The organism is candidate division KSB1 bacterium (assembly GCA_034506255.1).
GTDB lineage: Bacteria > Zhuqueibacterota > Zhuqueibacteria > Zhuqueibacterales > Zhuqueibacteraceae > Coneutiohabitans > Coneutiohabitans thermophilus.
Window position 1 is genome coordinate 173,015 of the sequence record JAPDPX010000002.1, and the last position, 57,671, is coordinate 230,685.

The window sequence follows — 57,671 nt, forward strand, 5'->3', positions numbered from 1 at the left end:
TTCAGCCGCCAGTGCCCGGCGAAGCGCTGCTCATGCAACAGCTCGAGATGCGGCTGGTTGAAGTTTTCGATTTCATCGGGCCGGCGGATGGGATTGTGGCGCCGGGTCGCACGCTGCCGGGCCTGTTCCTTGGGGATGCCGTAGTAGGCGAGATGATCCGCGATCGGACCGCCATAAAAATGCAGACGGGTGATGGAATTTTTGCCCAGGCGGGCGGCGCCGACAAAGTAGCTCTTGAGATCCACCCAGGATTGTTCCCGGTAGCCGTCGCTTTGCATGCGCGACAGCCGGCCGGAGAACAAATATTTTCCCGCAAGCAGCCCGCTGGCGGCGGACAGGGAATATTTGCGGGTGTTGAAGCTGCCACCGCCCAGGGTCAGGGTCAGGCCGCGTTGCCGCGAGAAATCCGAGGTCACGATGTTCACTGACCCGCCAATGGCGGGCGGGCCGTAGAAAGCGCTGCCCGCACCGCGCTGCACCTGAATGTCCTGCGCATTGGCGAGCAAATCGGGGAAGTCGATCCAGTAAACGTTGTGATCTTCCGGATCGTTTTGCGGCACGCCATTGATCAACACCGCGATGCGGCGCTGATCGAAGCCGCGAATCGACAGATAATTGTAGCCCAGGCCGTTGCCGTTTTCGGAATAGAACTTGATGGCGGGCAGTTCGCTGAGCAGCACGGGAATATCCTGCGCCGGATGGCTCTCGGCAATCGCTTCGCGCGTCAGTGTGGCAAAGGCCACCGGGCTGTGGCGCGCGCGCGCGCGTGTTGCGATCACCGTAACCGTGGGGCTGACCAGTGGTTGCGGCTGCAAGGCGAGCGTCACGTGCACCTCCGGCTGGTTGATCGTGACGGGCTGGCGCAGCGTTTCGTAGCCGATGAAGGTTGCCACCAGCACCACCCGGCCGGGCGCGACGTTCGGCAGCCGGAAACGGCCCTGCGTGTCGGACAGGGTGCGCAGGCTCGTGCCCTCGATGTGCAGATGACAGCCGGGCAGCGCGGCGTGCGTTTCGCGGTCACGAACCGTGCCCGAGAGCACGGCACCCTCTTGCGCAGCACTTGTGGCCGTCAGCATCATCATGACGCCGCACCAAAAGGCAAACAAAGACTTCATGGCGCACCTCACAAAAGAAAAAGCCGCTTTCCAATTTGTTCATAGGGAAGCGGCCGCCGAACGGCGGGCGCACAGGCCACGCACGCAGAACGAAATTGCCGACCGTTTCCCTACGCCGGTATGATCCGGATCAGGTTCCAAGGGTGTATTCTCAGTCCCGGATGTTTGGGACACCCCTAACGAGTCGCGCGAAAAATAACAGGCGGTCGGGCCAAAGTCAACCGGAAATTTGCAAGCGCGGCCTTGCTTTTTGTACGGACTCTTGTATTTTGGCAAAAAAAGCACACGGATCCTGCCGGACGACAAGCTCATGACTGCGGAACCGCAATGGCTCTCCTGGGCCAAACAAATTCAGGCCATCGCGCAAAACGGATTGGCCTTCAGCAGCAATCCTTTCGATCAGGAACGCTACCAGGCGCTGCAGCGGCTGGCCGCCGAGATCATTGCCGGGCATGCGCTGTGTTCCCGTGAGCATTTGGCTGCCATGCTCGCAGAGGAGAAGGGCTACGCCACCCCGAAAGTGGACGTGCGGTGCGTGGCGTTTCGCGCGGGCAGGATTTTGCTGGTGCAGGAGAAGCACGACGGCAAATGGGCGCTGCCCGGCGGCTGGGCGGATGCCGGCCTGGCGCCCTCGGAAGCTGCCCTCAAAGAATTGCGTGAAGAAACCGGCTTCACCGGCATCGCGCGCAAGATCATCGCGGTGTATGACCGCCGCCGGCATTGCGACATTCCACATCTGTTCGACACCTACAAAATTTTCGTGCAGTGTGACCTGCTGGACGGTGAATTCCAGCCCAATCTCGAAACGCGTGCCGCCGATTTTTTCAGCCTGGAGGAGCTGCCGCCCCTCTCCGAAGGCCGCACCACCCGCGCCAATCTGGTGGAGGCCTTTGAACATCTCAAAAATCCCAGCCGGCCCACGGCATTCGATTAACCCCAACCGCTGGCCCCATGGAACCCGAAGTTTTGTTGCAGGAATTGGTGGAACGCTTCACCGGCAAGCCGGCGCAAGCCATCACCGAATTGAAGGCGCATGGCTCCGACCGCCGCATCTTCCGGCTGCACCAGGCCGAACGCACGCTCATCGGCGTGCACAACGCCGATCGTGCCGAAAACACCGCCTTTCTGGAATTCTCCCGCCACTTTCGCCGCTGCGGTCTGCCGGTGCCGGAGATCTACGTGGAAGATCTGGAGCGCAACATTTATCTCGAAGAGGATTTGGGCGACACCACACTTTTTGCGCTGCTGAGCCGGGAAAGAAACGCCGCCGGTTTTTCGCCGGCGGTGGTCGAGCTCTACCACAAGGTCGTGCGCTGGCTGCCGCAGTTTCAAATTCGTGCGGGCCGGACACTGAACTACGAGGTCTGCTACCCGCGCGCCCGCTTCGACAAACAGTCGATGCTGTGGGATTTGAATTATTTCAAATACTATTTTCTCAAGCTCGCCAAAATTCCCTTCAACGAGCAGGAGCTGGAGGACGATTTTGAACGATTCACCGGTTTCCTGCTGCAGGCGGAGCAGAATTTCTTTCTGTATCGCGATTTTCAGTCGCGCAACATCATGGTGCGCGGGGATGAGCCCTATTTCATCGACTATCAGGGCGGACGGCGCGGCGCGCTGCAATACGACATCGCCTCGCTGTTGTTCGATGCCAAAGCCGACCTCCCTTTCGAGCTGCGCGAGGAGCTGCTGGAAGCCTACCTCGAGGCCGCGACCGAGCTGCTGCCGCTCGATCGCGGGCAGTTCCGGCGCTTCTATTACGGCTATGTGCTGATCCGCATCATGCAGGCGATGGGCGCCTATGGCTTCCGCGGCTTCTATGAACGCAAAACCCACTTCCTGCAAAGTGTGCCCTACGCCATACGCAATCTCGAATACGTGCTGCGCACCGCGGATTTGCCGGTCGAGCTGCCCGCACTCACCGACATCTGGCACCGGCTGGTGCGTTCGACGATTTTGCGCGAGTTGGGCAATGTGCAGTTGCGCCTGACCGTGCGCATTCAGAGTTTTTCCTACAAGAACGGGCTGCCGCAGGACGACACCGGCCACGGCGGCGGCTTCGTGTTCGACTGCCGCGCGCTGCCCAATCCCGGCCGCCTGGAAAAATTCGCCAAACTCACCGGCCTCGATCCCGAGGTGATCGCCTTTCTGGAGAATGAGGAAGCGGTGCACAATTTTATGACACACGTGCGTGATCTCATCAACCAGGTGGTGGAAAACTACCAGCGCCGCAATTTCACGGATCTGTTCATTGCCTTTGGCTGCACCGGCGGCCAGCACCGCTCGGTTTATTGCGCCAACCAGTTGGCCCGCCATCTGCGCGAGAAGTATCCCATCAACGTCGAAGTCGTGCATCGCGATTTATGAAAGCCATGATTCTGGCCGCCGGTCTGGGCACCCGGCTGCGCCCGCTCACCGACACCCGGCCGAAGGCCCTCGTCGAGATCCACCATCTGCCGCTGCTCGAAATCGTGATTCGCCGGCTGCTGGCGGCGGGGGTGGACGGGATCATCATCAACACCCATCATTTCGCGGAGCAGATCGCCGGCTTTCTGCAGGCGCACGGCAATTTTGGCGTGCGCCTCGCGCTCTCCCACGAGCCGGAGTTGCTCGACACCGGCGGGGGCCTGCGCCAGGCCGGGCACTTCTTCGACGACGGCCAGCCCTTCTTCCTGCACAATGTCGATATTGTCAGCAACATCGATCTGCGGGCGATGTATGCCCGCCACTGCGCCAGTGCCAGCCTGGCCACGCTCGCAGTCAAACAGCGCCCCACCTCGCGCTATTTCCTGTTCGATGAGGCCGGCCAGCTTTGCGGCTGGCGCTCCACGCCATCCGGCCGGCACGAGCTGACGCGCCAGCCGCAGGGCGGGTTGCAGGAGCTGGCCTTTGACGGCATTCATGTCATCTCGCCGGCCCTGCTCTCCCGCATGACGGAGACCGGCGCGTTTTCCATTGTGCAAACTTATTTGCGGCTGGCGGGCGAGGGGGAAAGCATCCGGGCCTTTCGCACGGAGGGATATTTTTGGCGGGATGTGGGCAAGCTCGCGCAACTGGAGGCGCTGGCACAGTTGCCACTTGCAGAGGTTCTCGGACCGCTGGGATTGGTGGAGAATTCACGCACGCCGCACCGGACGTGAGGCCTCTCTGTTCGAGCAAACTCCGGCTCCGGTGGTGCCGTTGGTTGCAAAATCCGCAGGAGTCTGTTGCCGCGAAAATAGTCCGGGTGGCTTGTCACGCGGGAAGAGCCATTGTGAGAACAGGGCGGGGCCGTGGTTTTGCAAAGCATGTTTCGGGCATAACAGGCTCCCAGGGTGGCCACGATTTTCATTCTGGCGGTCCCGGCATGGCCATTCCGCAAATACCCGGCGCAGGCTGCCGGCCGGCATTTCAGGCATGAAGCCCGCGCGCCATTTCATGGCGGACACGGGGGGTGCGGCTTTGTTCCCCCGCAATGCGCCGGGGACATCTTTATTTCATCCTCACCACGCTGGTCTCACCCTCCATCTCCACCTCCAGCACCACCGGCAGGTTTTCCTTGATGCCCTGTTCATGGGTGATGAGAAAAATTTGCCGAAAATAGCTGCTCAGATGCTGCAGGGTTGCGAGCAACAGCAGCTTGCGCTCTTCATCCTGCGAGCCGAAGATCTCATCGAGCACGATGAATTGCAGGGCGGGACGGCCCGAGCGTTGCGCAATCACCTGGCTGATCGCGACCCGCAGGCAGAGATTCAACAGATCCTGTTCGCCGCCGGAGAAGCGATTGAGCTCGAAGCGGCGGTTTTGATCGTAGAGATAGAGGTTGTAGGATTCGTCGAGTTCGAGCAGGGAGTAGCGGCCATTGGTGGCCATGCGCATGATTTCGGAGGCACGGCTTTCGATCAAAGGCCGCAGCCGGCCGGCCATCGCCACGCGAAAGGCTTTGAGGTGTTCCTGCAGGGCCTCGAGCAACTGCACTTCCTGCTTCACTTGCGCGATGACGGCCAGGCGCTCCTTCATCAACGCGATGCGCTGCTCGAGATTTTCCACCTGGGCGGCGGCCCGGGCAAATGCGGCATGCGCTTCCCCGGCTTGCTTTTGCGCCTGGGAGTGTTTCAGGCTCGCTTCATCATAGGCCTGCTTGCAGTGCCGGTACACGTCTTCATGGAACTGCAGTTCCTCCAGGGAGCGTCGCGCGGCCTCCTCCTGCTGGCGGCAGGCGGCGAGCCGTGCCGCGGCCTGCGACAGCCGCGCCAGCAATGCCGGCAGCCGTGCCACATGTGCCTCCAGCCGCGTGACTTCTGCCACCTGCTTCTCCGCGGCAGACAATTCCGCTTGTAACGCCGCCGCACGCGTCTCATCGACCCGGGGCGTGCCGAGCTGCCGGATCTCCTGCTGCGCCTGCTCGCTCTGCTGTTGCAACTCGCCTGCGCGCTGCAACTGGCCGGCGAGTTGCGTCTGCACCTGCGCCAGTCGCACGCGTTCATTGCCCAGCCGTTCGCGCTCCTGTTGCAGGGCCTGCAAGCGCAGCTCGGCCTCCTGCACCTGCGCAGCCACCTCTCTCTTCTCGCGCTCGCACTTGAGATACTCCTCCCGCAGTCTGGCGAGGGTGCGCTGACAGCGCGTCACCACCGGCTCGAAATGCTCGCCGAGCGGACGCGTGCAGACCGGGCAGGGACTGTCGGAGCCGAGCGTCTGCACTTGCTGCAGCTTTTGCTTCTCCTCGATCCCTTTGCCTTTGATTTTGGCGAGTTCGGCCAGCAGTCTTTGTTCGGCCTCGCGCTGCGCACGCACGGCGGCCTCGGCCTGTCGCACGCTCTCCCTGACATTGTTTTCGGCGGCCAGCACGCGGGGCAGGGCTTCCAGCTCCTGTTGCAGGCCGGCAATCTCATGTTCGAGTTTTTGCCGCTGCTCGGTGAGATTTTTGACGAGTTGTTGCTTGCCATGCAGGGTTGCGAGCCGGCGGCGGTTTTCCTCCAAAGTCTCCTTTTCCGCCTGCAGGCGTTGCCAGTGCTCGCGCACCGGCGCCAGCTCCGCCAGTTTTTGCTGCGCCTGCATGATCTCGTGGCGTTCGTTTTCCATCTGCTGCACTTGTTGTTGCAGCAGTGCCATTTCCCGCTGCAGCGTGTGTCGTTCGTTTTGCAATTTGACAGCGCGATCACGTCGCAGCGACTCGGCCTCGAAAGCCGCCTTGGCCTGTTCCCGCTTTTGCCGCCAGTCGCGCTCCTGCTGTTCGAGCGTGTGCCAGTGTTCCTCCGCCTGGGCGCGAAGGGCTTGCTGCTCGCACAACTGCTGCTGCAATGCTGCGAGATCTTCCTGGCTGAGGCGGCTGCCCTCCACAAAATTGCGTTTGTCGTTGGCCTCCTGCAGGGCGCGTTTGCGCGCGAAATCGATGGCATCGAGATTGAGCAGGCGGCTGATCAGTTTGCGCCGTTCCTCGTCACGCAGGTTGCTCAGCACCGCCAGTTCCTTTTGTTTGGCGAAAATGGAGGCCTCGAACGATTTGCGGTCCAGGCCGAGAATTCTCTCGATCTCGCGACTGACGTCGTTTTCGCGCACCGCCACCGCTTCGCTCATGCCGGCGCGATAGAGGGCGGCTTCCACCGCCTGCTGGGCGCCGCGCAGCGAGCGCACCACGCGATAGTCGGTGCCGGCCAGGGAAAAAGTCAGCTCAACTTCGCACGGCTCGGCGAGGCTGGCGGTTTGCCGGCGCAGCAGGGATTTTTCCGTGCGCGCCGCGCGCGAGCCATACAACGCCCAGGCAATGGCCTCCAGCAGGGTGGATTTGCCCGCGCCATTGCGGCCGATGATGCCAATCACATTCTCGGGAAGTTCAAGAAACAGGCTCTCGAAGCGGCGGAAGTTGCGCAGGCGCAGCGATTGCAAAATCATGCCTCCAACTCCTGCGCTTCGGCTTCGGCAAGAAACTGCGCGCCCAGCCGCTCCAGCTCGGCGCGCGGCAGACTGCCATCGCTGTGCGTCTGCAGGTAGCGCGCGAATTCCTCCCGCAGCGAGCCGAGCGCCGGCGCCGCCTCCCCGCCGCGCCCATTCGCGCCGGTGGCGGCCAGGGTGATCTGCCGGTTGAGATGAAAAACCTGCGGGAACAACCGCTCGATCGCGGCAAAATCGAGCTGCAGATACAAATCACGCGAGAGCTCTGCGATCGCGAGGCTGACCATGGCATCGGTGAGATCGGCTGTGCTGAGCCGGGCCACCTCCGCCATGAGCTCCTCGCGCGTTTTGCCCCGGGCATTGACCGGCGGCAGCCGCAGCATGGGCCGCGCCGGGATTTGATGATAGCGCCATTCTCGCGTCGTCAGATCACCGACCAGGTAGCCGGAGGTGTAACCCGCCTCATTGAAGCTGGTGCGCTCGGTCGAGCCGGAATAGAAGGTGTGATCGTTGATGGCGAGATGGCGGTGATAATGCCCGAGCGCGATGTAATCAAATCGCAGGTTGAGGCGGGTCTCCGGATCTTCCAGCATCTGCTCGTTGAATTCGCCCATGCGGGTGTCGATTTTGCCCGCGGCACGCCAGGCGCCGTGGCTGAGCAGAATGTTCCAGGTGGCCGAATCATCCCAGCGCAGCGCGGCATAGGCCTGCTCGAGTGCCTCACTCAGCGAGCAGTGGGGAATGCAATGCACCGCGCAGCTCGTTTTGCCGTCCCTGCTGTGCAGCACGATTTTCTCATAGGCGCCCTGGTAGACGGCATGCACCATCGGCAGCACACGCAACGCCTCGAAGATATTGCCGGTGGCGCGAATGCGCGGGGTGGAATGATTGCCGGCGACCACCACGAAGGGAATGTTGGCCTCCTGGAGTTGCTGCAAGCCGGCCAGCGCCACGGCGATGGCGCGGTTGTTCGGCCGCGGCGATTGAAAGAGATCCCCGGCGTGCAAAACAAAATCCGGTTTGTGCAGGAGAATGGCATCGATCACCCGCCACCAGGCGTCATAGAAATCCTGCTCGCGGCGGTTCACCCCCGTTTGTGGATCGACCCGGGCGAGATCGGAAAAACCAAGATGGGTGTCGGCAAAGTGAATGAAACGCATGCCTGCTCTCGAGGAGTGCGGGTTGGTTGGAGCGAAATGGTGTGGGCCGTATGCGGCCCGCGCTGTTGTGCGGGCGGCGGGCCCTTTGCGGCATCACACCCGGCTGCTGTGACACGCCGGGCAATCTAAGCCATTCCCGCCAGAGTTTCAAGTGCTTCTCCCCGGCAGGCAGGGCTTGCATTTCGACTCAGAGTTTGCTTTAATCTCGGCACGGCAACGCCGGAAATCGCGGTGTTGCCACGCTGCAACCGCCCGGGCACGGACGGGCAAACCGCGGCCTCCCGCCAGAGCGCGCGCGACCAACAGCCCCTTTGGAGTGCATTATGAAACAACTCAACGAGCTTCTGCTGGGCGAACACGTCACCACTTTTGTGGTGTTGCGCAGGAAGGAAACCCGCACCAAGAAGAACGGCGATCCTTATCTCGCGCTCGAGTTGAGCGATGCCACCAGCCACGTTGCCGCTGTGATGTGGGACAACCTCGAATCCATGACCGCGGAAGCCGGGCAGATTGTCAAGATCGCGGGCGTGGTGGAGGAATACCAGGGCCAGCGGCAAGTCCGCATCGACAAAATGCGCCCGGCGCGCGATGACGACAAGATTGATCTCACCAGGCTGGTGCCCTCTGCCAGGGAAGATCGCGGCGTGATGTGGGAGCGCTTTCAGAAGCTGATTGAAAGCGTCGCCCAGCCCTCCCTGCTCGCCCTGCTGCGCCGCGTGTTCACCGATGAGAAAATCACCCGGCTTTTCTGCCTGGTGCCCGCCGGCAAGAAATGGCATCACGGCTATCTCGGCGGCCTGCTGGAACACACCCTCAACGTCGCCACGATTTGTGATCGCCTCGCCAAAATTTACCCGCAGGTCGATCGCGATCTGCTCGTGACCGCAGCCTTGCTGCATGATGTCGGAAAGGTGCTGACCTACACCCCCGGCCCGGTTTTCGAGTACACCGATGCCGGCCGGCTGCTCGGCCATATTGTGATGGGCGTGCAACTGGTGGGCGAGAAATTGGCGGAGCTTTCCGCGTTTCCCGCTGAGCTGGCGATGAAACTGCAGCATCTCATTCTCAGCCATCAGGGCACGCTGGCGCAGGCTTCGCCGGTGGTGCCCATGATTCCCGAGGGTTTTCTGCTCTATTTCGCCGACGAGATCGATTCCAAGCTCAATGCCATCGAACGCATCGCGCAAAAGGAGCGGCCGGCCGGCAGCAAGTGGAGTGAATATGTCAATCTGCTCGAGCGCTATCTCTACCTGGGCGAGCCGTCGCACTCTTGAGTTGATTGGCGGTTGGCCTCACCCATTCTGCCCGTGCTTGCCGGCGGGCCGGCCTCAGCCGGACAAGTGAGAACCTGCCCGCCGATTTCGTAATTGCCTGTTTCAGGTTGGCACAAAGGATTCGCGGCCGGGGGGTGCGGTGCCTGCGCATGCTGGCACGTGACTGCGGCAGGATAGGCGGGAAGGGGAGAGGAGGCAGCGCAATTTAACGGTTTAGCAGGTTAGCGAAAGTTCACAAGAGAAGGGTGGTGGCGTGGCATGTATCTTGTAAAAACATGGAGCACCAGGCGATGATGAGTCTGGCGACACGCACGCTCGATTCGAACATCAAGTTTCCATCCACCCCTCCTTTCCTGGAACGGCGGAGGCGAGAAATCGTCTCCGCCGTTTGTTTTGATGCCTGCCGGTAAACCTGCCAGCTCAGGATCTTTTTAAAATCGTGATCGCGCCGTTGGTGGTGCGCAAGTTGACGCGGCCGCCGTCTTCACCGATTTGGCCATGTAACTCGTTGCGCCGGAGGCCGCTGCGCCGCGTGAGCGGGAAGTCACAATCCACCCTGCCGTTGGTGGTGCGGGCGGAGATGCTGGCGTTGCAGTCGCCGGGAAACTCGACGGTGATGCTGCCGTTGGTGGTTTCGAAGTCCAGGGTGGCCTCGCGCTCCACTTGGGCCATGGCGATGCGGAGGCGGCCGTTGGTGGTTTTAGCGGAGATGCTGCCCCGGGCATCGTCGATTGCGATGCTGCCATTGGTGGTTGCCAGGCGGATGTTGCCGGAGATCGCCCGCGCCTCGATTTGGCCGTTGACCGATTGGATTTTAATCTGGATTTGGCGCGGCAGCGAGATCTGGTAGGTGACGGTTACGCTGCCGTTGCCTTCGCCAAAAATCCAGCGCCAGAAGGTGTCGTCATCGTCCTGCACACGCGGCGTGCGGGTTTCGACGGCGACAGCATACTCTTCCTGGCGCACGATGATCTCGGTGGCTGCCAGCAACTTTTGGGCATCCTCCTGGCGGCGGGCCTGAGCCAATTTCTGCGCCACGATCTGCACTTCATTGCGATCCCATGCCACAATCTCAATGGCGCCATTGGTGTTTTCCAGAGAGAAACTGCCGCCGGGGGAGAGCGGGCAGTTTTTTTCAAAACGTTCGCGCACTTCCCCGGCCTGCACGCCGGCGGCAAGCAGGCAAAGCGCGGCAGCCATAATTTTCGAGAAAACGGTTTTCATATGGCGTTCCCGGTTTGACACGCACGTGACGGTTTATTCGCGTTCGATGCGGCATTCACCCACGCCGGCACTGATGCGCAACTGAAAAGTCTGGCTGGCGTCGTCGTAATTTTCGGAATAATAGTAGCGGCCCTCTTTGCGCAGAAAGTCGGGCAGCCTGAAATGGGACAGGAACATGAAGCTCGAAACCGCCAGCCGGGTGCCGGCCTTGCGCGGCAGAATGATCGTGGTCTCGCCGATGTCGAGATCGACCTCGGCCACCGCTTCCTTGAGCAGTTCGCCGCTGAAATCGATGGTCAGTTCGCCGATGCCGCCGTCGATGGCGGCATTGCGAAAGCGCGCGTTGCCCAGCCGCCGGAAATTGGATTCCCCAATTTTGGTGTTGAGCAGGAGGTTGGTCATGGTGGTTTGATTGGGCTGGTCGAAATCGAGGTTGACCTCGCCGGCAATGGTTTCCAGGGAAAGGTCGCGCAGGCGCAGGCCGCCAAGCTGCATTTCGATCTCGCCGGCTTTGATTCTGAAATCCAAATCCAGCTCGCCGCCGGTGGGCAGCTCCACCTCGAGCTCGCTGGCGTTATGGCTGTCGTGCTGACCTAGCCAGCGTTGCTTGTCGAGCATGAGATCGAGGGTGTTGCGCTTTTCGTTGTAGCGCAGCGTGTGCTGGTATTCGTCGCGATCATAAGCCAGCCGCACGCGCAGTTGGTCTTCGCTCCTGCCGCGTGACACACGCACCTGGCCAACGTCCACTTCGACCCGCAGCCGGAAGGTCGAGCCGGTATCGATGCGGAAACTGTTGTCGAGATCCTCGAAGCTGCGACCCGGCCGGTCTTTCTCCTGGGCCTGCGCCCCTCCCAAACCGCAGCAGACCGCGAGCACCAGCGTCATGATTTTAGGACTGTGCATGTCAACCTCCGCCTTAACTCAGCCATGCGCCTTTGTAAGCCGCACGAAAGTACGGACGAACTATGGCAAAGTTCCTGATTAATTTCTTCGGCAGGCGTGGCGCACAAACTCAAGGTGGCCATTTGTGATCCGGCGGAGAATCATACCGCCCGGTTGGAAAGGCGTCGCGGGCCTGCCAGAGGGTGGAGAAGCGTGGACTTCTTGCCTGTTCGCCTGATGGCTACGCAGGATGACCACGACAAATTTGGCTTGACAATGAGACCGCAGGCAGTTAGCTTTCGGCCGATATTTTTTAGGGATGCCAGCAGATCAGGTTCAACTATTCAGGAATCGTCAAACCATCGCTTTTCTGAATTGGCAGCTTGGGAGCAGCACTGAAAAGGGACAACGCAATGCCAACCGAAGCGGCAATGGCCCCATAGCGGGATGACAGCTTGCCGTATTCTCTGGTCCGCAAGCTCCTACAGGACTGCAGAGATGTTGCGGGTTGCGGATCTTCGGAATTGGGGGCGCGGACAATTTGGGCGCCGCAACGCATCGACTTGACGGTCGCAGACTTGTGTTTGTCCGAAATGGGCGGTTTTGAAGTTCGTTGATTCGCTGGCATTGCAATGCCGGCGGGTCGCGGTGGTCACGAAGACTGCGAATACTGCTTTCGGTTTAAATTGGGTTCCCGGGCCGCCGACGCCCTTCCGCTGCAATCAGCGGGTTGTGATGAAATTTTCCGGTCTGTCCGGGCGTTGCTTGCGGCCACAGGGATTCATCAGGTGAAACGGCACGCCGGCGGTGAGGGAGGGGAGGCGGCACCGCCGCCAGCGTACAATTCTGCACCCGCCACCAAGAGGGTTTTCCCATGTCATCCGAAAAACTCGATGAGATCGATGTCACCATTCTCAAAATCCTGCAGGCGCACGGCCGCACCAAACGCAACGAGCTGGCGGACAAGGTGAAGCTTTCCATTCCTGCAGTGAGTGAACGGTTGCGCAAGCTGGAGGAAAGGCGCATTATTCGCGGCTATCATGCCGTGGTCGATGCCCCAAAAGTCGGCCTGGGCCTGACCGCGTTCATTTTTTTGACGACGGAATCATCGATCTACTATCCCCAGATCATCAACCATGCGCAACTGGAGGAGGAAATCCTCGAGTGCCATGCCATCACCGGCGATGGTTCGCATATTTTGAAGGTCAAGACACAATCGACCGCGACGCTCGAGCGGTTGCTCTCGCGCATTCAATCCTGGCCGGGTGTGAAAAACACCCGCACGAGTGTCGTGCTTTCCAGCCCCAAGGAGGACACGGCGGTCACCCTTGCCCACCTTGAACCCGCCAACCGCTAGGCGTTTACTCCCGGTGTTGTTCCCGCTTTTGCGTTTGTTGGTGTCATGCACGCCGTTGCGCCGGCAGCAGAGCGATGCTCTCCACACTAACCTCAGCACATGTCAGTTTTACCGCCGCCTGCCCTCGCATTCCGGGTAATGCCTCAGTTACATGCGCGGACGCTAAAAGCCACAAGCTAAAACACGCCAGGACACGAAGCCGCAGGGGTTTCGCAAAGAATAGCCGTTCCGCCACGGTTTGACCGTGGTTTTATCTTGGTATCCTGCGGATGCTCCCGGCAGAAATGCCACGGCCAAACCATGACAGATCAAAGAGGGGACTGACTTGTTACCGCGAAGATTTTTCAATCATGCGACCTGCCAAGAGCCCGAGGGAGAACCTGGTTGCCTGCGCTATTCCACACGGTTACTGAGGGATCACCATCCCGGTCTTTTTTGACATTGCGTTTCTTGCGGTTTTGTGTTATGCTGGCGGAGTTTTTTTATTTGGAAGAGGCCTGCCGGCGGGCAGCCTTGCCGGCACCGCTTGCGGAGGTCAGGCAAGTGGTGGCCCTGCTGCCGGGTGTCCGGCACAGATCAAATCCTGTTTGAGGTTTTCATGCAGAAAATCGTTGAGTGTGTACCGAATTTTTCCGAAGGCCGTGACCGCAATCTTATCAGGAAAATCACCGATCAAGTCGCGGCGGTGCGCGGTGTGCAATTGCTCGATGTCGATTCCGGCGAAAGTACCAATCGCACGGTGGTCACGTTCATTGGCGAGCCGGCGGCGGTGCAGGAGGCGGCGTTTCGCGCCGTCAAGGCGGCCGCCGAATTGATTGACATGACGCAGCATCACGGCGAGCACCCGCGCATGGGGGCGACCGACGTCCTGCCTTTCGTGCCGGTGGCAAATGTGACAATGGAAGAATGCGTCGAGATGGCGCGCCAGGTGGGCCGGCGCATCGGCGGGGAGCTGGGCATTCCGGTCTATCTGTATGAGCATGCTGCGACCCGGCCGGAGCGCAGAAACCTGGCCAGCATCCGTGCCGGTGAGTACGAAGGTTTGCCACAGAAGCTGGCGGATCCCAACTGGCAGCCGGATTTCGGACCGGCACAATTCAACGCCCGCAGCGGTGCGACGGCCGTGGGGGCGCGCGAGTTCCTGATCGCCTACAACATCAACCTGAACACCACCGACCGGCGCTATGCCACCGACATTGCCTATGAGCTGCGTGAGCGCGGCCGTTGCAAGCGCACCGGCAACACCTCGCCGTTCTACTACAAGGGCGAACAGGTTTACTTCACGGCGGGCCAATTCCCCTGCGGCAATTGTGATTTCGTGGCCGCCTCATTCGAGGAACTGGCGGAACATTACCGGCAGAAATACGGCGGCGATCTTTACGCGCGCTACAAAGCGCTGGGTATGAACCCGGAAAATCTGACGGGATCACCGGTTTACCGCGACGGTCTGTTTTCGCATGTGAAGGCGGTCGGCTGGGTGGTGGAGGCCTACAAACGCGCGCAGATTTCCATCAACCTCACCAACTTCAAGATCACGCCGGCGCATGCCGTGCTGGAGGCCGCACGCACGCTTGCGGCGCAACGCGGAATCATCGTCACCGGCTCGGAGATTGTGGGGGTGGTGCCGTTTGCGGCCATGTTCGAATCCGGCAAGTTTTATTTGCGGCGCATGCACAAGTCCACCGGCATTCCGGTGCGCGACGTCCTGGAGACGGCGGTGCAGTCGCTGGGGCTGCGTGACGTGACGGAGTTTGACATCGACAAAAAAATCATCGGCATTCCGCCACGCGACGGCCGGCTGGTGCAGCAGAAAATCACGGATTTTGTCGATGAAGTTTCGCGCGACACACCCGCGCCCGGCGGTGGCTCGATTGCCGCACTCGCCGGCAGCCTGGGTGCCGCGCTCGCAGCCATGGTGGCAAACGTGTCCAACGGCAGGGGTGAGTTTGATGGGAAGTACGAGGAGATTTGTGAGCTGGCGGAGCAGGCGCAGCGCGTGAAGGATGATTTGTTGCGCGCGGTTGACGAGGATGCCGCCGCCTTCAATGTTGTGCTCGAAGCCATGCGCCTGCCGAAGGACACGCCGGCGCAGCAGGAGGCACGCGCTGTTGCCCTGCGCGAGGCGTACAAAGCCGCGGCGCGCGTGCCCCTGCGCACCGCGGAGTTGTGCCGCGAGGCGCTGCAGCTTTGCTGGCGCGCCGCGCGCCTGGGCAACAAGGCCGTGATGAGTGACGCCGGCGTCGCCGCACTGGTGGCCTTCGCCGGCCTGCAGGGCGCGATCTACAACGTGCGCATCAATCTGCCCAACACCCGGACGCCAGAGTTCATCACCGCGATGAACAACACCCTCGACGGCCTGCGACAAGAAGGCAAGGCCCTTTGCGAACAGGTGCAGGTCGAAGTCGAACGCTCGCTGGCTTGAGTGTTTCACAGCGGAAACATGCTTGTGTTTTGTCCAGGCAGAACTCAGTCCGGGTGTGTCTTGGCTGCGGCGGTTGCCGGACAGAGAGAGGGAGGCAAAGCCGGTGCGTTGCAGCCTCAGGCCTCCATTTTTTTCGCTTGCGATGCCGAGCTTTCGGATTTTGTCGCCGTTTCCGCCGCCGGCTTGCTGCCATTTTGGTTGCGGACGTAATCGGTGATGTAAAAGCCGCTGCCTTTGAAGCTCAAACCGACTTCGGGTGAAAATTGTTTCTGCAACGCACCGCCGCATGTCGGGCAAACGGTCAGGGGAGGATCGGAAAACTTCTGCAACACTTCGTGCGCGTGCTCGCAAGCACGACAGCGATAAACATAGATGGGCATGGGTACGCTCCCAAACAATACAACCGCCCTCCGCATGGCAGAGGGCGGTTTATTTGAATGTGCAACTGTGAGACGGTCTCAGTTGATCTTGATCGGAATCTCTTTCGGCCGCGCCTCTTCTGCTTTGGGCAGATGCAGCGTCAGCACACCATCCTTGAATTTGGCCTCGATCTTGTTGACATCAACATGAGTGGGCAGCCGGAACGAGCGCTCGAAAGCGCCATAGCACCTCTCGATGCGGTGATAGTTTTTGCTCTTGTCCTCTTTCTCCTGCTTCTTTTCACCGCGGATCGAAACCACGCCGCCTTCATAGCTGATCTTCACATCATCCTTGGAGAGGCCGGGCAACTCAGCGGTGACCTCGTAGCTGTCCGCCGTCTCGCTGATGTCCACCGCCGGATCCCACGCGCTGCGCCGCAGCGAGGTCTCGAACGATTCACGATCGAACATGCTGCTGAACAGCCGGTTCATTTCCGCCTGCATGTTCAGCATGTCACGAATGGGACTCCAACGCACGATTGACATGGTTGAACACCTCCTCGGAAAGTTTGCTGAGAACCTGTCTTTGTTTCGTTGTCATCGCTGCTGTCGTTTTGCACCCGGAAAACTGGCAACCGGCATGCCAGACACATTCGACCAGATTAAGTATTTGTTTTCTCGTTGGGCAACCGGCAGGCAATGACGACCAGCTCTGAATTTTTGACTAGCGCATGCCGACTTTGTCTCTTTGTGGCAGTCATGATGTCAGCGGCAATGTGACTGGACTGAAATTTTTTCAGACTTGCTCGAAAGGTGGATGAAGCAATGCTGCAGCCCCCAAAATTGACCCATGTCAACGCCAGCGGCGAAGCCACGATGGTGGATGTGGGAGAAAAGGAAGTGACCCGTCGGGAAGCCGTTGCGCGCGGTGAAGTCCTGATGCAGCCGGAAACCATCGCGTTGCTGGCTCGTAAAGCTCTGCCCAAAGGTGACGCGCTTGCGGCCGCGCGTCTGGCCGGCATCATGGCCGCCAAAAAAACCGGCGAATTGATTCCATTGTGCCATCCCCTCGGCCTTGATTATATCGACGTCCAGATCAACGTGCAGTCCGACCGGCTTGCCCTCGAGGCCACCGTTCGTTGTAGCGGCAAAACCGGCGTGGAGATGGAAGCGCTGACCGCAGTGGCGGTTGCCGGCTTGACGTTGTATGACATGTGCAAAGCGGTGGACCGCGAGATGGTGATTGGACAAATCCGATTAGTGAAAAAAAGCGGCGGCCGCAGTGGCGAATATCGCCGTCCGGGAGAAGAGTTTGCGCCGGAGGGCGCAGCCGCCACGTCTTGACTGCCGGCTGACAAAGTTCTTGTTCAAGGATGAAGCGCGCCTTATATTTGCAACAATTTTGTCACTTCACCGCGCCTGGCAGAGAAAGGCTGGTGGAGTGGAGGTGGCTCCCGCTTTCGCATTCAACCAAGGCAGAGAATATTCATGTCAGAATCCAAATCCACAGATCTGTCGCGGCTGCGCATTGATCGCAGCCGTTCCGAAACTTCCAACAGCACCATCCGCCGGCGCGGCAGAATGATTTTGTGGGGCTTGCTGGGCGCAGCGGTGCTGCTGGTGTTGTTCTTTCTGTTCCGTGCGGGATTCAGCACGACAGTGGAGGTGGAAGCCTACAATGTCATCGCAGTATCGCCGGCGCAGCAAAATGCCGTTTTGACGGCGAGTGGTTATGTGGTGGCGCAGCGCCAGGCCGCGGTGGCTTCCAAGGGCACCGGCCGGCTGGTCTATCTCGGGGTGGAGGAGGGGGATCAAGTCAAGGAGGGGCAAATCATCGCGCAGCTCGAGCACAGCGATTTGGATGCGGCGCTGGCCGAGGCGAAAGCCAGCCTCAATCAAGCGCTGGCCAATCTGGAACAGGCCCGGGCGGAACGTGCCGATGCCGAAGCGAATTTCATCCGGCATCAGAAGCTGCTGGCGGATCAATTGATCGCGCGCTCGGCATACGATGCCGCCGAAGCTCGCTTCAAACGTGCGCAAGCCGCGGTGGGGGCGGGGGAAGCAGCAGTCCAGGTTGCCCGCACGCGCGTGCGCGCCGCGGAAATCGCGCTGGAGTATACCAACATCCGCGCACCCTTTGACGGCACCGTGCTCACCAAAAATGCCGACGTCGGCGAAATTGTGGCTCCCTTCGGCGCAGCCACCACCGCACGCGCTGCCGTGGTCTCGATTGCCGACATGGCCTCGCTCGAAGTGGAGGCGGACGTTTCGGAATCCAATATTCAGCGCATCCAGCCGGGGCAATCGTGTGAAATCGTGCTCGATGCTTATCCGGATACGCGTTATCCCGGGGTGGTCAGCAAGATTGTGCCCACGGCCGATCGCGCCAAAGCCACGGTGCTGACCAAAATCAAATTCGTCGAGCGGGATCAGCGCGTGCTGCCCGAGATGAGCGCCAAGGTGACCTTTCTCGCGCAACCGCCGGCAACGGCAAGCATCAACAATGAGCGGAAAATTCTCATCCCGTCCTCGGCGCTGACGACACGCAACGGAGAACAGGTGGTTTTTGTCATCCGCGACGGCAGTGTCATCGCGACGCCCGTGGCGGTGGCCGGCACCAGCGGCAGCCAGCTCGAAGTGCGCAGCGGCCTGTCGGAAGGCCAGCAAATCGTGCGCACGCCCCCGGCAAATTTGCAGGATGGGATGAGAGTGAAGGTGGTGGTGAAATAGCCGGAAAGGAGAGTGAGGGATCATGGAAGAGCTCAAGTCTTTGATCGAATGCGGAGATTGTCTGGTTGTTCTTCGGGACTATCCCGACAATTTTTTCGATTTGATCATCACCTCGCCACCCTACGCCGACAGCCGGGAAAAGACCTATGGTGGAATCAAGCCGGATCAGTACGTGTCGTGGTTCCTGCCACGAAATGAGCAATTCCTTCGTGTTTTGAAACCCTCCGGCACTTTTATTTTGAACATCAAGGAACGCGTTGTCGATGGCGAGAGGCACACATACGTCATCGAGCTGATCCTGGAATTGCGCAAGCAGGGATGGCTCTGGACGGAAGAATTCATTTGGCACAAGAAAAACTGCCATCCCGGGAAATGGCCAAACCGATCTGGGCTCGGGAACGACATCACAAGCGGCTCAGAAACTGCGACGGAATTCTCTCGGTATCCAGGTTTTGCCGGAATACGCGGAGATGGCAAAGCAAAAACTCAAAAGAGAAGAACTTCCTCTTTTTTCGCGAGCATGAGAAGTATGCCTGACCTGACCATGGAAGAACTCACCCGCTTCATTGTGCCGAGCATCCAGGAGTTTCACCGAAGGCGACTCGATAGTATTCGAAACCTGTCATTAAAAAGAAGATTTTGTTGAGAAAAAATCCCTGCTTGTTCAAAGCCAAAAATTTGAACACTGCTCACAGCCTGGTGCAATCCTTGCTGGATGCCCATCTCTCCTCGCAACGAGGAAGGGATTTTTGGGGAATTCCTGGATATGCTTGCCATTTTTATTTGCAATCGCGTATATGGCGGAAGAAAATCATCGGCCGAGGGGATTGATTTGGAGTTTGAACAAGATCATCATAAATACATCATCTCGATAAAATCGGAGCCCAACTGGGGAAACAGCCGTCAAATTGCCAGGATGAAGGATGATTTCAGAAAAGCCAAACGCATTCTCGGAAATCTCGCGCCCAACCTGAACATTGTTGCAGTCAACGGCTGTTGTTATGGCCGGGATGACAAACCCAACAAGGGAGATTATCTCAAACTTTGTGGTCAGAGATTCTGGGAATTCATTTCGGGCAATGCAAGTCTGTACCTCGATATCATCGAACCCCCGGGATACAGGGCCAAGCAGAAAAGTGACGAGTTTGCCGCAGAATATTCCAGCGTCGCGAACAAATTCACGCTGGAATTTTTGCAAGATTATTGTGATGCCCAGCGGCAAGATTTTGTGGGAAAAACTCGTGCAACTCAATTCCGGCAAGAGGGTCTGAGTTGTCGTGGCAGTTGGAATGAGATTCATTTCACAGGAAAGGGCTTATGCCGAACAACATCGTCGAAGTCAAAAACGTTTCCAAATCATACCACCGCGACAGCCTGGCAATTCGCGTGCTGGAGAACATCAACCTGAGCGTGCCCGAGGGGGAATTCCTGGCGTTGATGGGGCCTTCCGGCTCGGGCAAGTCCACTTTGCTGAATCTGATCGCGGGCATCGACCGCCCCGACAATGGCCGCGGCGCGATCATCGTGGCCAATGAAGAGATCACCAAGCTGACGGAATCCCAGCTCGCCAACTGGCGGGCACGCCACATCGGTTTTGTCTTTCAGTTTTACAATCTCATCCCCGTGTTGACGGCATTCGAAAACGTCGAGTTGCCGCTGCTGTTGACCCATCTCTCCAAAAGTGAGCGCCGCGAGCGCGTGCAGATCGCGCTCAACGTGGTGGGCTTGAGCGACCGCATGCACCATTACCCCAAACAGCTTTCCGGCGGGCAGCAGCAGCGCGTGGCGATTGCGCGCGCCATCGTGGCGGATCCCACGCTCATCGTCGCCGATGAGCCGACCGGTGACCTCGACAAGAATTCCGCCGTCGAGGTGCTGTCCCTGCTCGAGCGCCTCAACCGGGAATTCAACAAAACCATCATCATGGTCACGCACGACCAGCGCGCCGCCGACAAGGCGCACACCGTGCGCCATCTCGACAAGGGTGAGCTGGTATGAAAGTCTTCAAACTGATTTTCAAGAATGCCCTGCGCCACAAGCTGCGCACCCTTCTCACCATGCTGGGCATTGCCGTGGCCCTGCTGGCCTTCGGGTTGATTCGCACGGTGATCAACGCCTGGTATGCCGGGGTCGAGGCCTCCGCCCAAAACCGTCTGGTCACCCGCAGCGCGGTTTCACTCATTCAACCGCTGCCGCTGGCCTATCGCGAGCAATTGTTGAAGGTGCCGGGGGTGAAATCGGTGGGCTATGCCAACTGGTTCGGCGCTTATTACGGCGACCCCAACAATTTCTTCGCCAATTTCGCGGTGGATGAGAACTATCTCGAGATGTACCCGGAATTCGTCGTACCGCCCGAGCAGAAGGAAAGCTATTTGCGGGAGCGCAATGCCTGTGTCGTCGGCCGCAAACTGGCGGAGCGCTTCGGTTGGAAACTCGGTCAAACCGTCACGCTCACCGGCACCATCTTTTTCGGCGAGTGGGATTTCGTGATTCGCGGCATCTACGCCGGCGCGCAGCCGGGGACCGATGAGACCGCCTTCCTGTTTCACTGGGACTATCTCAATGAACGCATACGCGAAACCAATCCCGGCATGGCCGACAACGTCGGCTGGTACATGCTGTTGATCGACAATCAGGCGAATCCCGCGGTGGTGTCCGAAACCGTCGATGCCATGTTCCAGAACAGTTTCGCCGAAACCAAGACCGAGACGGAGCGCGCCTTCCAGCAGAGTTTTGTCTCGATGTCGGGCGCCATTCTCGCCGCGATGGAGGCGATCTCGGTGGTGGTGGTGTTCATCGTGCTGCTGGTGCTGGCCAACACCATGGCGATGACGGCGCGCGAGCGCATGGCGGAGTATGCCGTGCTCAAGACGCTCGGCTTCCGCCCCTTTCACCTGGTCGGGTTGATTGGCGGCGAATCGCTGGTCATTGCACTGGGCGGCTTTGCCGTCGGCCTGGTGCTCATGATTTATGTGTGCAACGGTTTTGCCACCTTTCTCACCTCGAATCTCGGCAATTTCTTCCCGGTGTTCGAGTTGAAGAACCTCACCATCATTTTGGCTTTTGTTTCCGCGGTTTTGGTGGGTGTGTTTGCCGCGGTTTTTCCGGCGTGGCGCGCCGTGCGCATGCATATCGCCGACGGTTTGCATCGTGTGGCCTGAGCGGCTGTTTGAACTGGTCAATCCTGGGCGCAAGAACTCCATGAAAATTCCCTTCAGTTACAGCTTTCGCAATTTGTGGACACGACGTCTGACCACGATTTTGACACTGTCAGGCGTGGCGCTGGTCGTCTTCGTCTTTGTCGCCTCGTTGATGTTGTCCGAAGGCCTGCGACAAACGCTGGTGGCCACCGGCGTGGAAGACAACGCCATCGTCATTCGCCGCGCCTCCCAGGCGGAAGTGCAAAGTGCCGTTTCCCGGGAGCAGGCGAACATCATCAAAACCCAGCCCGAAGTCGCGCTCGATGAAAGCGGCAAGCCGCTGTCCGCCAGTGACGTGGTGGTGCTGATTTCGCTGGCCAAGCGTTCAAACGGCGAGCCGACCAATGTCGTGGTGCGCGGCACCTCGCCGGAAGGGCTGGCCCTGCGTGCGCAGCAGGTGAAGCTGATCCGCGGCCGCATGTTCGAGCCCGGCCTGCGGGAGCTGATCGTCGGCAAATCCCTGCAGCAGCGCTTTCAGAGTTGTGAGTTGGGCGGAACATTGCGCATGGGGGGGACGGATTGGCAGGTGGTCGGCGTGTTCGACGGCGGCCGCACCGGTTTCGATTCGGAAATCTGGGGCGATGTTGAAGTCATCATGGCGGCCTGGCGGCGGTCGATGTTTTCCTCGGTCACTGTGCGGCTGCGCGATCCGCAGCAATTCGAAGCGTTGCGACAGCGCCTGGAAAGCGATCCGCGCATGGTGGTGGAAGTGAAGCGCGAGAAGCAGTATTATGACGAACAATCCAAGTTCATGGCTGTTTTCATCAATGTGCTGGGCACGGTGGTGACCTTTATCTTCAGCTTCGGTGCGATGATCGGCGCGATGATCACGATGTATGCCGCCGTCTCGAACCGCACACAGGAGATCGGCACTTTGCGTGCGCTGGGATTCCGGCGGCGCAGCGTGCTGGCTGCATTTCTAATCGAGTCGGTGCTGCTGGCCGTGCTCGGCGGCCTGGTGGGTGTCCTGCTCTCCTCACTGCTGCAGTTCGTCTCGATTTCCACCACCAATTGGAACACTTTTTCAGAGCTGGCATTCCGCTTCAAGCTTTCCCCCGGCATTGTCCTGCAGGCGTTGATCTTTGCAGTGATCATGGGCTTGGCGGGTGGTTTTCTGCCGGCCGTGCGCGCCTCCCGGCTGAAAATCGTGGAGGCGTTGCGGACGGAATAACAGCCGGGCAGTGCAGTTGGAATGATCCGGATCGATTGGCCGTCTGCCACCGGCTGTGCCTGCGGCGGGGTCTGACACTTCTGAGGGGAGAGGGATCACATTGGGCATTTGCAGAGGATGCCCGGAATTCTCACAAAGGGTCCGGTGTTTTGTAAATCCCAGCCCGGTCAAGGTGGAAACGTTTGGGGACAATCATGCATTATCCCGGCGCCACCACTGCCGGGGGTGACAGGAGGAATGTCAATGAAATCCGCCGCCTGGTCCGGCAGTGCCTGATCAAGCCACCAGTTTCGATCACGACATTGCCGGGAAGCAACGTATCAAGCATTCCGCAATCGTCGTCACGAAAAAATCATGATCGTGTCGGTCGATGATGAGGGCGGACTCATGCACAATAGCCCCGAGGCGGTCAGCATGGTTTGCGATGCCCGTTCCCGCCGTATGTCTGACAGCCGCCAGACCGCAAGATCAAAATGCTGAATCATCCGCTTCCATCCTGGCTGAATGAGATTGAGCTGTGGGGTTTTTCGCCGCCGGCTCAGGCAGTTTGATTTCTCCCGCCCTCAGCCATTTGACCATCACAAAAACCAGCGGCCCCGAAAACAGGGCCAGCACACCGATCAGCAACTGGCGCGGCTGGAACAAACCATTCTCGAAAACGGTGCTGTTGATCGCCAGCAGCGCCATCACCCAGGTGGGCAGCATCAGCAGCACCAGCGCCGGCTTGCCCAGTGGAATTTTGAAAGGCCGCGGCGCGCCGGCGTGTGTGTGCCGCATTTTCCAAACGTTGGCATACAGCAAGATGTAACTCGCGATTTGAAACCAGGCGTAAATGATGATCAATTGTGTGAAATCGAAGAGCGTGAGCAGGCTGTAGGTGAGGCTGCCCCACAGCAAGGCCTGGGTGGGCGTGCCAAAGCGCGGGTGTATTTGTGTGAGAAAAGCCGGAAGAAATCCGTCCTGCGCCAGAGTGAGCGGATAGCGCGAGGTTGCCAGCATGGTCACATTCAACAACAGCGCGTTGCTGCACAGCGCGCTGGCGGTCATGCTGTGGCCCAGCCAGTTCCCGCCGATTCTGGCGGCTGCGGTTGTAAAGTAGGCGTCCGACCATTCCTGCCAATTGCCCAGCGCGGCCAGCGCTGCCATGGTGGGCAAAACGTAGCTCAACATCGCCATGATTGCCGCGAGCAGGAGCGCCGGGGGAAAGGTCCGTTGCGGGTGTTCGACCTCTTCCGCCGCGGCCGAAAGCTTGTCATAGCCCGAGTACAGCCAGATCGCGAGCACCACCGAGCTGCTGAAGCCACCGGCCAGGCTTTTGCCGGGTGCGACCAGCGGTGTAAAGGGATTGTGCTGCCATTGCATCACTCCGAAAACCAGCAACAGCACAAATGGCAGCAGCAACACGGCGCTCAGCACAATTGCAGTGTTGCCCACCACCCGGATGCCGCGCAGATTGAGCAGATGCATGCACCAGATCAACGTCAGACAGACCAGCCAGTGGTGCAGGCCGGTCATCCCGGGAAACCAAGTTTGCAAATAGTTCGCAAAGAGCACGGCGAACAGGCCATTGGTGACGATGCCCGTCATCCACGCCCACCAGCCGGCCTGGAATCCCCAGAAATCGCCAAAAGCCAGACGTGACCAGCGATACTGCCCGCCCTCGAGCGGCAGCATGGTGGTCAGTTCACTCACGGCGAATGAGGCCGGCAGACTGAACAGAAAGGGCATGAGCACAAGTGTGAGCAGTGCCATCCCGGGACCCGCGGCCGGGATCATGTTTTCGACGCCAAAGGCACCGGCGCATACCGCGCCATAGATCATGAAGGCGAGTTGCAGGAAAGTGGCTTTTTTGATGGCGGCGGCCATCGCGGCTCCGAATCGAGTTGTGAGAAATGGGAATGGTGAGTGCAACGGATTGACAGCATGAACATTGGGAGCTGTCAGCGATGGGCGGTTGCTGACAGTTGCCGTTTTTTTTGACAAGGCGCGGCGGCTCAACCCGGAAAGTGGCCGTTTCCGGAAAATTCCCGGTGATTTTTGTCCGCAGGATGCCATGACATGAGGGCGGCTGGCACTCGGGGATGAAACTTGCAGGCGGCCCTGAGTGCTTTCCACAATCTGTCAGCAGCGGGAGCGGCGAAGCACGGCAGGCGGGAGCCGGCACGCAACACCCGGCGCAGCATCATCACTCCGCGCATCGGATAATTCGCCAAGTCCGTTGTTGGCCGGCGGAAATGCATCGCGCCCGGATTCGGCGTCATCCCGGACGGTTGCGACGATTGCAGCAATTGCGGAAGGCCAGCCCGCTGCCGCAGCAACAGGATTTCTCTGTCTCAAAGCGCCGGCAGAGCACCCTTGTCAATTTTTCGCCGGGCTGACAGGGAGCCTGCACGCCTTTGCGGGAGACCAGTGGATCGCGCCAGGGATCATGTGCGGCATGCCGCAATCTCTGCTGTGAGTCTCGCCTCACTTCGCTTGATGCCATTCATCTGGCCGCACGGGCGATGGAGACGGTTCGGCTGCGATGGCTGGCGCTCAACCAGTGCGCCGAGAAGACAGCGGTGGCGCGAATATATCGCAAGCTCTCGGGATTGTCAAGCTGCAGGGTGGAGGCTGATCATCCGGGCAGGCGGCCGGCTGCAGGCGTGAATTTCCCCTTGCATTTTCAAACGAAAATTGACACTATCTCGCCCGCTTTCAGCGGTGTTGCGCTTTGGTTTGTTGCCGACGCGGCACGCAAACCGGAATCGTGGAGAGACCTGCCAACTGGTGATGCAACCAATGACAGCGTATACGGCCAGTGAAATGATGGTGGCGCGCGCCAGCCGCGAGCTGCAAAATGATGATGTGGTGTTCGTCGGCATTGGGTTGCCCAACATGGCCTGCAACCTGGCGCGCTTGACGCATGCGCCCCGCCTCACACTGATCTATGAATCGGGCGCGGTGGGCGCGGTGCCGGAGCGCCTGCCGGTTTCCATCGGTGATCCTGCCTTGGTGGCGGGATGTTTGTCGGTGTGTTCCCTGCCGGAGGTGTTCTTGTACTATTTGCAGGGCGGGCGCATCACGGTTGGTTTTCTCGGAGGCGCGCAGATTGACCGGTTTGGCAACATCAATTCCACGGTGATCGGTGATTACGCCGCGCCCAAAGTGCGCCTGCCGGGCAGCGGCGGTGCGAGTGAGATTGCCACGCTGGCGCAAAAGATTCTGATCATCACTCCTCTGAAGAAACGCAATTTCCCCGAACGCGTCGATTTTCTCACCAGTCCCGGCTTTCTCACCGGCGGTGGCGCGCGCGTAGCCCTCGGCCTTGCCACCGAAGGACCCAAGGTCGTGGTCACAGACCTGGGCGTTTTCCGCTTCGATGCCGAAACCCACGAGATGATGCTCACCGACCTGCATCCGGGGGTGTCGCTCGAGCAGGTCAAAGAGAATGTCGGCTGGCCGCTGAAGATTGCGGCTGATCTCCACACCACCGCACCGCCCACCGCCGAGGAGTTGCGCCTCATCCGCGAAGAGCTTGATCCCAACCGCGTCTACATCTGAGCGCTGACGATTACCGCCCTCAGTCCTCAAAGCGCCGCGGCCTTTGCACGCATGGCACCGGCTGCTGTAAATGGCTGCGGTTGATTCATTGCCATGCTGCGGGCTGAAGCCTCCCGTACCTGCTTTTTCATCCTGCCGGCATTTTCTCCGGTGTTGGAATGATCCGGTCCCTGCGGTGAATGCGGCGCCAGGTAGATTTTCTGCAGAATGAGGCGTTTTTGTCACGCAGAAAATGCGGGCCGACAAGTCTGTACTCCGCTGTCTTACCATCCTGTACGATTTTCCTTCCAACCAAATTCTCTCTTGCGTTTGAATCCCCCTGTTTCATGACTTTCTCTTGCCAGAGGCGGAGCACGGCGGGGCGCCGTCAATGGTGAGCGCACTGTCAGGTTCGGACAACATATGGGAGTGGGCTGGCGGGCGCGGCGGTGCGCTTTTTTGTGTGTGGCTTACGCCCGCGAGCAGTTGTGCCGGTATTGAGTAAGGCAAATGAAGGCCGGCTTTGCGATTGTTCATTCGACTTGACAGGAGCAGGCTGACATGCACGGCCGGCTGATCATGGCCGGGGAGGCTGGGAATGACGGGCTTTTCGTGGTGTGGTTTTCCGCCGTGTGAAATCGCCTGTTGTGTTGAATACGCATTCCCTTAACATGGCTGTATATATCTGATGTTGAGTAACAACTGGATATTGCATCTCGAATTGCGTGAACCCAATGTCTCAAACTCACATTCGCCTACGCGAAATGATCGACGGGCTGTGCCAAAGATTCACTCATACTTTTGGCGCTTCCTATTGCGGCATCTCCGTGACGGCTGATGGTTCAGCACGCTTTGTCGCACCGGGCAGTGAGGTGGCAGAGGAGACGATTCTGGCCGCAACTCCGGCGTTGTGCCTCGCGATTACGCCGCCGGGAGGCCGCTCCGAGCATGCTGGTTTGCCGCAGGCAACGGAGACGCTTGCCGATCGCCAGCCGGCGCACAGCCCCGAGGCGGAATTGACGGAAGCGATTGCAGCAGCATGCCGCAGCGCCCGGCCGATTCTGCGCTTTGATCTTTACCCCGCCTTCACGGAAAACGGGCAGAGCACGCCGCTGGGCTCTTTGTATCTCGCCTTCGCCCAGCCCCGGCCGCTGACCTCCGCGGAGGTGTCGGCGTTACTGGCCATGGCCGAGATGACGGCGACGGTGCTGACTTTCACCCGACCCAAAACGCTCGAAGCCATTGCGGGCGGATGGCTGCCCATGCTCGGGCAGACAAGTCCCGCCACCAGCCTGCTGGATTATCCGTTTCTGGAGGCCAAGAAACATTGGATCAAGGCCTTCGAACGCGAGTATCTCGGCCAGCAGCTTGTCAGGCACGCCGGCAACATTTCGATGGTGGCGCGCGCGGCCCGCATCAGCCGGTACACCGTTTATGCCCTGCTCAACAAATTTCAGCTTTCCGCCAAGTCCTACAAAAGAAAGAAATCGAACGGGGCATCGCGCGGATTGCCGGAAGCAAAAAAGCCGCAACCCATTCTTGAATCGGCTTGCAAGAGCGAGGCAGACGAACCCAACCGGGAATAGAGGCCAGTGGGGTTGAGGATCTGTGTTCAGACATTGTTTTCCTCTGCCTGCGCCATTTGCCTGCACACGTTTCAGCGATCAAGTCAAGAGCATCCGTCATCCGCACGATTGCATTGGCCACCGCCGTGAGGCGCATCTGCCGGACACTGCCGAAAGATTGCGTGATTGTGCAGCCCCGGACGGGCAGTGTCTTGCGGCACACTCCTCGCAAGGCTGGCAGCGGGATGGCCATCGCACCATGCGTTACGATTGCGCTGCTGACCTCCTTTGACAATCAACGTTGTGTCATTGCATTGCATGAATCGTTTCAACGGGAGAGAGCTTCGATGCAAGAGGCGACATTGGTTGGCCATCAGGTGAGCGAAACGCCAGCCAAAACAGTGCCGAACAACGGCATTTCCACCTCTTCGCGGCGGGAACAAGCCTATCAGCGCTACGATGAGACCTTACGGCCGGGTGCTGCGGGGTCCAAAGGCGCACTGGCCCCGGGCAGCCGTCCCGGCGTGACGGGGAAAGCTCCCTCTGCCCTCCAGCGATTCCTCGGGAATTTCATTATTTCGCCCTTTTTCCTGTTTGGGTCCCTGTTGATCATTCTGCTGGTCCCGGAAAAACTGGTTAAAAAAATCTCGGCCCCCTTCTCCGGCATCAACTGGTGGGAGCAGTTCGGCAAGCGGTGCTTCGACTTTTGCGCGGCGGTGTTGGGGTTCATCATGTCATCGATTCTTTTTTTGATCGTGCCCATTCTCATCCGGCTGGATTCCAAGGGATCGGTTTTTTACGGGCAGCAACGGGTGGGGATCAATCTGCGCCGCCGGGAACGCCGCCAGGTCGCCATCGCCGTGGCGTATGACCGCCGCCGGGGCGAACGCCGGCGCCACGATGTTTACGGCCGGCCCTTCACGGTTTACAAGTTTCGCACCATGCGCCAGGATGCCGAGAAATACAGCGGTGCCGTTTGGGCGCAGAAGAACGATCCGCGCGTCACCCGTGTCGGCCGCATCCTGCGTTTCACCCATGTCGATGAGATTCCGCAATTCCTCAATGTCCTGTTGGGCGATATGAGCATGGTGGGCCCGCGGCCGGAACGGCCACAGATCATTCCCAAGCTGGTCAGCCAGGTGCCCAATTATGTGCGCCGCCTCGAGGTGAAACCGGGCATGACGGGCAATGCCCAAATTTATTGCGGCTATGATGAGACCATCGAGGATGTGCGGGAGAAAGTCCGCTATGATTTGATGTACGTCAAGAATCACAATCTCAAACTGGACATCCTGCTGCTGTGGAAGACCCTGTGGATGATCATTCGCGGCAAGGAAGAAGCAGACTGATTGCCGAGCATGGAGGTTCCTGAACATGTTTGCGAGCACGGCCCCGCCGCGTCCCGGGGTCAAGGCCCGGCGGTGGAGCATGGCGGCTCTGCTGCTGTGCGGCATCGCGGGGGAATGCGGCTGGGCGCAGACCGAGAGCGCGACACCGCCGGCGGGGGAAGTGCTGGCGAAATCGCAAATTTTGACCCGGCCGACGGGCGCCCTGGTTTTTTTGCAAGGTGAATATGGGTTGGCGGGCCGTGCGCCCTACACGGTCACCTATTTCCTGCGCGGCCATTACCGCATCAAAACCAAGTTGCGCGGTTACGAAGACTGGTCGACCGATTACTATTTCAACGGCAGGGGCAACGACAAGATTTCCATCAAGCTTTCCCCCAAAACCCGGCTGAAAGCTTTCGCGCGTTCGGCGTTGGTGCCCGGGATGGGGCAGGCCTACAGCGACCAGCGGGTGAAGGGTATGATCATCAGCGCGCTGCAGTTCAGTTCACTCGCGATTTTCGTGCGGCAGGAATGGCGCTATCGTGACAGCATCGATGAATTCAATCGTGCGCTGGCGGCTTTTCAAAACGACGCCAATCAGCGCGACCGTCTCACCGCTGCACAGGCCACCCTGGATCAGCGCTATGAGCTGCGGCAACGTTGGGCGATCATCACCGCCAGCGTTTACCTCTACAATTTGATTGACGTCATCGCATTTTTTCCCTCCTACCATCGCCATGGTGTGGAACTCAGCATGACCGCCAGCCCGCCGATGGATGTCACCGGCAGCACCGCCCAGGTGGGCGTGCGCGCCCGCTTTTGATTTCGCAGTTCGAGAGGACGTAATCGTCAAGGCATGACACCATGAGAAAGCAAGGAATCTTTCCGCGTCAGTCGCCGCGCTGGCGGGCCGGCTGGCATGCCGCCGCCCTGCTCGCGCTGGGTCTGGCTTTGTGGACCTGCGCGCAGAAACCGACCAGTCCCGACACCACCGGTGATTTTTCGGTTGTTCCCACGAATCTCGCGCTCGTGCTCGGCGACCGGCAACTCAGCCTGGCGTGGACCATTCCCGACCCGGGCGGGGTGAGAAACTTTCGCATCTATCGTTTCGACAGCTCACAGATCGTGATCACGCCGCCCAACAAGATCGAACGCCGGTTCAAATTGCTCGATTCCACGCGTGCGCTCAACTACGTCGATCGCACGGTGCGCAACGGCGTGACCTATTTCTATCAAGTCAGCGCGGTTTCCAACAAGGGGTATGAGGGGCCGCGTTCCGCCGAGGTCGCCGGCCGGCCGAATGTTTACGGCGTCCGCATCGCCAGCGGTGTCAACATCACCCGCGATCCCAAGATTGTGCTCACCATCACGGCGCCGGCCACCACGGTGTTGATGAAGGTCAGCAACGACACCGCGCTGTCGCGCGTTTCCTGGCAGCCCTTTCTCGCCTCGCTCAACTGGACGCTGTCCGCGGGCGACGGTCAAAAGACAGTCTATCTCAAGCTGCGCGATCGCGACGGCAGTGAAAGCAGCATGCTGGCCAGCGATCCCATCATCCTGGACACCAAGGCCATCATTACCAGCGTGACGGAAAACACCGGCGGCACCCCCAAGCAAAGCAACCAGATCATTCACTTCACGCTCACGGCCGGCGAGCCCAATGGCCGCGCCTTTATCGACATCGTCAATGCGGTGAACGATATTCTGCTGTTCGACGACGGCAGCAACAACGACAGGGTCGCGAATGACGGCATTTACGAAGTCGACTACCGCATCCCCGGTGATGTGGAAATTGCACAGGCGAAGATCAGAGGCCGTTTTACCGACCAGGTGGGCAATGTTGCCACGCCGTTCCTGGCGGCTACGCAGGTGACCATTCTCAAAGTGCCGGACGCGGTGCAGTTGTTCACGCCGGTGCCCACCGGCAGCCCGAGCAATGCCCTGCGTCTGACCTGGAGCGTCTCCAGCGAGGCGGATTTCGCGAATTACGCCCTCTATCGCAGCCGCACGAAAAACTTCACGCCTTCACCCGGCCTGCTGATTGAACGGGTGACGGTGCAGCAGACCACTTCCTATATCGATGCCAATTTGCAGCCGGGCGTGTCCTATTATTACCAAATCGTGGTGAATGACATCGGGGGCTTGAGCAGCAAGCCGAGCAATGAGGTGGAGGGCAAAATCAGCCCCGACGCCCCGCCAGCCGCGGTCACGCTCAACACGCCGCTGCTGGTGGGCGATGGCACCAGCAAGGTGCAGCTCTCCTGGTCGCAGAGTGGCGATCGCGACTTTGCCAGCTATCGGGTGTACCGCTCGCTCACGCCGCGGGTGGATTCGCTGTCCACGCTGGTCACCGCCATTGTTGACATCGGCGGCAACGTTTTTGTTGACGAGGGTCTGAGTGCCTCCACCACCTATTATTACCGCGTCTATGTCACCGATCAGGGACGCAACGCCACCGGCAGCAACATCGAATCCGTCACCACGGCGCAGAACACGCCGCCTTTCCCGGTGACGCTGGCGCAGCCGGCGGTGGTGGACACCTCCTCGCTGCGGTTGTCGTGGTCGCAAAGCCTGGACGCCGATTTTGCGTCCTATCGCATCTTCCGCTCGGAAATCCCCGGTGTCACCAACGGTACGCGCGGCAAGGATGCCCAGGGCAATGACGTGGATGTGCTGATTGCCATTCTCAATGCCAACCCGGGCAACACGACCTACACCGACACCAATCTGCGTTCGACCAGGACCTACTATTACCGGGTGTTCGTGTACGATCGTGGCAATCTCTCCTCCGGCAGCAACGAAGTCAAGGCAAGGATTCGTCCGTGAAGGCACCTCGCAGCAGGCCTGCTCCAAGCAAAACGCCGCACGCACGACTTTTTTTCGAAGGAGCGAAAAAAGCATGAATCTCATTCGGCGGCCTCTCGGGTTGCTGGTGCTGCTGAGTCTGGCAGGCTTCACCGGCGCCGCCCGGGCGCAGGATTACGTTTTGGAGAAGGGTGATGTCATTCAGGTGGCCTTTTGGCAGGAGCCCTCGCTCAACACCCAGGCGCGTATTGATGCCGAGGGCAAGATCGATCTGCCGCTTATCGGCCGGGTGCCGGCCGGTGGCAAAACCATCGCACAATTGAGCAGCAGCATCGTTGAGAAGATCTCGGTTTATAACAAAAAAATCACGCAAGCCACCGTGACGGTGATCGAATACGGCAGCCGTGCGATCTACATCAGCGGTGCGGTGGCGCGACCGGGCAGGTATACTTTTCAGGAGCTGCCCAATGTGTGGAAGGCGATTCTCGAGGCCGGCGGGCCGGCCGCCAACGCCCAGTTGTCCCAGGTGCAAATCTTTCGCGGCGGAGAGACTGCCAGCCGCATCGAAACCGTTGATGTGACCTCGGCCTTTGAATCCGGCAATGTGAAGGACCTGCCCCGCTTGCAGCCCGGAGATTATCTCAATGTCCCCAGCATCACACCGCCCACGGCGGGCGGCGGGGCGGAGGGCGGCATGTCACCCACGGCGATTGCCGGCAATCCGCGCAACGCCATCTATGTTTTCGGGATGGTGGCGCGGCCAGGCGTTTATCCCTTTGAAAAGGATTTGGATGTTTTGCAGGCGATCGTGCGCGCCGGCGGGCCGGCGATGATGCAAACCAGCAGCAACAATCGCGCGCCGATCGAGCCGGATTTGCGGCGGGTGCGGTTGATCAGCCTGGGGGCGGAGACCCCGGTGGTTTATGTCATCAACATCAAAGACTACACCAAGCAGGCGGCGCCGTTGCCGTTGCCCTTGCGGCCGGGCGACACCATTTACATTCCCGGACGCGCCAACTACGGCAGCTTCATCCTGGCCAACACGCTGGTGCAGGTGCTCACCGGCACCGTCTCGATTTTGACCTCTTATCTGTTGTTGAACACGTTGCTCGGACAAAACTGACACGATCGCGCACACATGACAACCGGCGGAAAAATCGATCCTCGCAGCCTCTGGCAGCTTGCGCGGCGACGCAAATGGTTTCTCATCATCCCTCCCCTGGTGGCTTTGCTGGGCGCCTACTACCGCATTTCCACTCTCCCCAGCCTGTACCGCTCGGAGACGGTGATTCAGATCGGCAATGCGGCGGCGCTCTCGGCGCGCATGAATGAGTTCGTCGACGGCAGCGGGGTGAAGAAACCGATCCAGATGCGCAATTTGGCGGAAGACCTGCTGGCGCAACTGTTGTCCGTCGATGTGCTGGGGGAGGTGGTCGACCGCATCAAACTCAAGCCGAGCCAGGGCATGCTGGAGGAGGCCAGGAGGGTGCAGCTCGAACACCCGGATGAAAGCCTCGATGCCATCGTGCGCCGCCTGCAGATCGAATGGCTGGCGCGGCGCTTTCTCGACGGCGGCGTGACCTTCGCCAAGCGCGGCAGTTCAATGCGCATCGCCTTCGAGCATACCGATCCCGACAAGGCTTATTTGATCGTGAAGACACTCGCCGACGTTTTCATTGAACAGAATCTCGAACGCGAGTCCAAGAGTGCCGCCATTGCCATCGGGTTCAGCAAGGAACAGGAGCAGCGTTATCAGCAGCAATATGAGGAGGCGCTGGAACGTTTGCGCCGCCTCAAGGAGCAAACCACCTTCGAGCAAACCCGCAAGCTCGCGGTCAACATGAACAATGAAGCGCAGGCCAATGCCACGCTCAATTCGCTGCAGGTTGATCTCAACCGCCAGCAGGACCTGCTGGCCGGCCTGGAGGCCAGACTCAGCGGGGTGACCGGCAACTTCTCCGTCACCGATACCCCCCGCATGCTCGAGCTGCGCCGGCGCCTGTTGCAGAAGGCGGAGGCCCTGGTGACGGTGATGATTCAGTTCGACTGGCGCGATGCCAATGTGATCAATGTCAACCAGGAGATTGCCGCCCTGCGCGAGCAATTTCGCGAAGACGTGCTGAAACAACTCGGCCCCGGCCTTGCGGCCAACGAGCTGGAGCTGGCGGCCCAGCATCAGATCGCACGCCTGGATCTCGACCTGTTGCGTCATGAGAAAAAGACGCTGGAAAACCTGCTGGAGACCTATCGCTTCAGCATTGCCAAACGGCCGGTGCAGGAGATGCAGCTCGCCGAGGCGCAAAAGCAAGTCAATGACCTGGGTGCCGTGCTTTACGCCTTTCGCAGCCAGGCGCAGCGCTCCGAGCTGGGACAGGATTTGCAGAAAACCAGCGCCGAAGAGCGCTTTCACATCATTAACCCCGCCAACCGGCCGCTGATGCCGGTGCCGCAGGACGAGGTGCAGATTCTGCTGATCGCGCTGTTCGGCGGCCTGGGTTTCGGCATTGGTGCCGTCTACCTCCTGGAGTTTTTTGATCACTCCTTCAAATCCGTGGAGGACGTCGAAACACAATTGGGCGTGCCGGTTTTGGGCGTGATTCCGCGCATCGAAATGGCAGAACCAGCCAGGGCCAAACGACCGTTCTAATGTGCTGTTACTTGTGAAAAATCCATCCACAGCCATTGTCTTTCCACAAGCAGGGATCGTGTGAAAGTTCGGCTCGCGTGCCGCCTGTTTCGCCGGATTTGTCCAACTGACCTGGCGCGCGGCCACTTGTGCATATCGCGGTAACAAACCAGCAGCGGCAGGGCGGAGCAAGCGACTGCTGCCACGGCATGGCAAGATGATCCCGGCACTCTGCCCCGGGCTGGCCCGGTGGCCGCCGGTGTATTTGAGAAACTTCTTTGTGAAAGGGTAGCAGCTTGTCAGCAAAGCGGCGATTGATCGAAGCGGTGGAAGTGACGGACGAGGGCATTCACATCGTTCGTCTGATGAAAGTTTTCGATGCTTCCAGCCTCGATGAGTTTGAAAAAGTCCTGGCCTATCTTCTGGCGCACGACAATTATCGCATTGTGGTGGACCTCACCAACGTCGAGTTCATCTCCTCGGCCGGCTGGGGCGCTTTCACCGCCGAGCTGCGTCGCGTCCGCGACAACGGCGGCGATATTCGTCTGGCCGGCATGAACCCGGATGTGCTGGATGTCTTTTTGCTGTTGGAGCTCGACAGTTTCATTAATGCCTATGATACCGTCGATGATGCCATTTTGTCCTTCGGGCATTCAGACCATGGCCCGGCCGGCCCGCAGGCACCGGCAGTCGCCACTGCCAGTTCGCCGGAACCGCCAAACAGGGAGGCCGCCGTGCCGGATTGGCTGCTCGGGCATGAATTCAAGTCTCCGGCTGCCGAGGCACCCCTGGAGGGCGAAGAGCAGGTGACCGACGCACCCGCGCTTTCGTCCGACAATGCGGAGTTTCCCGAGATGGAAGAGTCCGACGGCCGCGACGCGGAAGTGGATCCTGGCTATGGCAGTGCCTATGCGCCTTCTCTTCAGGACATGCTCAGCGGCAATGCCAATGCGTTCGTGGATTATGCTGAAGATTTGCCGGCGGCAGAAGAGGGGGAGGCGGTCACCCGTTCATCTGCAGACGAAACCGGTGGCAGCAGCGCTGATGGTTGGCATCTCGACATTGCACAGGAGCAACTTTCACAGGATGAGGCGGAGGCGAACCATGTTGCCGGCGAGGAAGCTGCCTCTGGCGCCTCTTCCACACTCCTGCCAGAGACGGAGCCGTCGTGGCAGGAATCCGGGGTGCCGCCTGCAACACCGGCACCAGAGCCTGCGTCCACGGAAGCCTTTTTCGAGGAGTATGTTCTGCAGGACATCAATGATCCCTGGATTCTCGATGAAATCGACCGGCTTCCGGAGGAATATGAGATGGAGGAGGTGAGCTGGGAGGGCGGCAGGGGTTTTACCAACGATTCCACACCGGTCGCACGGCCGCAGTCGCAAGATGAGCCAGTGACGCCTGCGAATGTGTGGGACACAGCACAAAAGCATGCCGGCAACTTTGTGCCAGCCGGGCGCAGCAGTGAAGTCCACACCGATGCCGGCAGCCTTTCGGCAACGGTGTTGCCGGCGCCGCCGCAACCGGCCGTGGAGACCAAGCCTGCCGAACGCTGGCCGCAGCCGTTTGCCGCAGCACCGCCAACAACGAGAACCGTCAGCAACAGAGAAAGTGTGCCGGCGGCGGCTGCAGCGGAGCAAAGGTACCGGACGGGCAACGGCCCGCAGCCAATTCGGCAATCACACGCCGTGACCAAGACAAGATTCGAGGGCGACCGGCAAGCGATCATTCGCCAAATTGTAAGCCAGCATCCGCATTATGGCCCGACGATGATACAGAAGTATTTGGAAGTGCGCACTGAACCTGCGATCTTGGTCAGCCGTTCGACGGTTTACCGGTGGCTGCGGCAGGCGGGCTTGAACACCCGTGAACAGCGCCTGCAATTCGCCGGCCGGGCCGCCGTGGTGTAAGAAGCCGGCCCTCGCCCAAACCGTCACCGCGTGCTTGTGGATTCGGAAATTTCATACCACCTCGACGAGCAAACGTATGGCCGATTTTCTCTTCAATGACGTGATCAGCTCCCCCCAGGGGGAGTACTTTCTGAAGACGACCACCAACGATCCGCAGAAACAGATCACCTCCTCGTTCTTCCGCAATGGCACGCTGCTGGAGATGCGCACGCGTGATTTTGACCCCCAGTGGTCGCGCGAAATGCTGCGCGCCAAAACCCGGGAATTTCACGACGAGAAGAAGGAGGAGATCCTGATGCTCATCCAGCTTGCCGAGAAGCTGCGGGAGAGCAATCAGGCGGAGACCAAGAATCTGCTGGGCCAGGCCTTCCTGCGGCGGGGCATGTATGAGGAGGCCATCCTCGAGCTGGAGGAGGCGATCGTGCTCAACCCGCGCCTCTCCGGCATCTACAACAATCTCGGCAGCGCCTACATGGCGGTGAAACGCTACGATGATGCGATCACGGTTTTGGAGCAGGCCATTTCGATGTCGGCCGGCTATGCCGATTATCACAACAACCTGGGAGTGGCGTATCTCAAAAAGGAGTACTGCAAGAAGGCGGTGGAGCAGTTTCTGCGCGCGCTCGACAGCAACCCCTATTATGCCGAGGCCTATTTCAACCTGGCGCTGGCCTACGTGCTCAATGCCTTTACCAAGGAGGATTTTTCCCTCTCGGTCAACTGTCATCAGAAAGTGGCGGACAATATCGAGAAGGCGGCCAAGATCAACCCCTCCTACCACAATGAGTTCACGGAGCAGGGCCAAACCCTGATGCGTGAGAGGAAGTATGAGGAGGCTTATCAGGCCTTCACGCGCGCGGCAGGTCTGGTGAGCAAGCCCGCGGACATTTCCTTCATCCTCGACTTTTACCTGCGCGTCATTTATGGCAGCAAGAAGCTGAGCAGCAGTCTGATCTGGCGGCACATCCGCCAGTTGCAGGAATTGATCGAGAAATACCCCAATTACGCCGACCTTTACAATCACCTCGGCGTCGCTTATGTGATCATGAGCAAATACGTGAATCACAAAGCCATACAGCAATTCGACAAAGCCATGGCCCTCAACCCGGAGTATGAGCGCGCCCGGCGCAACAAGCGCCTGGCCGAGTATGACCACAAGGGCATGCAGTTGCTGTTCGATGCCATCTTGAGGTAGACGCCCTTTATGCCCAGATCTTCCACACAGTCGATCATCTCCTTTTTCAACGACGAGTCGCCGGAGGCCAACGAATTCCGGCGGTTGTACTCGAAGCTCAAAAATCTCTACGCCGACGCGGAGATGAAAAACTTTCTCGTCACCAGCGCCCGGATGAACGAGGGCAAAAGCACCACCGCGGCGCTGCTGGCGTGCACCATCGCGCGCTACCGCAACACCAAAACCATTTTGGTGGATTGTGATCTGCGCCGGCCGCGCGTGCACCAGCTCTTTGGCATCCCCAAGGAGGAAGGGGTGGCCGATGTGCTGACCGGCGCGCGCAAGCTCGACACCTGCTTCAAGCAAACACCGATCGAAAATTTGCGGCTGCTCACCGCCGGCGGGGTGGTGACCAGTCCGACCGAGCTGATCAATTCCCCGCGCATGCACGATTTGTTTTCCGAGATCAAATTCTATTTTGACACCGTGATCGTCGATTCCCCGCCCGTGATCCCGGTGACCGATGCCCTCATTCTGAGCCCGGAAATGGACGGTGCGCTGGTGGTGATCAAGGCCGGGGAAACCCACAAGGAAGTGGTGCGCCGCGCGGTGGATTTGATGCGCAATGCCGGTCTGAACATTCTCGGCGTCATCATCAACAACCAAAAGGGCGTGCTGCCCTACTACTACGACCACAAGTATTACGGCTATTCCTACTACCATCTCGAGGAAAAGGTGAAATAAGGATTGAGGAGCTTGTCATGGCGTTTTATCTGGTGACTGGCGGTGGCGGTTTTATCGGTTCCAATCTCGTGCGCGCGCTGCTGGAACGCGGGGAGCACGTGCGTGTACTCGACAACTTTGCCACCGGCAAACGCGCGAATCTCGCCGAGTTTGCCGGCCGCCTCGAGTTGATCGAGGGCGACATTCGCGATCGCGCGGTGGTGGAGCAGGCGTTGGCGGGTGTCGATTACGTGCTGCATCAGGCCGCGCTCGGCTCGGTGCCACGCTCCATTCAAGACCCGCTCACCTCCAACGACGTCAACGTCAATGGCACCCTCAATCTGTTGTGGGCGGCCCGGCAGGCGCGCGTCAAACGTTTCGTGTTCGCCTCCTCCTCTTCGGTGTATGGCGACACGCCCACCCTCCCCAAGGAGGAGGGCATGGCGCCCAATCCGCTTTCACCTTATGCCACCTCCAAACTCGCCGGCGAGCGCTATGCCCTTTCCTTTTGGCATGTTTACCGCCTGCCCACCGTGGCGCTGCGCTATTTCAACGTGTTCGGGCCGAAGCAGGACCCCGACTCGCAGTATGCGGCCGTGATCCCGCGCTTCATCGCCGCGCTGAAGAACGGCGTGCCGCCCGTCATCTTCGGTGATGGCGAGCAATCGCGGGACTTCACCTACATCGACAATGTGGTGCAGGCCAATCTGCTGGCGTGCACCGCGCCCGAGGCGCCCGGCCATTTCATGAACGTGGCCTGCGGGGAGCGCTACAGCCTCAACACCCTGCTGCAGGAGCTCAACCGCATCATGGGCACCAACATCACGGCCCGCTACGAAAGCCCCCGCCCCGGCGACGTCAAACACTCGATGGCGGCCATCGACCGGGCGCAGCGCCTGCTTTCTTTCACGCCCACGGTCAAGTTTGCGGAGGGCCTCGAACGCACGGTGGCGTGGTATCTCCGCCAGCCGCGCTGAGGCCGCGGGGCAATTTTCCCGAGGGCGCAAACGCAATTGCGCGTCACTGGTGGTAAATCAGTGGGCATTTTTTCCGTGGCAGAGCGGTGCGGCCGGGCCAACGGGACTTGCAGCAACAGGGACGGCTTGATTGCAAGATGTGATGCCAGGTACGGCTGATGAATCAGCAGGATTTTTGGAATGCCGGCACCGGCACTGACCGGACGGCATGGGCTTTATGGGCATCAAAAACGCACTCACCGTCGACGTCGAAGACTGGTTTCATGTCTCCCTGTTCCGCAAGAAGATTCGGCGGGACGAGTGGGATCAGCTTGCAAGCACCGTGGTGCAGAACACCTGCCGCGTCCTCAATATCTTTGCCGAAAAAAACGTCAAGGCCACATTTTTCGTGCTGGGCTGGGTCGCGGAGCGCTACCCGGAAATCGTGGTGGCGATCAAAGAGCAGGGCCACGAAGTGGCGAGCCACGGCTACGGCCATCAAATCATCTACGAGCAAACGCACAAGGAATTCGCCGCGGACGTCGAGAAGTCCCTGCTTATTCTGGAGAACATCACCGGCGAGCGGGTGCTGGGCTATCGGGCCCCGAGCTACTCGATCACGCGCGCTTCGATGTGGGCCTGGCAAACGCTGGCCGATCTCGGGCTGATTTATGATTCCAGCATTTTTCCGGTGAAACACGATCTCTACGGCATCCCCGATGCGCCGCGCTTTCCCTTCGAGATTCGCTTCGTCAATCAAACGCGCCTGATCGAATTTCCGCTTTCCACGGTGGTGTTGATGAAAAAGAATGTGCCGATGGCCGGGGGCGGCTATCTGCGGCTTTATCCCTATTGGTTCATTCAAAAGAGTGTGCGGCGGATCAACGCCGAGGGCCGTCCGGCCATCATCTATTTGCATCCCTGGGAGGTGGACGCCGATCTGCCGCGCGTGGAAGCCGGCTGGTTCAAAACCATGCGCCACTACGGCAACCTGGCACTGATGGAACACCGGCTGCGGCGTCTGCTCGAGGAATTTTCCTTTGGAACCGTGAGCGAGGTTCTCTCGACAACCCAAATTCAAACGGACTGGCCGCGCACCACGCCGCCGGCGCCGGGCGTGAATGGCAGGCATCGGGGGAGTGTGCCGGTCGCATGAAGGTCGAAGTCGTTGAGCATCAGTTTGCCGGGTGGGACCGCTTCGTTCACGAAAACCCGGACAGCCGCGGGCCACATCTGAGCGGCTGGAAGCAGGTCATCGAGAAATCCTTCTCGCATCGCTGCTATTATCTCGCCGCGCGTGAGGGCGATCGCTGGCGCGGCATCCTGCCCCTGACCCATCTGCGCAGCAGACTCTTCGGATCGTTTTTGGTCTCCGTGCCCTATCTCAACTATGGCGGCCTCGTTGCGGCGGACGAAGCGGCGCGGCAGGCGCTCTATGAGCGTGCCGTTGCGCTGGCTCGCGAGCTGGGCGTGGCACATGTGGAGTTGCGCCACGAACGCGTGCTGCTGCCGGGCCTGCCGACCAAGCAGCACAAAGTCGCGATGCTGCTCGAGCTGCCCGCCGACCCCGAGGCGCTGATGCAAAGCTTCAAGGCCAAATTGCGCAGCCAGATTCGCAAACCGCAAAAGGAGGGCCTGACCTATCGCTGCGGCCGCGAGCAGGAGCTGGACAGTTTCTATCGCGTTTTTTCCCACAACATGCGCGATTTGGGCACGCCGGTTTATTCGCGCAAGTTCTTTGCCAACATTCTGGCGGCGTTTCCGGAGCGCGCCCACATTTGCACGGTCTATCGCGGGGAACAGCCGCTGGCCGCGGGTTTTGTCTTCGGCTTTCGCCAAACCCTGGAGATTCCGTGGGCCTCGAGTCTGCGCCAATTCAACCCCCTGGCACCGAACATGTTGTTGTATTGGGCCGTGCTGGAGTTTGCCATCAAACAGGGCTACAAGTATTTCGACTTCGGGCGCTCGACGCCCAATGAGGGCACCTACAAATTCAAAGAGCAATGGGGCGCCCGGCCGGTGCCACTGCACTGGCAATATTGGCTCGCCAACGGCGCCACGACCCTCCCCGACCTCAGCCCCCACAACGCCAAATATCGCATGGCAATCCAGATCTGGCAGCGGTTGCCACTGGCGGTCACGCGCCTGGTCGGGCCGGCCATCGTCAAAAACATTCCCTGATGATCACGGGCGTGGGCCTCGCGCGATTCCTGTTTTATTCATCCTGTGTGCCCAATGGTTTTCATCTTTTGGTTGTGTGTCAGTCTCATCCTGTGGGTCTATGCCGGCTACCCGTTGCTGCTGTGGGTGAAGAGCCGGCTGTTGCCGGCCGCGCCGGTGGCGCGCTGCGAGATCGAACCGCCCGTCACCCTGCTCATCAGTGCCTACAATGAGGCCGCTGTCATCCGGCGCAAGCTCGAGAACAGCCTGGCCCTGGATTATCCGCCCGACAAGCTCGAGATCATCGTGATCTCCGACTGTTCGGATGACGGCACCGATGACATCGTGCGGACGTACGCCGGCCGGGGCGTGCGGCTGCTGCGCATGCCCGCGCGCGGCGGCAAAACCGCCGGGTTGAATGCCGCCCTGCCGACGGCCCGCGGTGAGATCGTGATTTTCTCCGATGCCAATGCCATGTATGATCCCGCCACGGTGCGGCGGATGGTGCGCAATTTTGCCGATGCCCGCGTCGGCTGCGTCACCGGTGAATCGCGCTACCACGTGAGCGGCGCCAGCCAGTCGAGTGAGAGCGAGAACCTGTACTGGCGTTATGAGCTGGCGCTGAAAAAAATGGAAAGTGCGGCCGGTTCGCTGGTGGGCGGTGACGGCGCCATTTACGCCATCCGCAAAAGTCTGTTCAAACCCATGCAGCCTTCGGATCTCAGCGACTTCGTCAACCCGCTGCAGATCACGGCACAGGGCTATCGCAACGTGTATGAGCCGGAGGCCGTTTCGTATGAAGATGCCGGTGACACCTTTGCCAAGGAGTTTCAACGCAAGGTGCGCATCGTCAATCGCGCCTGGCGCGGCCTGTGGCGGGTGGCGGTGGTCCTGAATCCGCTGCGCTACGGCTTCTTTGCGCTGCAGGTCGTTTCCCACAAGCTGCTGCGCTGGTTGGTGCCCGTGTTCATGGCCGGCGCGTTGCTCAGCAATGCCTTTTTGCTCACCCGCTCGCCGTTTTATTTGCTGACCGGGATCGGCCAGGCACTGTTTTACCTGCTCGCGCTGCTGGGCTGGCGGCAGGCGCACCGGCGGGCATTGCCGCGTGCCGTCTATGTGCCGTATTACTTCTGCCTGGTCAATTATGCCTCGCTGTTGGGCATTCTGACCTACTATCGCGGGCAGTCGTTTACCATGTGGCAAACGGTGCGGGACCCCGCGACCTGACGGGAAAGCCATGCCAATGCGACATCTCAAAATGCGGTTGACCAGCCTGATCAAGGCGGTGTTGTTTTATGGCGGATTTTTTGCGCTGCTGCGCCTGCTTTTCCCCAATCGCCGGGCGGCGCTGCTGCGCTATCATGCCGTGGTTGACCCCGCCGACAATCTCTACACCAGCCCGAGCATCAGCCTGCCGGTGCGCGCCTTTGAGCGCCATGTGCGCTACTTTGCGCGCAAATACCGCGTGCTTTCCCTCGATCACGTCGTCGAGGCCGTGCTGGATGGCCGGCCGCTGCCCAAAAATGCCGTGGTGTTCACTTTCGATGACGGCTATGCCGACAATCTCATTGCCGCGCGCATTCTCAAGAAGTACGGGGCCACCGGCATTTTTTATTTGACCACGGACTGCATCGACCGCAGGGAGACGCTGTGGCTGGCGGAGGTGAATTATCTGCTGGCGCGCAGTGCACAGCCGGTTTTCCGGCTGGAGCTCGAGGGCACCACCCGGGAATTTGCACTGCGCACGCCCCGGGAGCGCGAGCAGGCCAAGCGCGCGGTCATCAAGATCATCAAAAGCAATGACCGCCGCGTGCGCGAAACCGTGCGGCAGCAGCTTCGCGCCCAGCTTGCCACCGCCGATTGGCCGGCAGTGGCGGACCGCATCATGTTGACCTGGGAGCAGGTGCGCGAGATGCTCGCTCTGGGCATGAGCATCGGCGGGCACACCGTGTCGCATCTCAATTTGCCCAATGCCGCTCCGGAAGATGCCCGCCGCGAGATAGCCGGTTGCAAGCACAAGCTCGAAGCCGTGCTCAACCTGCCGATTCGCCACTTTTCCGTGCCCAACAGCGGCCCTTATCGCTATTACAACGCCCAGGTCAAACGCATGGTGGGCGAGTGTGGGTTCGTTTCCTCCGTCACCTCGGCGCACGGTTTCGTGGACGGCGACAGCGATCTGCTGGAATTGCGGCGCATTCGCACCATCCCGGCGTTGCATGAAGTGGTGGCGACAATCGAACTGGGCAAGTTTTCGAGAAACGGCGGGGAAAGTCCGGCCGCGGAATAGGCGGGCCCGGCCGCAAATGAAACGGCCGGTGACACGCTCTCTTCCGCAAATCACACTTTTGTAAGTAGCTAGGTTTGTTTCACAGAACCCTTTTTCCGCGGGCATCTCTGGCGCCGGTGTCTGATCCCAGGTCTCTGCGCCCGGCCGCGGGCAGTTCAGGGTAACAAGGCAAGGATGCTTGTCAAGTTTGAGAGGATGTTATGAGAATCAGCATATTTGGACTGGGTTACGTCGGCACGGTAACGAGCGCCTGTTTTGCGCGTTTGGGCCATCAGGTGACGGGGGTGGATGTCAACCTGCAAAAGGTGGCCTTGCTCAACGATGGCAAAAGCCCGATTGTCGAAGAGGCCATTGGCGAACTGGTGCAGCAGCAAGTGCAGGCCGGCCGCTTGCGCGCCACCACCGACATCGACACGGCGATCGCCAACTCCGAGTTGAGTCTGATCTGCGTGGGCACGCCCAGTAACGGCAACGGCTCGCTCAGCCTGAGCAGCGTGTTGAGTGTGAGCAGGAGCATTGCGCAGGCGCTGCGTGCGAAAAAGGAGGATCATCTGGTGGTGGTGCGCAGCACGGTGGTGCCGGGCACGGTCAACCGCCAGATCATCCCGTTGATGGAGCGGGAATCCGGCAAGTCGCACGGCCGCGGCTTCAGCGTGTGCTTCAATCCCGAGTTTTTGCGCGAAGGCAGCTCGGTGAAGGATTTTGAATCGCCGCCGTTCACCCTGGTGGGCACGCGCGACCAGGCCTGCGTCGAGAAGGTGCGCGAGCTGTATGCCGGCGTGGCGGCCCCGTTTTATGTCAGCAGCCTGGAAGTCGCGGAAACCGTCAAATATGCCAGCAACATTTATCATGCCGTCAAGATCACCTTTGCCAACGAGCTGGGCGCCTATTGCAAAAGCCTGGGCATCGACAGCCATGAGGTGATGAATTTGTTCGCGCTCGACACCAAGCTCAACATCTCGCGGGCCTATTTGCGGCCGGGTTTCGCCTTTGGCGGCTCCTGTCTGCCCAAGGATTTGCGCGCGCTGCTGTATCATGCTAAATCACAGGATCTCAGCCTGCCGCTGCTGGAAGCGGTGTTGCCCAGCAACGAACGCCATTTGCAGCGCGTGGTCGAGATGGTGCTGGCGCAGGGCAAGCGCAGGATCGGCATTCTCGGTCTGAGTTTCAAAGCCGGCACCGACGATCTGCGCGAAAGCCCGCTGGTGTGGCTGACCGAAACCCTGCTGGGCAAGGGGTATGAACTGCGCATTCTCGACCGCGACGTGGCGATGGCGCGCCTGATGGGCGGCAACAAGGAATACATCGAAAAGGAGATTCCACATCTCTCCTCCCTGCTCTGCCGCTCGCTGGAGGAAATCGTCGCGTTTGCGGAACTCATCATCATTGGCAACGGCAACCGTGAATATGCCGCGGTTTTCGAGAAGCGCAAACCGGAGCAGGTTGTCATCGATCTCGTTCGCATGTTGCCGGACAATGGCAGCTCGCAGCCGAATTATCATGGCGTGTGCTGGTAGGGCGCGCTGCCGCGCTGCCGGCACTTGCTCACCTCCCGACCTTGATGCACGGCACTTACAGCAGAGGGGTGACTCGTGTCACGACCACGCAAAAAAGTTCTCTTTATCGCCTATATCTTTCCGCCGTTGGCACGCGCCGGCGTGCATCGCAGCGTGCGCTTTGCGCGTTATCTGCCGGACCTGGGCTGGGAGCTCACCGTGCTCACGCCGGCGGAACGCCATTATCCGCCGCAATCGCCGATTGATCGCGATCTCGTCAGGAAGATCCCGCCCACGATCAAAATCGTCACCACGCCGGTGTTCCACGGCACGACCGGCCTCTTTCGCATGAAAAATCTTTTGCGTCGCCGTCGCCGGCAGACATCGCCGGCGGCCGTGCGCGCGCCGCGGGCGCCCCTTCCCCCCCGGCCGGAGCCGGCAGCGGCAACCTCCTCAGCCGGCGCCGGCAGCAAACGCCGTGGCGTGCTGCAAAAAGGCAAGGACCTGGTCTACGATCTGCTCACCATTCCCGACAAAGACGTGAACTGGCTGCCTTATGCCGTGGCGGAAGGCTGGCGGTTACATCGTCGCGAGAAATTCGATCTGATTTATTCCACCGCGCCGCCCTTTACCGATCATCTCATCGCGCTCTGGCTGAAGAAGTTGACCGGCCTGCCCTGGGTGGCGGACTTTCGCGACCCCTGGGCGCGTGCGCCCTGGAAGGCGGAAATCCTGGGTGATTCGCTGCGCGGCAAGGCGGCCACGTATTTGGAGCGCCGCTTCGTGACAGCCGCTGACCGCGTCATTCTGAACACGGAATGGATTCGCAAGGATTTTGCCGATTACTACGGCCCGCCGCTCAGCCGCAAGTTCCGCGTCATCACCAATGGCTTCGACCCGCAGGATTTTGTGCAATTCGAGACCGGCACGGCGCCCCGGCCGCACAAAAAACTGGTGATCACCCACACCGGCGCCCTGTATCGCAAGCGCAATCCGCAAAATTTCTTTACGGCCTGCGAGCATCTCATCTCCCGGCACGGGGTCAGCCCGGCGGAGCTGGAGCTGCGTTTCATCGGTACGGTGGCGCCCGAGCTGTACAGTAGTTTCGAATGCGGCGAGGCGTTGCGCCAGGTGATTCAAGTGATGCCGCCGGTGTCGCACCAGCAGGCCTTGCAGTATCAGCTTGAAAGCGATGTGCTCTTGATTTTGCAGCCCGGCACCAGCATGTCGGTGCCCGGCAAGATTTTCGAGTACATCGGCATGCGCAAAACAATTTTGGCGATCACGCCGCCGGGCGCAACCGCCGACGTGGTGCGCACCCACAACCTGGGCCTGATCGCGGACCCCGACAATCTTGCCGAAATCGAAAATTGCCTGTTGCGCCTGGTGCAGGATTTCCGCAGGGGCACGCTCCAGCCGCCCTCGGTCAACGGCGCCTTCACCGCCTACAATGGCGTCGAGTTGACCAGGCAGTTGCATGAAGAATTCCTCCAGTGTTTGTCCAATGGCTGAAGCGATCGCGGAAGTGGTGCGACGGTTGACGACCACGGCCTCGCCGGCGTTGTGGCAGCAGGCGCCGGCCGGCCGGATTGTGCGCGCCGGCGAGATCAAACGCGCCTATTCCACCGTCTACCGCCTGCGCGTTGAAGATACCGGCGGCCGGACGCTGCGCATTCTGTACGCCAAGGTCTACAAGCTCGCGCCCAAGCACCGTGACAATCCCGCCAAACCTCAGGCCCGGTTGCGGACCGAGTTCGAAGCTGCGCAACGGCTGCACGCCCGCCTGAACGACAGTCCCAACTATGGCGTGGTGCGGCCCCTGGCTTATTATCCCGACCTGCTCGCCATTGTGACGGAAGAGGCGCAGGGCCGGCCGATCGCCAGTCTGCTGGAAGCCGCCTGCAAGCGCTGGCACAAGCGTGACAAGCTCACGGCTGTGCTCTCCGCCTGCCGCCTCGCCGGCGAAGCGCTCGCTGCCATTCAGCGCGTCACGGTGGAACCGCAACCCTACCAGCCCGCGGAACTGCTGGACTATGTTGACCTCCGTCTGCAGCGCCTGGTGGCGGGGGAAGCGCCCTTCGGCGAAAAACAGCGTGACATGGTGCGCCGTTATTTGGAAACCATGATGGCCCGCGTGCCGGCCACACAGCTCGGCCAGTGCGGCTGCCACGGCGACTACGCGCCTTTCAACGTGCTCGCCGCACCCGCCGGCGTGACGGTGATGGACTTCGCCATGTTCAAGCCCGGTTCGCTCTTCAACGACGTCACCTATTTTTACCACCGCCTGCAGGGGTATTTGCACAAGCCCATCTTCGCCGCGCCGGCCATTGCCGCGGTGCAGCAGGCTTTTCTGGCCGGCTACAATCACGGCGCCGGCCGGGAACACCAGCCGGTCGAGCAGGATCTCCTGTTCCGCATCTTCTGGATCAAACACGTCATCAACAATTACAGCGCCATCATGCGCAAAAAAGTGATGACCCTGCGGGACCGCCTGTCTCCCGCTGTTTACCTCTTCAATCGGCATGTCTTTCGATGCTATAATCAATGGCTGTCGCAAATGTGCCAGCCCTGAGTGGCTGCGAGTCTGCGTGATGAATCTCAAAAAACTCAAAAGCATGTCGCTCGACGAGCTCGGGTATCGTCTCAAGCTGGCGGGCACCAGGAAGCTCAGCAAGCTCTCCCACCGCCGCCGCGATTTCCTCGCCCCCGCGCGCTTTCTCGCCGCTTTTGAACTGCCATCGGATTATCGCGGCCCTTATGCGGAAGCCGTCAGCAACCGGCGCTGGCGTGTGGCCGAAGAGTATTTGCTCGAACACATGCGTGCGCGCGTGCGTGGGCAGGGCGATCACGGCCTGCAACCGAAATATTTCTTCGCCCCGCAGGACCGCCTGCACATGCTTGCCGCCCTGCATCAGCATCTGCCCCACGTGCTGCCCACCACCCTGGCCGCGGCCAACCGCTACCTCGCCCACGAGTTCACGTTTTTCGGCGTGCGCCAAAACTTCGGTGATGAAATCGACTGGCATCGCGATCCCGTTTCCCTGCAGGCCTGGCCCCGCGATTTCTACACCGATCTGCGTTTTTACGGCCAAAGCGACGGCCGCCGGCAACTGCCCGGGGATGTCAAGCAGGTGTGGGAGCTGAATCGCCAGCAACATTTCACCATTTTGGGCAAGGCCTTCTGGCTCACCGGCGAGACGAAATACGCGCTCGAATTGTTCTCCCAGATGCAGAGCTGGATGCGTCAGAATCCCTATTTGCATGGCGTGAATTGGACCAGTGCGCTGGAAGTGGGGTTGCGCGCTCTCTCCTGGATCAGCGGCTACTTCTTCTGCCTGGAGGCAGAAGTGCTGGAGCCACGCACCCATGCCCTGCTGCTGCGCATGCTGCAACTGCACGGGCACTACCTCAACCGGCATCTTTCCTTCTTCACCAGCCCCTACAATCACCTGGTCGGGGAGGCCGTCGCGCTGTTCCATCTGGGAACGCTGTTTCCGGAATTGCCCCGGAGCCGGCAGTGGCGTGCCACCGGCTGGAAGATTCTCTGCGAGGAAGTGACCAGACAATTTCATGCCGATGGCATGTCGGTGGAACAGGCGGTTTCCTACCATCATTTCACCCTGAGCCTGTATGTGCTCGCCCTGCTGCTGGCGGAGCGCAACGGCCTCAACGTTCCGCCGGAGATGCGCAACCGCCTGGAGCGCGCGCTGGAGTTCAGCATGTGGAGCCAGCAGCCCGACGGCCGCCAGCCCATGATCGGCGACAATGATGATGCCACCGCCTTTCTGTTTGCCAGCCGGCCGCCATGGGATTTTCGCCATCTGCTGGCGCTCGGCGCGCTGCTGTTTCAGCGCGGGGATTTCAAACAGCAGGCGGGTGAGTGCGATGAATGCTGTCTGTGGCTGCTCGGTCCGCAAAGCCCGTCCCGCTTTGCGAGTCTGAAGAGCTTTCCACCCTCCGCCGCCACGCGCCTGTTTGCCGACAGCGGTTATGCGATCGTGCGCAGCGGCTGGGGGCCCGCCGGGCAGTACCTGATTTTTGACTGCGGACCGCAAAGCCACGGCTTGCATGCCGATGAAACCGTTTCCACGGCGCATGGCCACGCCGATGCCCTGGCCTTCACCCTGTGCGCCCATGGCGAAGTGGTGCTGCGCGACTCCGGCATGTGGTGCTACAACGGCGAGTTGAACTGGCAGAATCATTTTCGCAGCGGCTGCGCCCACAACACCATCACCATCGATGGTCGCAGCGCCTGCCATATCGTGGGCCGGCTGGGCTATTCGCATGTGCCGGCCGTCACGCAAACCCGTTTCATCAGCCGCGACGATTTTACTTTCGTGGAAGCCGAATACGTGGGTTTCGGACTGAAGCTGCGCCACCGCCGCGGCATCTTTTACCGGCCGCAGGCCTACTGGCTCATTCTGGACAGCCTCGAAGGCGAAGGCGAACATCTCGTCGACCGCTGGTTTCATTTCGATCCGCTCAGCCAACTCGAACGGGCGGGTGAGTGGATCGTGGCGCGCCGGCCGCAGGATAAAAACCTGCTGCTCGGTGAAATTTGCCCGCCCGCCCAGACCGCGGAGTTTTGGTGCGGCGGCGAAAAACCGGAGGCCGGCTGGATGGCGCCCGGCTACGGCCGCCGGCTGCCTGCGCCGGTGTTGCGCCTCCGTGCCTCGGTGACCATGCCGGCACAATTCACCACTTTACTGATGCCGGTGGCTGCCGCGCTGCCACCGCGGCACTTTGCCGCCCGCGGCCGGCACGGCACGGCGAGCAGCGAGCCATTCGTGCTGCAAGTGCGCGCCGATGACTGGGAGGATCGCATCATCTTCAACTTCACCGGCCGCCGGCAGTGCGTGGCAGAAGTGAGCACCGATGCCGAAATCATCTTTGAACACCGTGGACGATCGCCCGCCCGGCATGAGGTGACCATGGTGCGCGGCCGAAACTTGACGATTGCCAACAGGACGATTTTTGCCCTGGAAAAAATTGCCGACATGAAACGCTGTTTGACAGTGCCGGCCACGCATGACGGGCCGGAAGAATTTCCGGATGGGGCGGCCGCCCCACACGCGATGACGCCGGCGGCCGGTGCGGATGTGGAAAGTTGAGGGGGCGGGATGCCATATCGGATTTTGCAAATCGGGCCGTATCCACCGCCCGGCACGGGATGGTCTGTCCGCATCAAAATGTTGAAGCGCTACATCGAAGCCGCCGGCCACATTTGCGCGGTGATGAACACCAACAAAAACCGCAAGGTGACCAGCGGCGAATTTGTGCCCGTGCTCAGCGGCTGGGATTATTTCGTGAAGGTTTTGCGTTATTGTGCGGGCGGCTATCTCGTGCACATGCACATCAACGGCAAATCCACCAAAAGCCCGCTACTGGCCCTGGTGGCGGAAAGTCTCAGCCTGCTCTTCGGTCGACCGGCGGTGCTGACCTTTCATGCCGGAGTGGTGCAGGACTATTTTCCACGGCAGAACAAGTTTTGGCTCGACAATGTCTTTCGCCTGATCTTTTTGCTGGCCGGCCGGATTATCTGCAACAATGAAGAAGTCAAGGCGCGCATTGTCGAGTATGGCATTCGGCCGGAGAAGATCACTCCGATTCCGGCGTTTTGCCTGGAGTATCTCGAGGACAAAACCGCATTGCCGGAGCGGCTGACCGCCTTCGCACAAAAGCATGAGCCGTTGGTGTGCAGCTACATTTATCTGCGGCCGGATTTCAACATTGATTTTTTCCTGCAGGCCATGGCGCAAGTGGTGGCGGCCATGCCGCGTTTGGGCCTGATCCTGATGGGTGCCGATCGCGAGCAAAACATGCTGCAGGAGAAGTTGCAGCGGTATCAACTCAGCTCTCATACCTGCATCGCCGGGGATCTCGATCATGGCGACTTTCTGGCGGTGCTGGAGGCCTGCCGGGTTTATATCCGCACGCCGGTGGCCGACGGGGTCTCCTCGAGCGTGCTGGAGGCCCTGATGCTGGGCACCACCGTGGTCGCCAGCGAGAACGGCGCGCGCCCGCCGGGCGTGTTGACCTATCGTGATGGCGAGGTCGCGTCGTTTGTGCAGACCCTGCGCGCGGCGCTGGCGCAGCCGGCACAGCGCGCCATGGATGCCGAAGCGCGGCGGCAGCGTGCACAGCAGCTCGGCGTGCGCGACACCCTGCGCGAAGAACTCACACTCTTGTTAGCAGCTGCTGCGTCCTGACCATGCCCGTGCGGGCCTTGGCAGTACCGTGGCAGCCCGGGACAGCTCCCGCCCGGGAAAAAACAACACCATTGCACCGCCACATCGCAAAAGGTCGAACGATGCCCAAACCTCTCAGTGTCCGGATCAGGCAAAAGGGCCGGCGCCTTTACAAGGTCACCTGCCGTGCCTGCTACAATCTCGGTCACCGCCGCGCCGCGCCGGCACGGGCGGTTTTTGTTTTTGGCTCACACCGTTCCGGCACCCGTCTGCCAATGGACGTGTTCAGCCGGTCGCTGGCAGTGATGACGTACAAAGAAGGCCATTCGCACGCCTTCAACCGCAATCTGTTGAAGGACAAGGCGGAGATCGCGGCATTGCTGCGCCGCAGCCTCTTTCCGGTGGTGGCCTTCAAGCCGAGTTGTGAATCCTATCGCGCGGCCGAGCTGCTCGATTCTTTCCCCGACAGCAGGGCGGTGTGGATTTTCCGTCATTTCAAGGATGCCGTCAATTCGGCTGCGCGCAAGTGGGGTCATGGCCGCAAAAATTTGCGGGCAATTGCCGCCGGCGATTTGGCGGCAGCGGGCTGGCGTGCCGGCGGCCTGACCCCCGACAAAATCGCGCTGGTGCAGCGGCTTTATAGTGAAGAAATGTCCTCCCATGCCGCACACGCCTTGATGTGGTACCTGCAAAATCATTTGTTCCTGGATCAGCAACTCTTCCAGCGCCGTGAAGTGCTGCTGGTCAAATACGAAGACCTGGTCAGCCGCCCACAGGAGCATTTTCGCCGTGTCTTCGATTTCATCGGCATTCCGTTCAAGGACAAGTATGTCGATGAAGTCTATGATTCTTCCATCCGCAAGGAAGCTTTCCCCCCGATTCCATCCGAGATTGAAACGCTTTGCCAGGATCTCCACCAGCGGCTGGTGGCGCACTACGAGCGGGCGGTCGGTTCTGCCCCATCGCGCCCGGCGATGCTGACGCTGTGAGCGCCTGTCCGCCTGCCAGCTTGATCCGGGCGGCGGTGGCCCAAAATACTGTCGCACGGTGCGCCGCACAGGATGGGCCCTGTGCGCCGGGCCGTTGAACGCGCCGGGAGGGACGGCTGTGGCTGCTCCCCCTGACGTCCAACCGGTCACCGTCGAAATCGTACCAATGCTTCCGCACAAGCTGGCAAGGCCGGTACTAAAGGCTTTGACTTCGTTGCGATAAATCCAGGATTAAAATCGCATTAATAATTTTTAATAGTACGTCACTCACGCTTGGTGTCATGTCGGGTATCTACCCGGTTTCGCGATCGCACCAAGGCTTCACATGGGCATTCAGTGCACATGAACAGCACGGATACCAAGGCCGCGCAGCGCCCCTTGCTCGAGAAATTGCTCTTTGGCAGTCTCATCCTTCTGTTCCTGAACAGCGGCTACCTCGCTGCTTTTTCCCATGCCTCGCTCTTCCACCTGATCAACGTTTTTCTGCATGTCGGGCTGGGAATCTTTGTATTGGTTCTGGTCTTGTGGCACGGTCTGACTTTCCTGCGGGAAGAGACGCCCAAGGGCAACGACATTGCCCGCTATTTCGGCTACCTCGGGTACTGGCTGTTGCTCGCCGGGATGGGCATCGGCGTGTATTTGACCGTGGCGGGCGTGCATCGCTGGAATGAGTGGTTGGTGGGCGTGCATAGCATCGGCTGTCTGCTGGCGATCGTACTGTTGATCAAAGCGATTCGCAACATTGGCCATCAAATCAGCATCTCCAATCCCATCAATACCGCCGGCCGGCTGTTGATGGTATTCGCGGTGGTTTCTCTCTGCCTGCCGTTGCTGGCGCAGGTCTTTGGTTTGATTTTTCCCGAGGACGACGGTCTCCCGAAGAATCCCGCGGCTGCACCTGCCACCCTTGCCGGGTTGGCGATGGGAGGCGAGTCCGGCCCTTTCTTTGCTTCGGCGGCCGCGAGCACGGTGCAGGATACTCTGGCAACCAGCTTCTTGAATGACTCCAAAACCTGCGGTCAGGCCGGCTGTCATGTGGAAATTTACAAACAATGGCAAAGCTCGGCCCACAGTTTTTCCGCCCTTCAAAGTTTGTGGTACAAACCCGCCTATGCCGCCGTGCAACAGCAGGCCGGCAATGCTGCCGCGCAATGGTGTGCCGGCTGCCACACCCCGGCTCTCTTGCTGGCCGGCGCTGCCGACCTGTCACCGGCACAACAGGAGCAGCACGCGCAAGCGCATGCCGCCATCGGATGCACCGCCTGCCACGGCGTGGTGCGGGTGAGCTCGACACTCGGCCAGGGCAATTACGTCATGGGCACACCCGGTTTGTTTTCCCTGGCGGACAGTGAGAATCCCCTGCTGCGCAAGCTCTATGCCTGGTTCGTTCATCTTGATCCCCAACCGCATCGCGAAGCCTACCGCAAGCCGGTGCTCACTACCGGCGCCAGTGAGTTTTGCTCGACCTGCCACAAAGCGGCGGTCGACCATCCCCTCAAGCCGGGCGGCTGGTTGGAAGTGATGAATGACTACGACAGTTGGCAGAACAGCGGCTACTCCCGGCAGGCGGTGCGTGATTTCTACCGCCCGAAGATGAAACAGAGCTGCATCGATTGCCACATGGCGCGGGTTCCCTCGCAGGATCCCGCCGCCACGGACGCCAGCGTGCCCGATCATCGTTTTCTCGGAGCGAACACCGCGCTGGCCGTTTGGCGTGACAACCCCGAACAGCTCGCGGCCACCCGGGCTTTTCTGCAAGACGGCAAAATCACCGTGGATATTTTTGCCGCCAGCCTGTCGGCGTCGCTGGCGGCCGCTCCTCAGACCGCGGATTCCAGTGGCGCCGTGCCCGCTCCGATCGAAACGCGGGTGGCGTCTGCCTCGCTGTGCGGGGATCAGGAAAATTTCTGGAACCTGGTGCCCGGCACGCAACCGCCGGCGCCCACCACTGCCTTCATTGCGCCGATCGACCGGCAGGAGGTGACGGTCCATCCCGGCGAGTCGGTGCGCATCGACGTGGTGGTGCGTTCACGCAACATTGGCCACCATTTTCCGGCGGGCGCGGCGGACATGGCGGAAGCCTGGGTGGAGTTTCTCGCCATCGACAATCACGGCCAGGTGATTTGCTGGAGTGGCGGCACCGATGGCCGCGTCAATGGCAGCATTGATCCCAAGGCGCACCGCTTCGGCGCGGCCCTGGTGGACAGCCTGGGCCGGCGCCTCTATCATTTTGAAAGCTGGAAGGCGGCCGGCGTCTCCTTTCTCAATCTCCTGCCACCCAACAGCGCGGAGGTGATTCGCTACCGCTTTACCATTCCGCCGAGCAGCGGCGAACAGATTCGTCTGATTGCCACAGTCAATTATCGCAAGATTCAGACGGCCAGTCTGGCGTTGTTGGGCGGGGGAAATGCCGAGCCGGCGCCCGCCACCAGCCGGCCGCTGCCCGTGATTCAAATGGCACGCGCGGAAGCCCTGCTGCACGTCGATTACAATCTCATGCGGCATCAGAGCTACATGGAAAGCTACGTGCCGGCAGACAAGGAGCGCTGGAATGACTATGGCATTGGCCTGTTGCGGCAGAATGATCTTGCCGGAGCCGAGCGCGCTTTTCTGGCCGGCAGCGTGCGCGCCCCGCTGGAGCACAATCCCTGGATCAACCTCGGCATTGTCTGGCTGAAGAGCGGCAAGGTCGTGCAGGCCAAAACCGCCCTGCAACACGCCCTGTCGATTGCACCCAGCTCCTCGCGCGGCCGCTATTTTCTCAGTCTCGCCTGGAAGGCGGAGGGCAACTATGACGCGGCCCTCGATGAGCTGAAGGAGGCGATCGACAATCACGAAGGCGACCGCAACTTGCACCTGGAGATGGGGCGGCTGCACTTTCTCCGCCAGGATTATTCCCGCGCGATCCGTGCTTTTGAAAATGCCCTGCGCATCGACCCGCAAAATGCCACGGCCTATTTTTATCTCAAGGAGTGTTATACCGCACGGGAGGAGGCGGAGGAAGCGGAACGGATGAACCGGCTTTATCTGCGTTTTCGCAGGGACGACCGCATGGTGCAGCTCCAGCACGCAGCCCGTGCCCTCGAGCCCTGGCTGGAGGGGGAACCGCAACGCTATCATGAGCACGGCTCCGCAGACCTCAAATATTGGAACAGCAGTGAGGCGGACGCAACCAATGGCCACGACGAATAAGCACAAGCTTCTTTTTGTGTCCTGGGCGGAGAATTGCAGCCGCAGCGACAACCTGGCGCGCCTGCTGGGCGGCAGTTCCCGGATGATCTATGCCGGCCGTCTGGGCAGCAACTACTTCACCGTGACGCTCAAATATCTGGTGCAGATGTGGATGACCTGGAGGCTGCTGCGGCACGAGCGGCCGCGGGTGGTGCTGGTCATGGTGCCGCCGGTGTTCATTTGCGTGCCGGTTTATCTTTATTGCCGGCTGACGGGGGCGGGCTATCTCACGGACACGCACACCGCCGCGTTTACCATGGCGCGCTGGAAACCGCTGCTGTTCCTGAATGCCTGGTTCTACCGCCGCGCACTGGGCAACATCGTGACCAATGAACATCTCGCACGCCAGGTGGAAAAATGGCGCGCCCCGGTGGTGGTGATTGGCGACCTGCCGGTGCAGTTTCCGCGCATCGCGGAGTTTCCGCTCAACGGCCGTTTTGCCGTGGCCGTGGTGTGCAGCTACAACCCCGACGAGCCGCTGGACCACATTTGGGAGGCGGCGCGGCAATTGCCGGAGGTGGATTTCTATGTGACCGGCAAGGTGAAGGACGCGCCGGCACGCCTGCTCGACCACAAGCCGGACAACATGAACCTCACCGACTTTCTGCCACTCGAGCAATACGCCGGTTTGATCAAGGGCTGTCACGCGGTCATGGTGCTCACCACGCGCGATCACACCATGCAGCGCGGTGCCTATGAAGCGCTGGCGCTCGGCACCCCCATCATCACTTCCGACTGGCCGCTGCTGCGTGAAACCTTCGACCAGGCGGCGCTGTACGTGGACAATTCCCCCGCCGGCATTGTGGCGGGCGTCAGACGTCTGCAGGCGGCCTGGCCGGAATACAAGGCGGCCGTGCAACGCCAGCGCGAGCAACGCCTGCAGATTTGGCGTGAGCGCGAAGCCCGCCTGCGGGCCGCGATCAACACGAAACTGGCGACGTGAATCTTCGCCTCTCTCCCATGGGCCACCGCACGTCAACCCTGCCCCGCTTCACGCAATTCTATTTGACTTTGCCGGAAAACTTGGGCGCGGATTTGCTCAATGACGGCATTTACGAATTGCCCGGGGCCTGGAAGTTTTTCACGCGCCTGCCGGCCGGCAAAGCCGTGTTGATCTATTGCGCGGGCTTCACGGCGGTGGCGCTGGCGTTCGCCCGCCATGTGGCGCGCGTGGCGGTGACCGGTTTGCATCCTGCAGAGGCGGAAATACTCACGGAGCTGGCCCGCCTCAAGCAGCTCGACAATCTCGAGATTCTGCCGGCGCAGGCGGCCCTGCACGGGCCCTATGCCCAAATCATCGTGCTCGCCGATACCCGGGGATTGTCGAACGGCACCCTGGCTGACTTTGCCCGGCAGCTCCAAACCGTCCTGACTGGCGGGGAGGAGTGGGTGCTGCTCGTGCGTGCCGATAGCGCGGCCACGCTGGCAAATCGGAGCAAGCGGCTGTTGCGCCGCCTGCTCGGCCGCGGCGCGCCGGACCGGTCGAACGGCGCCGTGCGCTTGTGTTTGCGCAATGCGCCGGCGCTCACCCGTGAGCAGATGCTGGCCCTTTTTCCCGCGCCGCGGCAAGCACTGTGTGCAGAAGTGTGTGTGTCACCGGGTTTCCTGCGGCCGAAATGGATTTCCTGCAAGGCAAACAGCGAAACCTCATCCCCGTTGCCTGCCACCGGCGAGGCGGGTGCGGAACATCTGTTGATCGCAGGCCGGGCGAGAGACGCCTCATTTTTCCAGCGTTTGCTGCAACATCTCAGCCCGGCCGGGGAGGCCGGCTGGCAGGCTCGCGGGCCCGGTCGGGTGCTCAGCGGCGGCAAATTGCAAATCGAGTTGTGGCGGGAAACGCCGGCCGCACCGCAGCAGGCTCTGCTCAAACTCCCGCTCATTGCTTCGGCAGAAAAGCGCTTGCAGGAAAACGCAGCAACGCTGGCGCGGCTGCAGCAGGCGGAGGC

At 60.3% G+C, this 57,671-nt stretch carries 43 protein-coding genes, 2 pseudogenes and 1 riboswitch (2 of these 46 running past the window's edge); of the genes and pseudogenes, 37 read left to right on the forward strand and 8 right to left on the reverse strand.

What is annotated here, in order from left to right; all coding sequences use genetic code 11:
- On the reverse strand, nt 1-1,115 hold the 5' portion of the coding sequence (locus ONB52_04315) for a TonB-dependent receptor (protein ID MDZ7415370.1). The gene continues 1,348 nt to the left of window position 1, outside the view; the window shows 1,115 of its 2,463 coding nt (coding positions 1-1,115); its start codon is at nt 1,113-1,115; its stop codon lies beyond the left edge, outside the window.
- Between the two features lie 90 nt (nt 1,116-1,205).
- A riboswitch (TPP riboswitch) is annotated at nt 1,206-1,303 on the reverse strand.
- A 122-nt stretch (nt 1,304-1,425) separates the two neighbouring features.
- On the opposite strand from ONB52_04315, the gene ONB52_04320 reads away from it, so the two are divergent.
- From ONB52_04320 to ONB52_04330, 3 genes are read left to right on the forward strand one after another with little or no spacing between them, the layout of a single operon-like run.
- The gene (locus tag ONB52_04320; protein ID MDZ7415371.1) at nt 1,426-2,049 is read left to right on the forward strand and encodes an NUDIX hydrolase; all 624 of its coding nucleotides are present in this window, start codon (nt 1,426-1,428) and stop codon (nt 2,047-2,049) included.
- A 17-nt stretch (nt 2,050-2,066) separates the two neighbouring features.
- The gene (locus ONB52_04325) at nt 2,067-3,482 is read left to right on the forward strand and encodes a phosphotransferase (GenBank protein MDZ7415372.1); all 1,416 of its coding nucleotides are present in this window, start codon (nt 2,067-2,069) and stop codon (nt 3,480-3,482) included.
- Nucleotides 3,479-4,255 carry a nucleotidyltransferase family protein gene (locus ONB52_04330; protein MDZ7415373.1) on the forward strand — a complete coding sequence of 259 codons (777 nt, stop codon included), beginning with the start codon at nt 3,479-3,481 and terminating at the stop codon, nt 4,253-4,255. Before ONB52_04325 ends, ONB52_04330 begins: the two co-directional genes overlap by 4 nt.
- Before the next feature lie 331 nt (nt 4,256-4,586).
- On the opposite strand, the gene ONB52_04335 is transcribed toward ONB52_04330, so the two are convergent.
- Complete coding sequence (locus tag ONB52_04335; GenBank protein ID MDZ7415374.1) at nt 4,587-6,986, reverse strand: SMC family ATPase; 2,400 nt, start codon at nt 6,984-6,986, stop codon at nt 4,587-4,589.
- Complete coding sequence (locus tag ONB52_04340; GenBank protein MDZ7415375.1) at nt 6,983-8,146, reverse strand: DNA repair exonuclease; 1,164 nt, start codon at nt 8,144-8,146, stop codon at nt 6,983-6,985. The genes ONB52_04335 and ONB52_04340 overlap by 4 nt, the downstream gene beginning before the upstream one ends.
- Before the next feature lie 323 nt (nt 8,147-8,469).
- Between ONB52_04340 and ONB52_04345 the strand changes: the two genes are divergently transcribed.
- Nucleotides 8,470-9,420, forward strand: a complete 951-nt coding sequence (locus tag ONB52_04345) for an HD domain-containing protein (GenBank protein ID MDZ7415376.1) — start codon at nt 8,470-8,472, stop codon at nt 9,418-9,420.
- 420 nt (nt 9,421-9,840) lie between these two features.
- Here the strand turns inward: ONB52_04345 and ONB52_04350 are convergent, their stop codons facing one another.
- Together ONB52_04350 and ONB52_04355 are read right to left on the reverse strand one after the other, a co-directional pair.
- Nucleotides 9,841-10,644, reverse strand: a complete 804-nt coding sequence (locus ONB52_04350) for a DUF4097 domain-containing protein (GenBank protein MDZ7415377.1) — start codon at nt 10,642-10,644, stop codon at nt 9,841-9,843.
- Between the two features lie 33 nt (nt 10,645-10,677).
- A complete protein-coding gene (locus ONB52_04355; GenBank protein MDZ7415378.1) occupies nt 10,678-11,547 on the reverse strand; it encodes a cell wall-active antibiotics response protein in 870 nt (289 codons plus the stop codon).
- A gap of 853 nt (nt 11,548-12,400) precedes the next feature.
- On the opposite strand from ONB52_04355, the gene ONB52_04360 reads away from it, so the two are divergent.
- Together ONB52_04360 and ftcD are read left to right on the forward strand one after the other, a co-directional pair.
- Entirely contained in the window at nt 12,401-12,883 is a 483-nt protein-coding gene (locus tag ONB52_04360; protein ID MDZ7415379.1) for an Lrp/AsnC family transcriptional regulator, read from the forward strand.
- 598 nt (nt 12,884-13,481) lie between these two features.
- Nucleotides 13,482-15,305: a glutamate formimidoyltransferase gene (gene ftcD / locus ONB52_04365; GenBank protein MDZ7415380.1), complete on the forward strand. Its 1,824-nt coding sequence runs from the start codon at nt 13,482-13,484 to the stop codon at nt 15,303-15,305.
- Nucleotides 15,306-15,421: 116 nt separating this feature from the next.
- Here ftcD and ONB52_04370 read toward each other — a convergent pair whose 3' ends face one another.
- Together ONB52_04370 and ONB52_04375 are read right to left on the reverse strand one after the other, a co-directional pair.
- The gene (locus ONB52_04370; protein MDZ7415381.1) at nt 15,422-15,685 is read right to left on the reverse strand and encodes a hypothetical protein; all 264 of its coding nucleotides are present in this window, start codon (nt 15,683-15,685) and stop codon (nt 15,422-15,424) included.
- Nucleotides 15,686-15,763: 78 nt separating this feature from the next.
- Entirely contained in the window at nt 15,764-16,210 is a 447-nt protein-coding gene (locus tag ONB52_04375; protein ID MDZ7415382.1) for an Hsp20/alpha crystallin family protein, read from the reverse strand.
- Nucleotides 16,211-16,489: 279 nt separating this feature from the next.
- On the opposite strand from ONB52_04375, the gene moaC reads away from it, so the two are divergent.
- The 7 genes and pseudogenes from moaC to ONB52_04410 all read left to right on the forward strand — a co-directional run bounded on the left by moaC (nt 16,490) and on the right by ONB52_04410 (nt 22,765).
- Nucleotides 16,490-17,008 carry a cyclic pyranopterin monophosphate synthase MoaC gene (moaC, locus tag ONB52_04380; GenBank protein MDZ7415383.1) on the forward strand — a complete coding sequence of 173 codons (519 nt, stop codon included), beginning with the start codon at nt 16,490-16,492 and terminating at the stop codon, nt 17,006-17,008.
- 144 nt (nt 17,009-17,152) lie between these two features.
- Nucleotides 17,153-18,394, forward strand: a complete 1,242-nt coding sequence (locus ONB52_04385; GenBank protein ID MDZ7415384.1) for an efflux RND transporter periplasmic adaptor subunit — start codon at nt 17,153-17,155, stop codon at nt 18,392-18,394.
- A 22-nt stretch (nt 18,395-18,416) separates the two neighbouring features.
- A pseudogene (locus ONB52_04390) lies at nt 18,417-18,779 on the forward strand (site-specific DNA-methyltransferase).
- A 144-nt stretch (nt 18,780-18,923) separates the two neighbouring features.
- Nucleotides 18,924-19,665: pseudogene (locus ONB52_04395) on the forward strand (PmeII family type II restriction endonuclease).
- 46 nt (nt 19,666-19,711) lie between these two features.
- Nucleotides 19,712-20,392, forward strand: a complete 681-nt coding sequence (locus ONB52_04400) for an ABC transporter ATP-binding protein (protein ID MDZ7415385.1) — start codon at nt 19,712-19,714, stop codon at nt 20,390-20,392.
- Nucleotides 20,389-21,555, forward strand: coding sequence for an ABC transporter permease (locus tag ONB52_04405; protein MDZ7415386.1), 1,167 nt, complete (start codon nt 20,389-20,391; stop codon nt 21,553-21,555). The genes ONB52_04400 and ONB52_04405 overlap by 4 nt, the downstream gene beginning before the upstream one ends.
- 40 nt (nt 21,556-21,595) lie before the next feature.
- Nucleotides 21,596-22,765: an ABC transporter permease gene (locus tag ONB52_04410; GenBank protein ID MDZ7415387.1), complete on the forward strand. Its 1,170-nt coding sequence runs from the start codon at nt 21,596-21,598 to the stop codon at nt 22,763-22,765.
- A gap of 468 nt (nt 22,766-23,233) precedes the next feature.
- Here the strand turns inward: ONB52_04410 and ONB52_04415 are convergent, their stop codons facing one another.
- Nucleotides 23,234-24,631 (reverse strand): APC family permease, encoded by a 1,398-nt coding sequence (locus ONB52_04415; protein ID MDZ7415388.1) that lies wholly within the window; start codon nt 24,629-24,631, stop codon nt 23,234-23,236.
- A 915-nt stretch (nt 24,632-25,546) separates the two neighbouring features.
- Between ONB52_04415 and ONB52_04420 the strand changes: the two genes are divergently transcribed.
- From ONB52_04420 to ONB52_04535, 24 genes are all read left to right on the forward strand, one after another.
- Complete coding sequence (locus tag ONB52_04420) at nt 25,547-26,308, forward strand: CoA-transferase subunit beta (GenBank protein MDZ7415389.1); 762 nt, start codon at nt 25,547-25,549, stop codon at nt 26,306-26,308.
- A 713-nt stretch (nt 26,309-27,021) separates the two neighbouring features.
- Nucleotides 27,022-27,873, forward strand: a complete 852-nt coding sequence (locus ONB52_04425; GenBank protein MDZ7415390.1) for a hypothetical protein — start codon at nt 27,022-27,024, stop codon at nt 27,871-27,873.
- Between the two features lie 326 nt (nt 27,874-28,199).
- Complete coding sequence (locus ONB52_04430) at nt 28,200-29,201, forward strand: sugar transferase (protein ID MDZ7415391.1); 1,002 nt, start codon at nt 28,200-28,202, stop codon at nt 29,199-29,201.
- Nucleotides 29,202-29,226: 25 nt separating this feature from the next.
- On the forward strand, nt 29,227-30,003 hold the full coding sequence (locus tag ONB52_04435) for a DUF5683 domain-containing protein (protein ID MDZ7415392.1): 777 nt from the start codon (nt 29,227-29,229) through the stop codon (nt 30,001-30,003).
- Between the two features lie 41 nt (nt 30,004-30,044).
- Complete coding sequence (locus ONB52_04440; protein MDZ7415393.1) at nt 30,045-32,006, forward strand: hypothetical protein; 1,962 nt, start codon at nt 30,045-30,047, stop codon at nt 32,004-32,006.
- 73 nt (nt 32,007-32,079) lie between these two features.
- Entirely contained in the window at nt 32,080-33,108 is a 1,029-nt protein-coding gene (locus tag ONB52_04445; GenBank protein ID MDZ7415394.1) for a polysaccharide biosynthesis/export family protein, read from the forward strand.
- A 15-nt stretch (nt 33,109-33,123) separates the two neighbouring features.
- Complete coding sequence (locus tag ONB52_04450) at nt 33,124-34,632, forward strand: hypothetical protein (GenBank protein MDZ7415395.1); 1,509 nt, start codon at nt 33,124-33,126, stop codon at nt 34,630-34,632.
- Nucleotides 34,633-34,907: 275 nt separating this feature from the next.
- Entirely contained in the window at nt 34,908-36,521 is a 1,614-nt protein-coding gene (locus ONB52_04455) for an anti-sigma factor antagonist (protein ID MDZ7415396.1), read from the forward strand.
- A 76-nt stretch (nt 36,522-36,597) separates the two neighbouring features.
- Entirely contained in the window at nt 36,598-37,716 is a 1,119-nt protein-coding gene (locus ONB52_04460) for a tetratricopeptide repeat protein (protein MDZ7415397.1), read from the forward strand.
- Nucleotides 37,717-37,725: 9 nt separating this feature from the next.
- Nucleotides 37,726-38,439 (forward strand): CpsD/CapB family tyrosine-protein kinase, encoded by a 714-nt coding sequence (locus tag ONB52_04465; protein MDZ7415398.1) that lies wholly within the window; start codon nt 37,726-37,728, stop codon nt 38,437-38,439.
- Between the two features lie 17 nt (nt 38,440-38,456).
- Nucleotides 38,457-39,395, forward strand: coding sequence for an SDR family oxidoreductase (locus ONB52_04470; protein ID MDZ7415399.1), 939 nt, complete (start codon nt 38,457-38,459; stop codon nt 39,393-39,395).
- Nucleotides 39,396-39,618: 223 nt separating this feature from the next.
- The gene (locus tag ONB52_04475; GenBank protein ID MDZ7415400.1) at nt 39,619-40,530 is read left to right on the forward strand and encodes a DUF3473 domain-containing protein; all 912 of its coding nucleotides are present in this window, start codon (nt 39,619-39,621) and stop codon (nt 40,528-40,530) included.
- Nucleotides 40,527-41,555, forward strand: coding sequence for a FemAB family PEP-CTERM system-associated protein (locus ONB52_04480; protein MDZ7415401.1), 1,029 nt, complete (start codon nt 40,527-40,529; stop codon nt 41,553-41,555). The genes ONB52_04475 and ONB52_04480 overlap by 4 nt, the downstream gene beginning before the upstream one ends.
- A gap of 54 nt (nt 41,556-41,609) precedes the next feature.
- Nucleotides 41,610-42,761: a glycosyltransferase family 2 protein gene (locus ONB52_04485; protein ID MDZ7415402.1), complete on the forward strand. Its 1,152-nt coding sequence runs from the start codon at nt 41,610-41,612 to the stop codon at nt 42,759-42,761.
- Between the two features lie 16 nt (nt 42,762-42,777).
- Entirely contained in the window at nt 42,778-43,821 is a 1,044-nt protein-coding gene (locus tag ONB52_04490) for a polysaccharide deacetylase family protein (GenBank protein ID MDZ7415403.1), read from the forward strand.
- A gap of 200 nt (nt 43,822-44,021) precedes the next feature.
- Nucleotides 44,022-45,338: a UDP-glucose/GDP-mannose dehydrogenase family protein gene (locus ONB52_04495; protein MDZ7415404.1), complete on the forward strand. Its 1,317-nt coding sequence runs from the start codon at nt 44,022-44,024 to the stop codon at nt 45,336-45,338.
- A gap of 75 nt (nt 45,339-45,413) precedes the next feature.
- On the forward strand, nt 45,414-46,829 hold the full coding sequence (locus ONB52_04500; GenBank protein ID MDZ7415405.1) for a glycosyltransferase family 4 protein: 1,416 nt from the start codon (nt 45,414-45,416) through the stop codon (nt 46,827-46,829).
- Nucleotides 46,822-47,889, forward strand: coding sequence for an aminoglycoside phosphotransferase family protein (locus ONB52_04505; protein ID MDZ7415406.1), 1,068 nt, complete (start codon nt 46,822-46,824; stop codon nt 47,887-47,889). Before ONB52_04500 ends, ONB52_04505 begins: the two co-directional genes overlap by 8 nt.
- Nucleotides 47,890-47,908: 19 nt before the next feature.
- Entirely contained in the window at nt 47,909-50,428 is a 2,520-nt protein-coding gene (locus ONB52_04510; GenBank protein ID MDZ7415407.1) for a heparinase II/III family protein, read from the forward strand.
- Between the two features lie 9 nt (nt 50,429-50,437).
- Nucleotides 50,438-51,526, forward strand: coding sequence for a glycosyltransferase family 4 protein (locus tag ONB52_04515; GenBank protein ID MDZ7415408.1), 1,089 nt, complete (start codon nt 50,438-50,440; stop codon nt 51,524-51,526).
- Between the two features lie 101 nt (nt 51,527-51,627).
- Nucleotides 51,628-52,494: a sulfotransferase gene (locus tag ONB52_04520; GenBank protein MDZ7415409.1), complete on the forward strand. Its 867-nt coding sequence runs from the start codon at nt 51,628-51,630 to the stop codon at nt 52,492-52,494.
- A gap of 342 nt (nt 52,495-52,836) precedes the next feature.
- Nucleotides 52,837-55,686 (forward strand): tetratricopeptide repeat protein, encoded by a 2,850-nt coding sequence (locus ONB52_04525; GenBank protein MDZ7415410.1) that lies wholly within the window; start codon nt 52,837-52,839, stop codon nt 55,684-55,686.
- Entirely contained in the window at nt 55,670-56,668 is a 999-nt protein-coding gene (locus ONB52_04530) for a glycosyltransferase (GenBank protein ID MDZ7415411.1), read from the forward strand. Before ONB52_04525 ends, ONB52_04530 begins: the two co-directional genes overlap by 17 nt.
- Nucleotides 56,665-57,671: the 5' portion of an aminoglycoside phosphotransferase family protein gene (locus ONB52_04535; GenBank protein ID MDZ7415412.1), read on the forward strand. Its footprint extends 751 nt past the window's final position; 1,007 of the gene's 1,758 nt are visible here — the first part of the coding sequence; the start codon lies at nt 56,665-56,667; its stop codon lies off the right edge, out of view. Before ONB52_04530 ends, ONB52_04535 begins: the two co-directional genes overlap by 4 nt.

Coding starts and splice junctions, on each gene's coding strand:
- ONB52_04320 (MDZ7415371.1), top strand. CDS start 1,426: ATGACTGCGGAACCGCAATGGCTCTCCTGGGCCAAACAAATTCAGGCC.
- ONB52_04325 (MDZ7415372.1), top strand. CDS start 2,067: ATGGAACCCGAAGTTTTGTTGCAGGAATTGGTGGAACGCTTCACCGGC.
- ONB52_04330 (MDZ7415373.1), top strand. CDS start 3,479: ATGAAAGCCATGATTCTGGCCGCCGGTCTGGGCACCCGGCTGCGCCCG.
- ONB52_04335 (MDZ7415374.1), bottom strand. CDS start 6,986: ATGATTTTGCAATCGCTGCGCCTGCGCAACTTCCGCCGCTTCGAGAGC.
- ONB52_04340 (MDZ7415375.1), bottom strand. CDS start 8,146: ATGCGTTTCATTCACTTTGCCGACACCCATCTTGGTTTTTCCGATCTC.
- ONB52_04345 (MDZ7415376.1), top strand. CDS start 8,470: ATGAAACAACTCAACGAGCTTCTGCTGGGCGAACACGTCACCACTTTT.
- ONB52_04350 (MDZ7415377.1), bottom strand. CDS start 10,644: ATGAAAACCGTTTTCTCGAAAATTATGGCTGCCGCGCTTTGCCTGCTT.
- ONB52_04355 (MDZ7415378.1), bottom strand. CDS start 11,547: ATGCACAGTCCTAAAATCATGACGCTGGTGCTCGCGGTCTGCTGCGGT.
- ONB52_04360 (MDZ7415379.1), top strand. CDS start 12,401: ATGTCATCCGAAAAACTCGATGAGATCGATGTCACCATTCTCAAAATC.
- ftcD (MDZ7415380.1), top strand. CDS start 13,482: ATGCAGAAAATCGTTGAGTGTGTACCGAATTTTTCCGAAGGCCGTGAC.
- ONB52_04370 (MDZ7415381.1), bottom strand. CDS start 15,685: ATGCCCATCTATGTTTATCGCTGTCGTGCTTGCGAGCACGCGCACGAA.
- ONB52_04375 (MDZ7415382.1), bottom strand. CDS start 16,210: ATGTCAATCGTGCGTTGGAGTCCCATTCGTGACATGCTGAACATGCAG.
- moaC (MDZ7415383.1), top strand. CDS start 16,490: ATGCTGCAGCCCCCAAAATTGACCCATGTCAACGCCAGCGGCGAAGCC.
- ONB52_04385 (MDZ7415384.1), top strand. CDS start 17,153: ATGTCAGAATCCAAATCCACAGATCTGTCGCGGCTGCGCATTGATCGC.
- ONB52_04400 (MDZ7415385.1), top strand. CDS start 19,712: ATGCCGAACAACATCGTCGAAGTCAAAAACGTTTCCAAATCATACCAC.
- ONB52_04405 (MDZ7415386.1), top strand. CDS start 20,389: ATGAAAGTCTTCAAACTGATTTTCAAGAATGCCCTGCGCCACAAGCTG.
- ONB52_04410 (MDZ7415387.1), top strand. CDS start 21,596: ATGAAAATTCCCTTCAGTTACAGCTTTCGCAATTTGTGGACACGACGT.
- ONB52_04415 (MDZ7415388.1), bottom strand. CDS start 24,631: ATGGCCGCCGCCATCAAAAAAGCCACTTTCCTGCAACTCGCCTTCATG.
- ONB52_04420 (MDZ7415389.1), top strand. CDS start 25,547: ATGACAGCGTATACGGCCAGTGAAATGATGGTGGCGCGCGCCAGCCGC.
- ONB52_04425 (MDZ7415390.1), top strand. CDS start 27,022: ATGTCTCAAACTCACATTCGCCTACGCGAAATGATCGACGGGCTGTGC.
- ONB52_04430 (MDZ7415391.1), top strand. CDS start 28,200: ATGCAAGAGGCGACATTGGTTGGCCATCAGGTGAGCGAAACGCCAGCC.
- ONB52_04435 (MDZ7415392.1), top strand. CDS start 29,227: ATGTTTGCGAGCACGGCCCCGCCGCGTCCCGGGGTCAAGGCCCGGCGG.
- ONB52_04440 (MDZ7415393.1), top strand. CDS start 30,045: ATGAGAAAGCAAGGAATCTTTCCGCGTCAGTCGCCGCGCTGGCGGGCC.
- ONB52_04445 (MDZ7415394.1), top strand. CDS start 32,080: ATGAATCTCATTCGGCGGCCTCTCGGGTTGCTGGTGCTGCTGAGTCTG.
- ONB52_04450 (MDZ7415395.1), top strand. CDS start 33,124: ATGACAACCGGCGGAAAAATCGATCCTCGCAGCCTCTGGCAGCTTGCG.
- ONB52_04460 (MDZ7415397.1), top strand. CDS start 36,598: ATGGCCGATTTTCTCTTCAATGACGTGATCAGCTCCCCCCAGGGGGAG.
- ONB52_04465 (MDZ7415398.1), top strand. CDS start 37,726: ATGCCCAGATCTTCCACACAGTCGATCATCTCCTTTTTCAACGACGAG.
- ONB52_04470 (MDZ7415399.1), top strand. CDS start 38,457: ATGGCGTTTTATCTGGTGACTGGCGGTGGCGGTTTTATCGGTTCCAAT.
- ONB52_04480 (MDZ7415401.1), top strand. CDS start 40,527: ATGAAGGTCGAAGTCGTTGAGCATCAGTTTGCCGGGTGGGACCGCTTC.
- ONB52_04485 (MDZ7415402.1), top strand. CDS start 41,610: ATGGTTTTCATCTTTTGGTTGTGTGTCAGTCTCATCCTGTGGGTCTAT.
- ONB52_04490 (MDZ7415403.1), top strand. CDS start 42,778: ATGCGACATCTCAAAATGCGGTTGACCAGCCTGATCAAGGCGGTGTTG.
- ONB52_04495 (MDZ7415404.1), top strand. CDS start 44,022: ATGAGAATCAGCATATTTGGACTGGGTTACGTCGGCACGGTAACGAGC.
- ONB52_04505 (MDZ7415406.1), top strand. CDS start 46,822: ATGGCTGAAGCGATCGCGGAAGTGGTGCGACGGTTGACGACCACGGCC.
- ONB52_04510 (MDZ7415407.1), top strand. CDS start 47,909: ATGAATCTCAAAAAACTCAAAAGCATGTCGCTCGACGAGCTCGGGTAT.
- ONB52_04515 (MDZ7415408.1), top strand. CDS start 50,438: ATGCCATATCGGATTTTGCAAATCGGGCCGTATCCACCGCCCGGCACG.
- ONB52_04520 (MDZ7415409.1), top strand. CDS start 51,628: ATGCCCAAACCTCTCAGTGTCCGGATCAGGCAAAAGGGCCGGCGCCTT.
- ONB52_04525 (MDZ7415410.1), top strand. CDS start 52,837: ATGAACAGCACGGATACCAAGGCCGCGCAGCGCCCCTTGCTCGAGAAA.
- ONB52_04530 (MDZ7415411.1), top strand. CDS start 55,670: ATGGCCACGACGAATAAGCACAAGCTTCTTTTTGTGTCCTGGGCGGAG.